The following is a 57,671-nucleotide window of genomic DNA, read 5'->3' as shown; positions in this document are numbered from 1 at the left end:
GGAATTTTAATGCAGGAACCAAGAGGCCGATGCACTTAAATTTTTTGCAGGATGAAAAATGAGCATCTCAACGTAATTGCCAGTAGTGTGTTGATTTTACTTTACAGTTATACAGCTATGAGCAAGCTTATTGGCTATGAAGTTTTTGAAGCTAATTTAAGCCGGTCTCCTCTTATGGGACCAGGAGCAAACACAATTGCATGGGTGTTGCCAGCAGCCGAGTTAATTGTTGTTCTGCTCCTGTTTTTTGAAGCAACGAGAAAGACCGGGTTGTATGCTTCATTATTCTTACTTGTGTTGTTTACAAGTTACTTACTGTATATGATTTTGTTTGTTGCTGACCTGCCATGCAGCTGTGGTGGGGTATTGAGCAAGATGAGCTGGCAACAACATATATGGTTTAACCTGTTTTTTATTGTGGTGAATGGGCTGGCTCTTGTTCTCCATAAAAAGCAAAGACATTATAACTGAACTGCTGCAGGCCGGAGTACTACGGAATTGCGGAACAGTAGAGGCGAAGCCGAAAACCTTTAAGAGAGTAGGCGTTTAATTTAAAATTTAAGAATATGAAAAAGTTTTTATTGCCCATGCTGGCGATATTGCTTGCAGTGGGTTTCAGTGCATTTACAAAAGACAATCGTGAACGCAAAACAAATGCCGAGCAAGATGAATTGTACTGGTACAGGATTGTAAATGGTAAAATCGGTTCAGCATTGAACAGTGAAGTGTTGTCGACCAAAACAGAAGTGTTCACAGAAGCTGGTTGCCCGGATGAAACAGGCGATGATTGTGCAAGGGGTTATGAAGAAACGCAAACCCTTGGCGCTAACGCCGCAAGTGTTACCGGTAGTGACCGGCACATTATGATTGATGAGGAGTAATAGCATCCGGATAAAGCCTGTGCAATTATTGCACAGGCTTTTCTTTGTCGGTAAGGTAGAGGCATTGTACAGGCATTTCTTTTTCAACCAATACTAAACCGTACTGCTTCAGTTCATCATTCAGCTTTTGTATACTTAGTGATTCGACGACTTCACCTGATAAACGAATATCGATATTACCAGTAAACGATACATTGTTTTCAAATGGCAACTGGTATTCCGATTCAAGCCAGAAGGCGATGCTGTGCAAAAAAATCGGGAAAGGCGTATTCTTTAATTCTCTTTGCGGAGAAGTAACATCGCCACTTACAGATGAACGGTTAAAACTATTGAACGGATCTCCTCCTTTTGTTTTGATCTTCAGTTCTCCTTTTACAGTTTCGAGTACAATACACTTTTTATATACGTGTTTTACCTGTGCAGTAAGCTGAAAGAAGCGTTGCAGATCCTGTTTCATGTATATGTACTTAAGCAGTGTATCGCTCTTAGGTATAAATAATTCGTAGTTATAAGCATGCTGCTGTTTCCAATCGCTGATTTCCGCTGCATTTAAAGGTTTGCTGTATTTATAAGGATCTTCATAATCGGTGATTAAACGCCCCACCCGTTTAAAATTATACTTTCCTTCTTCATTGAAAGCGGTTACATATAAGTCGGTTGCTGATGCACATTTTACCTGGATAACTGTTAACCGTTTTCTAAACTGACTGGTAAAGGACTCCTGGTTACCTGAGATACATGTAGTTAAATAGGAAACAAACTGAAGTTTTTCTTCGTATTCTTTGTTAATGACATTGTTGATTGGCAGGCGGCCTGTTTGGTGAGCGGCCAGCTTGAGTGGTTGGTTGTTCATGAGTTTAGAGATTGATTGTTCGTTGAGATCAGAACCGTTGGTTAAGAAAAGAAACTTATGTTCACTATTGAGCCATGCATAGGCAGGTACGCCGATGTGTGGGAAGTATTGTTCTAACAGGGTATCGTTGCAGATGAATGGCACTTGCGGTATTTTGATCTTTTTTCTTTTTTCGAAAAACTCTTTCACTTTGGACAAAGGTTCCTGGTTTACTAAAATCAACTGTATGTCGTTGCCGAATTTCTTTTGCAAAGAATCTAACTTGGGGAATGACTGGATACAACCAATGCAGTTGAGACTCCAAAAGTCGAAGACGATGATCTTGTTTTTGAATTGAGCGAGATCGAGTGTGGGGTGGGAGTAGTTGAAGATGTTGGGGAAGATTGTTTGGGGGATAGGTTGGCCTTGTTGAAGAGGTTGCGCTGTTGTATATAACAGCATAAACGTTGTTATGATTGTTAGGATGAATTTGAGTTTCATGTTATTTGTGTAAAAGATTGATTAAATGTTTTCTGCTTAGCTCTGTTAGATTATGGATTTCTTTCTTTTCTTTTTGCTTCTCCAAAAAGAAACAAAAAAGAGCCCGCCAACGGACACCCCACGTTGGCGGAGGGTACCTTGATATAACTGATGTGCTACTGTCGCATCGACAAAAGGATTTCCATGTACATACTATGTGTAGCGGTTTGATTGATGGCATGCATACTGATAATGATGGTTGAAAATGATGTTTGTGTTATGTGCCCGAACAACTCTCCCTTGAGAGGGAGAGTGCGGGCCAGAGGTTGATGAACAGATGTGTGAACATGAGAAAACATACAGCGCTGTTTCAATAACCGGGGTTTTGCATGAGGAATGGATTTTTTTCTATTTCGGATTCGGGAATGGGAAATAATAGTGCTTTTGGTAACCAAGCAGGTTTGATTGGTTGTAATATTTCTGTTGCCTTGCTCCATCGTTTGAGATCAAACCAGCGATGTGCATCTTCAGCAAAAAATTCGAGACGCCGTTCTTTTTCCAAAACTGTTGTGAGTTGTTGTGCCGTGGTTAGGTTCAGTGTTGTTAACCCTGCCCTGTTTCTTATCCTGTTGATGTCGTTCAAGGCAGTGTCCAGTTTATTGAGTTGTATAGCTGCTTCGGCACGAATCAAAAACAATTCAGCCAGGCGAAGTGGTTGTTTGTTCTCGGCCAATGGTGTGTTTGTTCTCAACTTGTATTTGAACGGATAGGAATAAACAGTGCCGGACACTGTGTTTGATTTTGTCCAGCTGGACTTTCGTTTGTCATTTGGTTCAAAGAGTTTCATTAACGTATCAGTTAATGCTAATGCAGGCCGAACGGTGGAAGAAGAAGGAATGAAGGTTGCTGCTTCGGATGTATTTGCATTGTCTTTTACCAGTTGCCAGATGGCTTCGGTATTGTTGGGTATGAAACTGTTGTTGAGATCTGTTGCCAACTGGTAGTTGCCAGCAGTTATTAATTCTGTTGCATTAGCATAAGCCTGTTGCCAGTTTTGCAGATAGAGTTGCGTGCGTGCCAGCAAGGCAACAGCAGCCCATTTGTTTGGACGTAATTTGCCGGCCGTACTATAAACTACTGCAAGATTTGATTTTGCAAACCCGAGATCGAATAAGATAAGGTTATAGATTTCGGTAACCGGTGCTCTTGGTAATACAGCGTTTTCTTTGTAGAGCGTTGATGTTATCAAGGGCACATCGCCAAACAGATTTACAAGGTTGAAATAAAACCATGCTCTCATAAATTTTGCTTCGCCCATGAGTTGTTGTTTTACTGAGGGTGTGAGCATGTTTGATTTCTCCAATCCTTCGATGAGTGCATTTGCATGATAAATGTTTGCATAGCCATAGCGCCAGAAGTTTGTATTTACAATTCCGTTTGGAGCAAGCAAGGTGTTGTTATAAAACGGATCATAAGATGCCGAAGTGGCTGTAGTGTATATATCATCGGCATAAAGACTTGTGTATACAGAGAGGCCGCCATTTGTACTATGCATAGATGTTAATGATTGCGAGTACAAGCCCAGTATTGCCGATACAGCAGACTGATCATCGGTGAATAAATAATCGTTTTCAACAAGTATGGGAGATACAGGAAGCTGCAGTATTTTTTTACAGCCCTGTATGGCGAACATGAGTATTGTTGCCAATGCCAGCAGGCGAAGTGTTGTGCCGAATTTATTTTTTTTCATTGCAGTGAGTTTTAAAGTTGAATACGAATGCCTGCTACCATTGTGCGAAGCGGTGGCATGGTGTAAAGGTTTTGTGTTTCAGGGTCGGCACCTTTGTAAGAAGTAATAGTGAAGAGGTTTTGTGCCTGGAGGAACAGCGCTGCTTCGGTGATCTTTAAACGTGCTGTGTATTTTACCGGCAGGTTATACGTGAGTGCTACATTACGGAGGCGTATAAACGAAGCATCGGTGTACACCGCATCGGAATTGGTGAGTAAGGTTTGTGCGGCTGCAAATGCGGGGCTGGATGTTTCTGCCACGAAGCGCTGTACAGCAGCCTGATCGCCTGGTTTTTGCCAGCGGTTGAGGACGATAACCGGCTGGTTGTTGTATGCGTAACCGGGAACAAAGCTGCCTTGTGTGGCGAGGTAATTTTTACCCGGTTGCCTGCGGAATTCAAAGAGAAACTGCAGTTCAATATTCTTATACATGAAGCTGTTACTGATGGCTCCAAAGAAACGAGTAGCAGTGTTTTTTAAACTAACCCTGTCGGCAGTGTTCATGAGGCCATCGGCATTTGCATCGAAAAACTGATTGATGCCCGTGGCCGGATTGATGCCGAGATATTGGTAAAGCGCAACGGTGGACAGCGGATGACCTACACGAAAGGTGGAACGGTAAGGTGTTTTGTCGATACCGGGAAAGGAGAGGAGTTTGTTGCTGTTGGATGTGAAATTGATGATGGTTGTCCATCTGAATGATTCCTGTACAATGTTTTTACTTGTGAGTGAACATTCGATGCCTTTGTTTTCAATTTCTGCATCGAAGTTTTGCAATACAGTATTGAAGCCTGCCTGTATGGGTAAGGAATAATTGACGAGCTGATTGCCGCATACATTGCGATAGGCAGCTGCAAAAAGTAAGATGCGATCATTGAGAAAACCAAGATCGAGGCCGAGTTCTGTTTTTGTATTTGTTTCCCAACTGTAATCGGGATTAAACAGACGTGAGGGCTGGAGGGCGGGTGTGGACTGATAGGTAGTGGATGCGGTAGACCATGTATTAAGGTACTGGTAATCGCCCACCTGATCGTTACCGGTAACGCCAAGGGATAAACGAAGTTTGCCGAAGCTGATAAAAGAACTGTTTTTCTTTACCCATTTTTCATTACTGAATAACCATGCGGCGCCAATGGCACCAAAATTTGCAAAGCGGTTTGCCGGACCAAAGCGGCTTGAACCATCACGCCGACCAGATAGATTAAGCACCCATGTTTCGTTGTATTGCATGTTGATGCGGCCAAAGGCTGCGGTGTAACGATATAGGCTGTACTCATCCCTTATTCGGAAGGAACCTGCAGCTACGGGAGTGGACAGCAGAAGATCGCTTGTATAATTATCGGCCAACACTTTTCCTGACCTGTTTTCGGTTTGCTGTAATGAAGCGCCTGCCAGCACAGAGAGTTTGAAACGACCAAAGCGATTGTTGTATTCGAGCTGTGGCTCGGAAAGTAATGTTTGTGCTTTTGCATTTGCAAACTCGGCACTGGCTAACTGCGAAGATGAAGGACTGATGGATGATTTTGGAAACAGAAACTGTTCGTTTGTATTCAGCTGCTGAAAGCCATTACTGAAACGTGCCGTGAGGTTTGTTGTGATCTTATAACTGATGGTGAGGTTAGATAAGAACGTGCTGAAGCTACCCTGGTAGCGCCGCTGGAGCAGTGCCACAGGATTAGACAGGCCGAGAGAAGAAAGGTCGGAATTGCCCAATTTCCAATTGATGTTGCCGAGGCTATCGTATAACTGAAAGTGCGGCGGCAGGTTGATGAAGGCCGTGAGATCGTTACGCAGGAGATTATTGTTATAGCTGGTGAACCCCAGTGCTGAGTTGATGCTGAGTTTTTTGTTTGCTGTTGTGTGGCCAAGATTGAACGTGCCTGCCAGGCGACGGCCGTTTTGCGAAGAACTATAGACAGATGTTTCTTTGTTGTATGAGAGACCTAAGCGAAACTGAGTGCCTTCTGAGGATGCTGCCAGTGCAAGCTGTGCATCGTGAAATGTGGCGGTGCCGCCGGTAAACAGTTTATTGAAATTTGTATAGCGTGTGGTGTCCCATAATAAAAGGTCAGGTGCATTAGCGGTGGTTGGGGTAACAGCATCATTTGCAAACGCTTCTCTACGCATCTGGAGATACTGCGAAGTAGTGAGCATGTCCATTGAGTGGGTGGCCCGGCTATAACCTGTTTTGTATGCAGCTGAAACAGAAAGTTTACCAGCGCTTGCTTTTTTGGTGGTGATGAGAATAACGCCATTGGCTCCCCGGCTGCCATAGATGGCGGTGGCATCGGCATCTTTTAATACTTCGATGCTTTCAATATTGGCGGGGTTGATTGTGCTAAGCGGGCTGAGACCACCAGCGGTGGAATTGGTTGTTTGGCTGATGGATGTGTTACCGTTTAGGAAGGGAACACCATCAATTACAACCAGCGGATCGGTGCCCTGGGTGAGTGAGCTTTGACCACGGACCTGTAATTTGAAACCAGCACCGGGAGCCCCCGAGTTTTGAATGATCTCCAAACCTGGGACACGGCCGTAGAGGGCAGCCAAAGGATTGCTTACCGGCTGGTTTGCAATTTCTGCTGCGGTGACCTTGCTGATGTTGCCTGTGTTGAAGCGTTTGGTGGTGGTGCCATAGGCCATGATGATGGTTTCATCGAGCTGCGTGAATTTGCGTTTGAGGATGACCGTTATAAGGCCCCGTGGATTGTTTGGTTCTGTGATGGTTTGATAACCCACTGCTGAGACAATGAGTGAATCGGTAAGTTTTGTGCCAGCCAGGGTGAACTCTCCCTTGCTGTTTGCCACTGTGGAATTAGGTGTGCCTTTGATGCTGATGCTGGCTGCAGGAACGGGAGTGCCTTCTTCGTTAATAACATTGCCTTTGATGGTGATTGTTTGGCAGGCGCCGAAAAAAGGGCAAAGCAGTGCCAGGCAATAAATGAGCTTTTTCATTTTTTGCAGAATGGTTTAGGTGTTTGCGCCCCTCCAACTCCGTTTAATGGGAGAATAAAACAGAAGCAAACGGGTGATTAAATAGCCGGGAAGTTTGTAAGGCGGTAAGAGCTGTTATGCTAAAGCATAGCAGGACGGATTGTAAGTTGAAATAGTATTAACCGTGATCTTGTGGCTTGACACAAAATTTGGTTTGCAGTAAGTAGAAAGCGTTGTGATGGTGTTGAACTTTCATGTTTGTATGGTTTAGGTACGCTTGAAAGTCCCGATTTTACGATAAGTGCTCCTTGCAATTACTTCATTAAAACGAAAGGCGTGAACATTAAAGTGAAAGGCGTGGAACTCATCTTACCGCCTTGGGGTCGTCGGAGACCTGCACACGAATAAGAGAGCCCACGCCGTAACGTGGGCATTCTACTTATCATCCCGTGTGCGTTGAAATTTCCGACGTTTCAAGACGAGACTTTAAGCGAATGCGACAATTAGTTAATTGAAGTAAACGCAAATATAATCAGTATTTGTTCGCACTGCTGCCACAGATATTGAACATTTACTGTACAATATTAAACAACAATTTGTTTAATATAAAATAATTGTGTTCATTTTTTTGGACAATTCTGTTTATTTCTTTAACTTATTGAAAACGAAAGGCAAACATATCCACCGGGGTGAACTATTAGAAAAAGTAGTGAAGGGGAATCCTGTTTCTGTTACCAAGCTATCCAAACGCATGGGCATCAGCAGAGGTACGTATTACAATCATGTGGCTACAGCAGATCTTCCTTTTGAATTGCTTGAACGGTATGGTAAGATTCTGAAGTATGATTTCAGTGCTGATTTTCCCGATATGAAATCGTACACATTTGAAGAACCGATTGAAGCTTACGGTGAACCATCCACATTAGAAGAAGCTATACGGCAAAGAGATCACTGGAAGAAAGAAGCGGATAAGTGGAAGGATAAATATATTGCTTTGCTTGAAGGGAAAGAATGATTGACAATCTCCTGTCAGTTGAATAATTTAAACGCATACACAGCTGTTTAGAAAAACTACACGCATGTGTATTTGAAAAACAAATTCATATTTTTTTATTTATATTAGAGCTGCCCAGCATTGTGAAATAGCTACCGTGAACACTGGATAAGCCAGAGAATACACCAAAACTCCACGCTACTCCACGGAAATATTTTGATCGCTGCGCAGGAAAAGAGCAGAGATGATGTGCCAGCATAGGCCATTGTTTTTGTGAATAGATTATAAAGTAAAGCTATGTTCAATCGGTTCGAATCGTTTGAACAAGAGTAAATAAAAACGGATTGTACTAACAACAATTGGAAATGTATAACATAAATAATTTAAATCAATTACACTGTTGTTTATGCTGTTGCGTATAACAGCATAAATATTAATGTTAGCTGCAAGCCTAACCGACACACTCTAACTGACATTATGAGCCTAGAATACATAGTAGAAATTTGTGTAGCTATAGATATTGCTATTCTTGGAATTGCTTACCCAATTATTGTAGACAAAATATCCAATATAGGAGACAAGTATAGTTCGCAATATATTTCAAACCTTTTCGACAACGAGTTTCCCCAACTTCCAATAAAATTTAAGTTTAAGAAACGAATCTATCAGATTTCGACATTTAAACTTACGCTTTATCTAACAATAATTACTTTCCTTTCTCTAATTATTAATGCCACCCCACTTTTTGGATGGGACAACTGGTTCATAAATAATTCTGCTAAATTATTGGTATTAACAGCCACATTTCTACTCACTATTTTCTTCTTCATTTGGCTTGATAAAGTTGTACTGTATAATGGTAAGTCTACTTCTCTATTAACAAGAATAATTTCGAAACACAACATGTTGGTAGGTGATACCGAGATAAAGTCTTATCACTTAAAATCCATTAATGAATTGACTTTTTATGCAATTGAAAAACAAGACGAACACCTACAAGAAACTTTGTTAGAATTTTATTATAGAGAATTTTCTTCAATTCGAAAAAAACATGACAAATCAAAACCTCTAATTTATCCTGTGGATTTGTATTTTCTTGTAAACCGATTAAATGTTGAACTAGCCAATAACCAAAATAGAAAATTATTAGCAATAGAACATCGTGCTGTAAGTGGGGTTTGGCTATTTGGAGAAGATTTTGAAGACATTATAATTTCCACTGAAACCTATAATTGGGTATGGAGAAATTTATACACCATTTGTGATAAAGAAAAATTTATCAGAATGTATTGGGCTAACGTTAGTCAATACTTTGATTTTCGCTTAGAATTCATTCATGAGGATTATGATTTTGAAATCAAAGAGGTTAAGAACAAAGAGCAGATTAAAAAGAGAAATCAAGAAAGAAAAGAATTTCTTGAATTTCATTACGCTTTAGGTGGGCTTCTTTTTTATCGAAAACAATACAAATCTCTGAAATATATATTTCAATACACCCAATCACAACCGCCAAGATACCCATTGTTGCCAAATAGTATGACTGAAATATTTATTTGGTTTGAGGATTTCAGGAATGAATTTAAGTCGAGACGAGCACCTTTGGATGCAAAGTACTATTTCCCTGAACTAGATAATTTGGGTAACAGTCAACAAATAACTTTTTGGATTTGCAGTTATCTCACTTTGCTTTTTATAAGGCAATACTCCTTAGACACTTATTACGTTCATCAAAATCATACTGCTTTACCTCAATTACCAGACAATGTGATTGAGTTAAACAACTGGTTAGACAGTGTAAATTATTTTGAAAGATGCCTTCAAGAAACACTTAAAAACGATGAACTAGTCTCTGAATTAAGGTGGACATCACTAGTAGAAAGCAATAAAGCCAATTTTGAAAAATTTGTTCGTGATTTAAAAACTGCCATTACAGAAAAAATCGGGCAGCAAAAGTTAAATGCACCTCTCTCACAGGAAAAGATTCAAAAATTCAAAGAAAGTACAGATGCTATAATAACAGCGTCTTTCAAAAAATATGACGATATTTTTATTTCAATTAACGAAGACGAGAAGGATAAGGAACTAAAACTTTCTGTTTCAGGCCTTAGAACATTGATGACAAAGTCAGCGTTTACAGACGATGATATTCCTCATTTAAATTATGATACAATATTTGCAGAGCAAATAGCCAAATATAATATTGAAAGGTTTATTCCTAATTCGTTTCTTGTTGCTAGTACAAAAAGATACCTACTTAATACCGAAAATATATTGTTTGGAATAGAAAAGATTATTGCAAATAATAAGGACGCAATAATTATTGCAATCAATATTGGCTATGAATATAACGAGGTCTTAGCAACCAGTAAATACGCCAACCTAATAAAACAAATTCCAGCTACAGACATTAGAGATGTAATTTTTATTTTAAATAAATCTGAACTGCCATCAATCGAACATAAAGATTTAAAAGAGTCGGAAATAAAAGAGTATAAACTTGAAGGACTAAATGAAAAGATTAAAACGTTTGCCTCAGTTATAGATATAAATACGCCAGAAAATAATGATATAAAGGGTAAGTGGAATTCCGAGGATGATTCTCTTGAATTAAAAGTTCAACTAACGATTGCCTTTTTATCAGTTATCTTTTGGAAAAAGGAAAGAGAAATCATTCAGATAAATTTAGCATCTAGGTTTAGAGAGCAAGGAGTTCAAAGTGACATCAATCATATTGAACCATTATCAGATGATAAGGAGAAAGCCAGCATCTAACATTGCATTGGCAATATGGCGGGGCGACGAATATATTTTCAGCTTTTTGTTTGCAATTCAACTTTGGTTTCGTCAACAAGTTTTAAAGGTGTCAATATCCGACCTTTCGAAATATTAAACAACGATATTTTATAAAGTAAAAAACCAAATGCAATTCACAGATGATCATATATCTTGATTGGAACGTCATTAATAGAATTGAAAAGCGACTCGAATTAGAGAAGCCGGAAAGCAATAATTACAAAAAACTCCTGGTATTTCTATTAACAAGTACCGCAATTGTCCCCTATTCTAATGCCCATTTAAATGATCTTTTAAGAGGAGCGAAAAAGAACCAATCTTTTATAGCGGGCCATTTAGATATTGTCGCTTTGATAACAAAGAGTATTTGCATTTGCCAGTACTGGAACGAGCCCAAGCCAATTATTCATAAACGATCTGTTGTTGATTTTTTTCAGACAAGTTTCGAAGAGGAGCAGGATGAATATGATACATACGATGACTTAATAAATGCTGATGTTGAAATTTTTGACAATATTTCAATAAAGCCTTTTCTTTTTGGAACTTCTAATTTGAAATTTAATCGTATCCCGGAAAATTTCAGATCAATTTACAAAGAAGACCCGATTTTTTCCATCATCTATCCTCAAACAAAGGACGAAATGACTGAATACGCCATGTGTTGTGATCTCTACAACTTTTACCGGTTATTAAAAAAAGACTATTCACTTTACAAGGCTCTTAAAAAATTTATAATTCAATCTGTCAGGAAATATAATCTTGCCACTGAACCCATTAAAGCAGTTCAAAAAAGCAGTGATACTGTACCGCATCACCTGGAAAAAGCTATTGACGGAATATTTGAGCAATTGAAATTTGATAGTTATACAGGTGTTTCTAAAACATACAACACATTTTTTGAAACTTTTTTCCGGCATGATCTGCAGGGGTATAAAAGTGATCACAGATTTCCCAACATGATAGACGATGCTTTACATTCATATTACGGAGCTCATTGTGATTTTTTTATTACAAACGATGACAATTGTGTGTATAAAGCTGGAAAGACTTATGAGCGATTGGGCATAAAAACTACAGTAAAGACAGCGGAAGAATTTGTTTTGCAATATTGTTGAGTGCATTTAAAAAAGTTGCACAGTTAGCGTCAATTCCAAGTTAAAAGGCAAAAGGAAAATAAATATATTCAGCCTTTTTTAAATTGTAATTTTGCGGCATGTTTTACAGAAGGAAAATCATACTGGCGTTATTGCAACTGTTCGGCGGTGAATTGGATAAAATACGGTTACAAAAACTGTTATTCCTGTTTGCCCGGAAGCAGGGGAAAGCGGAGTATGATTTTATTCCTTACCGGTTTGGCTGTTACTCCTATTCGGCCAATGCCGATATGACGACGATGGTGAAGAAGGGATTTTTAACGGAAGATGAAAAAAGCTTTGCCAAGAAGGACAAAACCGATTACCTGCAACAACTGAAGCCTACCGACCAGCTAATACTACAGGAAGTAAAAGCGAATTACGGCAAGATGAGTGCACATGCATTGATGAAGCATACCTATCTTAACTTTCCGTTTTATGCCATCAAGAGTGAAGTAGCTGCAACAATTTTAACTGCTGCGGAACTGGAAAGAGTAAGCAAGGCTACGCCCAATAATAATAAAACAATCCTGTTTACCATTGGCTACGAAGGTATTTCGCTGGAAGCGTACCTGGTTCGTTTGCTTCAACATGATGTAAAAGTGCTGGTGGATGTACGCAACAATCCGATGAGCATGAAATATGGTTTCAGCAAAAGCCAGTTACAAAAATACTGTGCAAGCCTGGGCATTGCGTATGTGCATATACCAGAAGTGGGCATACAGGGCGATCAACGGCAGGAGCTGCATACGCAAAGTGATTATGACCAACTGTTTGCTGTTTACCGTGCAAAGAACCTGACGAAAACGACGGTGCAGCAACAGGCCATCCTGCAACTGTTAATGGAACACAAACGGATTGCGTTGACCTGTTTCGAGGCTAATATCTGCCAGTGCCACCGCAAGCACCTGGCAGAAGCCATTGCGTTGCTTCCGGGCTTTGACTATGAAGTACAACACATCTAACATATGTCGCTCACCAAAGTTCTTATTACTGTAAAAACCTATCCAACACTTTCTGCCAAGTATGACGAATTAGTTTGCACAGCAGGCTTCCGGGAAGATGGTACATGGATACGTCTTTACCCCGTTCCATTCCGTAAAAAATCGTACAATGAGCAATATAAAAAGTATGACTGGGTAGAAGTTGATCTTGTAAAAAACACAGGCGATTTCAGACCTGAAAGTTACCGGCCACGGAGTTTGGACAGTGAACTGAAAGTAGTGGGGCATGTTACCACCGCACACAATTGGGAAGAGCGTAAACAAACCTGTTTAGGCAAGATCTATTATAACCTTACGGAATTGATTGCCGAAGCGAAGAACAAAGACATCTGTACTTCGTTAGCTGTTTTTAAGCCAACAACCATTGTTGATTTTTATGCCGAGCCTGTTGAACGAAGCTGGGATAAGGACAAACTGGAGCGGCTGAACCAGCTGAATCTTTTTGAAACGGCACGTGAGGGTAAGTTTGAAGTGGTGCAGAAACTGCCTTATAAATTCAAGTTTCATTTTAAAGATAACAAGGGAACCGAAAGCCGTATGATGATTGAGGATTGGGAAACGGGACAGCTGTACTGGAACTGTCTTGTCCGGCATGAAGGCGATGAACAGAAAGCGATTGGCGATGTGCGCAAAAAATATTTTGATGATTTTGCGCAAACGAAAGACCTGCATTTCTTTTTGGGTACGACGCAGGCGTTTCATTTTCAATCGCACAACCCGTTTATCATCATAGGAACTTTTCATCCGCCCATAGAACTCCAAGGCAAATTATTTTAGCGCTTTCTACTTCTTTTGTTTCCGAACTTTCGAACTATTTAACTAAAACCATATCTACACTTCGGAGTTACGGTTTTTATCGTGATATATTTATTCTTCTTTTTTGATGAAAAGCACGGAGTAAGGTCCGTGTTGGTTTGTCGATAGGAAGAATAACTTATTGGTACAGCAACAGCTATTTTCTTCGTATGCCCCTTTTCCTTTAGATTTGTTACCGACAAAACATATTATCAATAACGCTTTGCGTTGCTGACGTTTCTTCTACAGTAAAACGACCAATTTTAGAAAACAGAAAGAAACAGCTCAAGCGATGCACCCGTGCGGGTGTATTCCTTGCTGTATTCGATTCTGTTTGGGTGCTTGGTCGTACCTACTGTAGATAGGATTCAGATGTAGGAGCACCCAATTTTTTTGCTCGTTTCTGAAATAACGTTTGGCAACCAACTCTGCCAAACTGCTTATGAACTTTCCCACTAAAGACTCTGCTATTGAAAAAATCCTGCAACTAGTTGAACGCTTTCACGAACAAAAAGAATCTTACCACCGATCTGATTATAACGAAACACTGACACGGCGTGATTTTATTGATCCGTTCTTTAAAGCATTGGGTTGGGATGTTGACAACGAACATGGTTTTGCAGAAAGTTACCGTGAGGTAATTCATGAAGACAGAGTGAAAGTAGGCGGCGCAACAAAGGCACCTGACTATTCATTCAGATTAAGCGGAGGGAAGCGTTTGTTTTTTGTGGAAGCAAAAAAACCAAGCGTGTTGATTAAAGATGATATAACACCTGCTTACCAGGTACGCCGATACGGATGGAGTGCGAAGCTGCCCATCAGCATCATCACCGACTTTGAAGAGTTTGCCATTTATGATTGTACCAAGAAGCCAAACCAAACCGATAAGGCCAGCAATGGCCGATTAAAATATCTCACTTACTCCAACTACTTAAACGAGTTTGATTTTATCTGGGACACATTCAGTAAGGAGAGAGTTTTAAAAGGAAGTTTTGATAAGTTTATCCAGAGTGATAAGCACAAAAAAGGAACAACAACTGTTGATCATGAATTTCTGCAATCGCTTGATAGCTGGCGCACCTTTCTTGCAAACAATATTGCCCTGCGAAATAATATAGATGAAGATGAACTCAATTTTATTGTGCAGCACATCATTGACCGGATTATTTTTTTACGCATAGCAGAAGACAGAAGCGTTGAGAACTATGGTAATTTAAAAGACACGTTAAAAGGGGATGATTATTACCAAAACCTTCTCCGGCAGTTTCACACCGCCGATCAGAAATACAATTCCGGCCTGTTCGATTTTAAAAAAGACAAGATCAGTGATAGTATTGCGATTGATAATAAAGTTATCAAGACCATTATCAATGATCTGTATTATCCATTAAGCCCCTATGAGTTTTCTGTACTGTCAGTAGAGATACTTGGAAGTGCCTATGAACAGTTTTTGGGTAAAACAATAACGCTTACAAAAACGGGCAAAGCTCTTATTGAAGAAAAACCGGAGGTAAGAAAAGCTGGCGGTGTTTACTACACACCTGAATATATTGTAGAATACATCGTTAACAATACGGTGGGTAAACTTACCCAAGGGAAAACGCCGAAAGACATCAGTAAATTAAAAATTGTTGATCCTGCATGTGGCAGCGGAAGTTTTTTAATTGGCGCTTACCAGTTTTTGCTTAACTGGCATAAAGATTACTATAGCAATAACGGCAAACCAAGTAAAGGAAGTAAAGACAATCCGCTTACACCCGATGGCAGCCTTACAACTGCGGAAAAGAAACGTATCCTGTTAAACAATATCTACGGTGTTGACCTCGATGCAAATGCAGTAGAAGTAACTAAGCTGTCTTTATTGCTGAAATGTATGGAAGGCGAAACAGAAGCGAGTATTACCACACAGCTCAGGCTTTTCCACGAACGCATTTTACCAACACTTGATGATAATATCAAATGTGGCAACAGCTTAATTGGTGTTGATTTCTATAATACAGAATTTGATTTTGGAGAAGAACGAAAAATAAAACCGTTCAATTGGGAAAAGGCATTCCCCGCCGTATTTAGCCAAGGAGGGTTTAATTGTGTAATTGGGAATCCGCCATATTTGAAATTAACAGCAAACAATACGGATAGCATTATTCTAAATTATTACAAAAATAAATTTCGTTCTTATTCTGGAGGAAGCTCGAAAAATTTGTTTCAATTGTTTATTGAAAAAATCATCCACTTAAAACCTCAAATATTCTCATTTATTGTACCGGAGGCATTGTTGACAACCGATAGCAACGGGAAAATAAGGGAGCTATTATTAAAAGATTATAATCCAAACTCTTTGGTCGTATTTGATCATTTTGTTTTTCAGGATGCAACCATTGGAACAACTGTTTTTGTTGCGGATAACCTAACTAAGCAAAATACAAGAGTGCTAAAAATGGATAACTCCGGCAATTATCAACTGCAACAAGAATTTAAACTTTCTATATCTGAAAATGCTTGGGAAGTATCACTTGACAGTCATGATAAGGAACTTTTTAAAAAGATTACAGCCAAAGCAACTTTGATGAGTGAACTTGTAAGTATGTCAAAAGGAATGGTTGTTAAAAATAGAAATGAGGTTCTTGAAAGTAAATCAACACCCCAAAATTTGCCATTCCTATTGGGAAATTGCATGGGTAGATACCGATTGAAATATGACAAATACGCAAATTATGATAACTTGGAAGTTATTGGTGGAACAAGAGATTACACAAAACAAACTACAACGCCACGGCTTTTAATTAGAAGGACGGGAAGTATATTATGTGCAACCTTCTCAGATCAAAAAGAATTAGTTGAAAGTACCTTGTATATATTAACCAGTGATAAAATAAACCTTAAATATTTACTAGGTATTATTAATTCAAAGCTTCTTTCACATTACTTATCAAAAAAACTAATAACAAATACCCAAGGATTCCCGCAGGTTTTAATGGGACAATTAGATCAACTTCCCATTGCTTCAGCCAATAATACTCATGAATCTGAGATAACAAAATTGGTTGACCAACTTTTGAAACTAAATGAAGAAATTACAGTTGCAACTCTCCAAACCAAAATAGACCAACTCCAATCCCGTATTGATTTTTGTGAGCAACGCATCAATGAAATTGTGTACGAATTATACGATTTAACGAAGGAAGAAATAGATCTGATTGAAAAAAGCTCACAGTAAACAAACGGCAAATACATAACTTTAGCAAAACTTCTGAATATGTTCCGGATTTATAGCCCGGGTCGCATTTTTCAGAAGTTTTTATTTTGTTACATTTTCAGGAAATTTCCGTCGGCTCTGGTCTAATATAACTGACTACGGGAGTCAGAATATATAAATCTAGGGATCTAATGCTTGACCAGTTGCTGACAAAAAGCTTTTAATGGCCCCTGGTGGAGCTGCAGGAAGGCTTGCAGCTGTGGAGGAGTTAATTGCATGCCATCCTTTGGTTTATATTTTTAAACTAATCTTTTCGTTATTTTTAATTCCTTTAAGACTGTATGAAAACATTACTTACGTCGGGACTTCTATTACTAACAGGGTTGTTTTTCATTACCATGTCTGGAAGTGTTTCAGGTTGTAAACCCTCTGATCCCATTGTTCAACATGATACAGTTGTAACATTACCCCCGGTTGTTATTATTAAGGACTCAGTTAATTATATTAAAAAAATAGAAGAAGATTATTATCAATCATTTCCCGGCTATTATTCTAAAACCAGGGATTTTACGTTTTATTATGATGCTAAGAATCGGGTGTCGGCAATAGGTATCCGTTATTATTATTCCCCGCCGTTTTCGGATTCTTTCACCACTCAATTTTTTTATAACAATAATTCAATTCGGCCGTATCAAATCATTCTTCCTGATTTTGTTATGAGCCAGCCCGGCCGCCTTCCTTATTATGATACAATCCGGCTGTCTTATAAAAACGATACCATTCCAATTATGGATTCAGGGACTCATCTTGTGTATAATGATGTTACGATTCAACCCGAATACAAACCATTAAAGCGCCTATTTCAATACCCGGACAACAAAACTGTTCTAACACATTGGTATGGCAGTTTAAGAGCAACAGATAATTTATCATTGATAAGAAGAGATTCGATCAGTTACAACAGTACAGGAACAGCGAACTTTATAAAAACAAATTTCTATGACGGCGTAAACTTACCGCAGGGTTATGCAGTGGCAAATTACTTCAACTACAGTGGTTTTATTAACCCTCTGTCTGTATTAAATATCAGCGGTAGTATCTATGCTTACATTTACGCACCGGTTCGTAAAGAAATATTGGGTAATATCTATCATCCGGTCATGTATAATGGCAGCTTTCTTCCTTACTACCTCGACTTTTGTAACAAATTTGTACCAACAAGTTTTGCATTTAGCGGATATTATAATGATGGAAGTATGATTGGCTCGGGGGCTATCAATGTGACTGTGCAAATCAGTGCCTGGCCAAAGCGAGGTACCTATCCTGAAACAGTAATTTCCAATGCTCCTAACGGAGATAAAGTGCGTCAGAAATACTCTTATTATTAATGTTTTGCCCTCTAATAAAGTTTAATATGAAGCATCAACTATTTTTTCTGTTAACTTTTCTTTGGGTAACGATCACTAATGCACAAGAAGCTGATGGGTATTATGTTTCAAAAACAGGTGATACAACCCGTGGTAAAATAAAAATACCGATTAAGCCAAAAATTAAAATAGGTGCATCGTCGCAACTTTTAACTGATCCATTAAAGGATAAGGTTCCGAATGAGTCTACTAAAATTGACTACAGCAAGCTGACGTTTGATTTTAAGTTTGCAGAAGCTGATGGCAAGTATAAAAAAACAGATCGTCTGAAAGTAAGAGGGTTTGGATTTACTTACGAAGGCAATCATTATGATTTTGAAACCTGGGATGTGTCTGCCACTAAACAAATTTATGTAATGTCGCTGTTTGGTGATGTTGCATCAAGAAAGTTGCCGGACTGTTACGGCAATTTAATAACAAAGAGTTAAAAAAAGGAAATTGTTCCCAGTGATTTTTTTTGTTTTGTCATTTGCAGGTCGTGATTTTAATTTGTTTGACAAAACTGGTTAAACGTATTGGCTTTTTGCAAACAGATCGTATTCTTATTGCGGGAACTACCGGGTGAGATCCGGGGTGGTATAAAGACCGCCCTCATTTGTTAACTATGAAAAAAGATATATTTTAAATACGCATAAAATAAGCAATTTGAAGCCGTTGAAATATTTCCTTATGGGTGATGATGACCCGGATGACCAGGAGTTATTCCTTGAAGCTCTAAAAGAACTTGATGAAGACTTTGTTTGTGTTACGGCCTTGGACGGGCAGGACGTGCTTGATAAATTATTGAACAGCTTATTTGTACCGGATATTATTTTTCTTGACTTGAATATGCCTAAAATGAACGGGAAAGAATGTCTCAGAGAGATCAAGAAAAACAACTTGCTGAGCAAGGTTCCCGTTATCATTTATTCGACCTCTTACGATAAAAAAGAAATGATTGAAGTATTGGAGTCGGGTGCTGCTTTCTTTTTTCAAAAGCCCAGCAGCCTTGAAGAACTTTCCCGTGCTTTGATACAGGTTATTTTCCATGATTGGGAAAAAAACTGAACGCTTTATTTTCATAAAAGAATTTCAACTTTAAAGTTCCTTGTTAGCCTAACAACCGGCTAATTGCTTCATTTACTTTCGGACCTAACACTATGGCTTAGCAAGTTTACAGGCCTTTGACCTCACTCAACCGCAAAGAACATTTTGTTCCATTATGACGAGGCACTACAGTATGTTGAAGCCGTATATGACAGCTTATGAACATGTACATCCTTGTAAGAGAGTGGAGCTGAATGTTAAATGTAAAAGTAAAGCAGGCAATGCGTATACCCGGGGCCTCGTATAGTTAACGATGGATGTAGAATAAATAAGTTCCGGGGTGCACAGCGTTATACGGAATTGAAAAAAAAGTTACAATCCGACCTGGTATTACTTCCTGTATTCCATAAAGAAATGTAGTCAAATTACTACAGCAAATACCCGGTAACAGAGGGTTGTTTTCCAGTAGTTTTGCTTTACATTACAATGATGAAATTAATTGTGTGACGGGTGAAGCATCCTCTGAAACATCGTTGGTATTTCGTTATTACATTTTTGATGCAGATAAGGTTTAAATTTTAAGAACTGATCCTGTTCAGTTATAACTGTTGACACGCATTTTAATTGCAACGGGAATACCCGTTCAATGGTTTGTTGCAGCAGAAATGGGTGCGTTTGATTTGTCAACTAAAAATGCTGTGAGTGTTAGTATTAAAGCTTGCTATTGTAACATTAAATTTTCGTTTATTGAACAGATAAGTAATGGTTTCCTGTTGATGTAGTGGATAAAATATAGTTTTCGTATGTCAAGTAAAAAAGCAAGCAACTCAAAATCAGTCGGTAATAAAGCTCAGGCATCCGTTCCTTTGAACAATGTTGATATTGGTGCATTTTCCGGGGGCCCGGAAATATTACCTGAAAGTTTAATAAACAACGAAAAGCGGTTTCGTGCATTGGTTGAAAACGGAGCTGATGTAATAGTGATTTTAAGTGCGGAGGGTAAACCAACGTATGTTTCACCTTCAATCAGCAAAGTATTAGGTTATACAGAAGCGGAAACGTTAAAACTCAACTTGTTTGACGTTGTTCATCCGGAAGACAAGGCGGCAGTTGGCACACGTATGCTGGAGGTGATGGCTAATCCCGGTGTGGCGATGCAAGGGCATACGGCAAGAATTAAACATAAGAATGGAAGCTGGCGCTGGCTGGAAGCAACTGTTACCAATCTCCTGGACGACCCGAACATCAATGGAATTGTTGACAATTTCAGAGACGTGACGGAACGAATTGAAGCAGAAATAAAACTGAAGAACTCGGAAGAGAAATACCGGTATATTTTTAACCTGAGTCCGATGCCTAAATGGATCTATAATCTTCAAACCTATCAGATTATTGATGTAAATCTTGCAGCAGAAAAGCATTATGGTTACAGCAGAAACGAATTTCTGTCAATGAATATTCAAGCGCTGCACCCCGTATCTGAACTGCCAAAGCTACAGCACTCACATACCGAAATAGTAAGGATGGAAGGTGTGATGTATTTTGGAACTGTTAATCATCAAAAAAAAGATGGCACAATTATACAGGTAGATGTAACCGGGCAACGGATTCAATACGATGGACAGGATTGTATAACGGTTGTTTGCATTGATGTTACCGAAAAAAACGAACTGCAACATCAGCAAAAGCAATTACTAAACACACTTGAGCAACGCAACAGTTTTATTGAACGTGTAATCGAAGAATTGCCTATTGGTATTGCCGTAAACAAAATAACAGATGGGCAGGCAACGATCGTAAATAAAGCATTTGGCAAGATCTACGGATGGGAACATGCAGACCTTACCGATATTCATACATTTTTTGAAAAAGTGTATCCCGATGAGTTATATCGACAGGAAATAATGAGCAAAATTCTGGAAGATATTAAAACCGGCGATCCTCAGCGTATGCAATGGAATAATATTATGGTGATTGCAGACAATGGGGAGAAACGTTATGTGAATGCAAAGAATATTCCGTTGCCGGATCAGAATTTAATGATCTCTACAGTAATTGATGTAACCAATGAATATCTCCGAACAAGGGAAATACAAGAAAGTGAAGCAAGGCTGGCGGAGGCGCAGGCGGTTGCAAAAGTTGGAAGTTGGGAGACCGATCTTGTCAGTTTGAATCTTAGCTGGAGTGCGGAATCATTCCGGATTTTTGAATTAGATCCGGCATCATTTCAGGTAACTTATGCTTCTTTTATAGAACATGTGCATCCGGAAGATCGTGACAAAGTGAATAACGCTTTAGAAGCATCATTGAATGAGGACGGCGGAACTACAATTGAGCATCGTATCGTTACCCCCAGCGGCTACACGAAAATAGTTGAGGAGCGATGGAAAATTGTTAGAAATGATTCAGGGCAACCGATAAAAGCTGTGGGAACCTGCCAGGATATAACCGAACGAAAACAGGCCGAGGAAAAATTAAAAGAAAGCAATCAACGATATGCGTATGTCACAAAGGCGACGTTTGATGCTGTGTGGGATTGGGATATTTTTTCGGGAAAAGTTTTCTGGAGCGAAGCCTACAACGATTTGTTTGGAGAGCTTGACCAGGATGGTATGAGTGATATCGAGAAAGTGAAACAACGCATTCATCCTTCTGAAACGGAAATGGTGCTGGCAAGTGCAAACCTTACGCTTTCTTCCAATGATCTGAACTGGGAACTTGAGCATCGTTACCGCAAAGCTGACGGCAGTTATGCCTTTGTGCAAAACAAAGCGGTAATAGTTCGGGATATCAACGGTAGAGCTTTACGTGTAATTGGTGCCATGCAGGATATTACCATCCGTAAACAGAAAGAACGTCAATTGAAATTGATGGAAAGTGTGATCACGAATACCAACGATGCTGTGTTAATTACTGAAGCGGAACCACTGCAGAACGAAGGCCCCGCTATTATGTATGTAAACGATGCGTTTACCCGCATGACGGGGTATACATCAGAAGAAGTGATTGGCAGAACACCCCGTATTCTGCAAGGGCCAAAGAGCGATCGCAAAGAACTGGATCGTTTATCCCGTGCATTGCAGAAATGGGAGGCTTGTGAAATTACAACCATTAATTATAAGAAGAATGGCGAAGAATTCTGGATCAATATGTCTATAAGCCCGGTGGCGGATGAAAAAGGATGGTTTACGCATTGGATCGCTATTGAACGTGATGTGACAAAACAGAAAATGCAGGAGTTGCAGAAACAATTGCTTGCGGAGATCAGTCGTTTGTTTAACCAGGATATAGGGTTGAAGCCTACGCTTGAAATTGTATTGCAGAACCTGGTGCAATATGCCACGATTAATTTGGGGGAAGCATGGTTGGTGAGTGCAGATAAAAAGACGATGAACCTCGTGGGGAATTATACAACCGATGAACGTTCAAATTTGTTTTACAAGGAAGCCGGACATATCAAGTCATTTTCAGAGGGTGCTGGATTACCTGGAACTGTGTGGAAGGAACGAAAAATTATTATGTGGAACAGTGGTGAAATGCGAGCAGAATATGTTCGGCGGCAGGCTGCTGAAAATGCCGGCTTTACTGCAGCACTAGGGATTCCGCTTTTGCATAACGATGAAGTAGTGGGTGTACTTGTATTTATGACGGCACATGATGTGCAGAATCTGCAACAATACAAAAACCTTTTTACAGAACTGGAGACATTCCTGGGCGCTGAGTTAAAGCGAAAATATCTAGAGGAAGAACTGAACCGGATTTTTAATACGGCACCGGACATTATTGGTTTGGCCGACTTTGATGGAAATTTTAAACGGATAAACAGTGCCGGATGCGAGCTGCTTGGATACACAGAACAGGAGTTACTCAGTAAACCTTCCTACGAATTTATGCATCCGGATGACCGTATGATTTCTGTGAATGCTGTGAATAGTTTAGCAGAGGGTGAAACTGTTTTTTATTTTGAAAACAGGTATATCCAAAAAGACGGTTCCATTATCTGGCTTTCATGGACCTGTAGTTCATCTGTTGAGGATCGGTTGATCTATGCTGTTGCAAAAAATATTACAGAGACAAAAAAACTACAGGAGTTGCTGGATAAGGCCAATCAACTGGCACGTATTGGCAGTTGGGAAGTTGACTTAACAACAAATGAATTGTATTGGTCGGATGTTACAAAGCAAATTCATGAAGTGGATGATGATTATATGCCACTGGTAGAAACCGGGATTTCTTTTTATAAAGAAGGCGAAAGCAGAACAAAGATATATGCTCTTATAGCTGCTGCTATTGAAAAAGGGGAGGCCTTTGATGAAGAGTTGCAACTGATAACAGCAAAAGGGAATGAACGTTGGGTAAGGGCAATTGGCTCACCCGAGTTTAGTGAAGGACGTTGTATACGAGTGTATGGAAGTTTCCAGGATATTCACGAACGTAAAGAAGCGAATGCAGAAATTGCAAAAAGCGAGGAGAAAAGAAGGCTAATCATGAATGGTGCCCTGGATGCCATTATTTCTATTGATACCAATGAAACGATTACCTTCTGGAATTCCCAGGCAGAAGTTATTTTTGGATGGAAAGCGGAAGAAGTGATGGGAAAACCATTATCCGAAATGATTATACCAGAACCCTTCCGCAAGTTCCATGTTGAAGGGATAAAAAACTATCTTCAAACAGGAGAAGGGAAAGCCCTCAATGTATTATTGGAATTATCTGCCATAAGAAGAAATGGAGAAGAATTTCCAATTGAATTAACAGTAATACCAATTAAACAGGGTGGTGAAGAATTTTTCTGTGCCTTCATCAGGGATATTACACAGCGTAAAAAAGCAGAAAGAGAAATCAAAGAGGCGAATGAGCGCTTTGAAAAAGTAACCGAGGCTACAAATGATGCTATTTGGGATTGGGATATTGAAACCCAAACCTTTTTTAGGGGTAAGGGAATTGAAAATTTCTTTGGAGAAAGTGCATTAAAATCCCTGGCCGAAACTGATTTTTGGACAGATCGATTTTATGAAGATGACCTTTTACAAATCAAACAAAGTCTTGAAAAGGCAATACAAAATCCTGCTGTAAATAAATGGGAAATGGACTATCGAATCATTAATGAGGACAAAGAAATTTGTTATGTAGTTGATAAAGGCATTATTATCCGAGACAAAGAAGGTAAAGCAATAAGAATGGTGGGCGCTATGACCGATATTTCAGAACGGAAAAGAAATGAAGAAAAGTTACGCCAGTCAAATGAACGCTTCGAAAAAGTAACGGAAGCCACCAACGATGCCATTTGGGATTATGATGTTGTAAACAATGATTTGTTTTGGGGTAAGGGGTTTTATACATTGTTTAGATATAACGAAGAGGAAACAGAGCCATCGTTCGAATTATTGGTTTCATTAATCCACGAGCAAGACAGAGAACGTGTAACCAATAAAGTGTATCAGTACATGATGGATCCGAATTTGAGTAATTGGTTTGAAGAGTATCGTTTCCTGAAAGCTGACGGGTCGTATGCCTTTGTAATCGACCGGGCCACATTTTTACGTGACAGCGACGGCAAAGTGCTACGGGTGGTGGGTGCCATGACGGATATTACCTATCGAAAAGAGTATGAAGAATCGTTACGTAAATTAAATGCAAGTCTTGATCAACGTGCCAAACAGCTTGCTGTTTCAAATGCAGAACTGGAACAGTTTGCTTATATCGCTTCGCATGATTTGCAGGAACCTTTACGGATGATTACCAGCTTCCTCACGCAGGTGGATAAACGCTATTCACCGGTGCTGGGCGAAAAGGGCAAACAGTATATTCATTTTGCAGTGGATGGTGCAAAACGTATGCGGCAGATTATCCTGGACTTGCTTGAGTACTCCCGCATTGGACGTGCAGGAAGCAATCCCGAACAGGTAAATCTTAACGAACTGATTGAAGAAATCAAGTTTTTGTTTAAACGACAGATAGAAGAAAAGCAAGCCCGCATCAGCAACGATAGGCTGCCGGTACTGGTTTCACATCGCTCACCACTGCGGCAACTGTTTCAAAACCTGATTGGCAATGCATTAAAGTACAGTGATGCAAATCGACCTGCAGAGGTGAATGTATCAGTAAAGGAAACCGATGGGCAGTTTGAATTTTGCATAAGCGATAACGGCATTGGCATTGACCGGGAATATTTTGAAAAGATCTTTATTATTTTCCAGCGTTTGCATAATAAAGATGAATACAGCGGTACTGGTATGGGCTTATCTATTTCCAAGAAAATAGTGGAGAGTTTAGGTGGTAAAATCTGGGTAGCTTCTGAGGAAGGCAAAGGCAGTTCCTTTTTCTTTACGGTAGCGAAACCGGTGATTCGATAAAAGTTCCTGAGTTTTACCCGCTGTTTCTGTTTTAACGGCTTAGGGTAACCACCAAGGAATTGTTGTAAATTGACTTTTTTATTGACAGCCTTCTGAAATCATCTTACTGTTTTTTATAAACCAAACACTACATTAAAACCATTAAACCTCTGTACGATGAAGGCAATCCATATTTTATTAGTAGAAGATAACGAAGGTGACATATTGCTTACCAAAGAAGCGTTTCAGGAGGGTAAGATCATTAACCGTATTACTGTGTTAAAAGATGGTAAACAAGCGATTGATTATTTAACGGCGGAGGCTGCAAGTGAAATGCCTGATTTACCTGATCTTTTGATACTGGACGTGAATCTCCCTAAAAAAAACGGGCATGAAGTGTTGCAATTTGTTAAGCAGGATGATTCCCTGAAACAAATACCCGTGATCATGCTGACTACTTCTTCATCTCCAAGTGATATTAACCTCTCTTATAAGAATCATGCAAACTGTTACATCACCAAACCGGTGGAAGTGGATGAGTTTATTACAGCGATTGGAACAATCGAAAATTTCTGGATCAATCTTGTGAAATTGCCGGATAATACCTGATCTATGATAAACGAAGTTAAGCCTTATCATATCTGTATAATTGAAGACAACCGGGGAGATATATTGTTGATTGAAGAATACCTGGCAGAGCAAATAGTGTTGCCAACGCTTTACTATGCACGGAGTTTTAAAGATGCGAAGCTATTATTTGAAACGACGGTACAGCGATTTGATGTTGTGTTACTGGATTTGAGTTTGCCTGATAAAAGAGGTGAGGAGTTAATCAAGGAAATTCAATTGCTTGCAGGGAATTCACCAATCGTTGTATTGACCGGCCATTCTGATTTTGATTTTGGCATACGTTCACTGGCATTAGGCGTATCTGATTATCTGCTCAAAGATGATATCAATGCGAGTTCTCTTTACAAAAGTATTATTTACAGCATAGAACGTAATAAATCCCTGGAGGCATTGCAGGCTTCTGAAATAAGGTACAGCCAGATGTTCCACCTCAGTCCTCTGCCCATGTGGGTGTACGATATGGAGTCTCTTGATTTCCTGGATGTAAATGCCGCTGCAGAAAAACACTATGGTTATAACCGGCAAGAGTTTCTTTCGATGTCTATCAGGAATATCCGGCCCGCAACTGATATTCCTTGGGTGGAGAAAGCTGTTGCTTTTCTGAGACAGAACAATACACTGTTGAGTGATGGCACATACAGGCACCAGAAAAAAAATGGCGAACTCATACTGGTTCAACTCAAAAGTAACATTATTGATTTCAAAGGCAGGAAAGCTGAATTAATTCTTGCGAATGATGTAACTGAATTGCTGGCAACCCAGGAATCATTAAAAGAAGCGTATACCAATATTATACAAGTAGAAGAACAGGAAAGGGAAAGGTTTGCTGGTGAACTACACGATGGCATTGCCCAAAACCTTGTAGCGATGCAGCTAATGCTCCCCGTTGTAAGAAATGCGATACCGTCGGTAGACGAACCACCGGTACTGGGCATTTTTTCACAGACACTTGATCAAACGATCATGGACTGCAAGGAGATCGTAAATAATGTGCGCCCTAAAAATTTAATTGATCATGGACTGGTGTATGTACTAGGGCAGCTTGTTGAAAAAATGAATAACATCGGCAGCCTGCATTTTACTTTACAGGTAGGTGGTGATATTGATCAGGAGATGGATTATAATAATCGCTTTCATCTCTACCGCATCATCCAGGAAAATATTAATAATGCAGTGAAGTATTCAAAGGCTTCGCAAGCCAGTATTTGTTTAAAGCAGGAGAAACAGTTGATACGTGTGCAATTTACTGACAATGGAATAGGTATGAGTGATAAGCTGTTGAACGCTGAAAGTAGTTTTTTATCGATCAAAAGAAGAGTAGGTGTGTTAGGAGGAAGTTTCCAGGTAAATCAACATCCCCAGGGAGGATTAGCGTTCCACTATGAAATCCCGATTGGAAAGTGAGCAGCCCGGTGATTTTCTGATTTATGAATTCTTGATTGCAATTTAGTTCGTGAAATGAACTGGCGGGCATTAAACGTGGAGAATAAGTGGGTGTTTTATAGCAGAGGCCTACTATCTGCGGGCAGAACTAACCGATGAACATCACCCTGTGCATGAATTAGCAAGATTGAGAGCAGATGATAACAATTTAAGAATGGCTAGTCTGGACAAGATCTGCACATACATTCAAGACAACCCGGAGATTGAAGTTTTTGGTTATCATGATATAGAAGAGTTTAATCGTCTCAGGGTGGGGGCGAAGGCTGGGGCAACTCCTATTAAGGGATCGTACATATAAATCCCGGGGCAGCAGCGAAGGGAACAAATATTTACCCGCCTATTCGCTTCGAGGGTGCACTTAGCTATACAACCGGCAAGTTTAATGTTAGTTTAAACGCTTATAATTTAGCCAACAGAAGTTATGCAACCGGTGGCTGGCGGCATCCTGATCCTATAGGAGAATATTTATTCTATCAAGGTCGTCACCGCCACTTCAGGCTGCAAATAACATTTAAGTTTTAATGATATAACCGGGAAGCCGGGACATAGATGTGCATCCGGCGCAAAGAATAACCTTAACCAAACGACCGTTCTTTCAAATTACCAACAGGCACGCTTTAAGTGTGCCTGTTTCCGTATTGCGAGCCCTGATAAATTTCTTATCTCGTAAATACTTTTACCGATTCGATACATGGGGAGATCTTAGCTGACGCACCTTTACCATCTTAAAAAAACAAGCAGAAAAAAACAAGCTAAGATGATCAGAAGACTATTATTTCTTTGCCTCTTTATTTTTCCCCTGATGGCATTTGCCCAAACAGGAACAATCAAAGGAACCGTAAAAACCAACGACCACAAAGCAGCGGCTTCGGCCACCGTTCGTTTAAAAAGCACCAAGAAAGTAACCATCACCAATAATGAAGGTGGATTTGTATTTGAACATATTGAAACCGGAAGTTACAAACTGGAAGTAACGGGAGCTAGTTATCAGCTCTCCGAAAAAGAAGTAACCGTTACAGCCGGCGGAACAACTGAAGTGAGCATCGAGGTAACAGAAACGCAAACACAATTAACTGAGATCATTGTTTCGGCCGGAAGAACAAAGGAAACCATTGATAAAGTACCTGCTTCTGTTTCGGTTGTGGGTTATAAAACGCTACAGCAAAACCTCAACATCAGCAGCAACCCCGGTGATATTCTTGAAAACCGTGTGGCTGGTCTTGCGCCCAGCACGGGCCTCAGCAGCAATTTCGGACAAACCTTGCGTGGACGTAGTTTACTGATTATGGTTGACGGGGTGCCTCAATCAACACCTCTACGTAATGGTGCTATGGATCTGCGTGCACTGGACCCGGCGGTAGTGGAACGTATTGAAGTGGTGAAAGGTGCCACGGCTATTTATGGTAATGGCGCTGCGGGTGGATTGATCAACTATTTTACACGTGCACCCAAAACAGGTAAACTATTTAACAGTCAAACGGCCTTAAGTTCAACAGGATCGTTTGTAAACGGCTCTAACAGTATGGGCGGCCGATTAAGTCAGCTGTTTTATGGCAATACAGGAAAGTTCAGCTATGTGTTGAGCGGAGTATATGAGCAAACAGGTGAGCACAAAGATGCTGATGGCGATGTGTTACCGCCGGTATATGGTTTGGGGGAAACAGATTCGTACAATGCATTTGCAAAACTTGGTTATGACATTTCACCGAAACATAAAGTACAGGCCAGCTATAACTTTTTCAGCAGCCGCCAGACAACTAACTATGTTACTGTAAACGGTGATTATAAAACTGGCAAAAAAACAACGGCTGTTGAAGGCCAGGCCAAGGGTGTGCCACAAGGTGTGAAAGGAAATCATAACCTGGGTGTACAGTTCAGCGGTGAAACAGGAGTTGCCAATACACGTTACGATGCAGATGTGTATTACCAAAGCGTTGATAATATTTTCTTCTATTCAGAAGCATTTGTTGACGGGGGTATCTCCCGCATCTTATCGAAGAAAACAGGAGCACGTGTGGTGTTGAACACGCCACTTTCTTACAGAAACTTTGATGCAAATTTTACTTATGGCTTAGATGCACAACGAGATGTTACATCGCAACCATTGGTTGATGGCCGTGTGTGGGTACCTGAAATGGATATGTTCAACCTTGCACCATTTGTTCAAACAAAATTCACCCTCTTTGATAAACTGGTATTGAAAGGAGGTGTGCGTTATGAAACCGTAAATATTGCTGTGGATGATTATGCAACTCTCCCCAGCAGAAATACTACAACAGGTGTTGTTACTCCATCGATGAATGTGAAAGGCGGAAACTTAAAATATAATACGCTTGTTTCGAATGTGGGGCTCCGTTACAACCTTTCAGATTATTTCTCACCCTTCATCAGTTTTTCACAAGGCTTCAGTGTGTCAGATCTCGGATTAGCCTTACGTTCTGCAAGGGTGAATGATATTGCCAAGATCAACACCGAAGCAGTGATCGTTGATAGCTATGAAGCGGGTTTTACCAGCAAGATCAAAAACGTCCGTTTTGAAGCAACAGGTTATATCAGCAAATCGAGCCTTGGAGCAAACAGTGTTTACAGCAATGGCGCTTTTATTGTGGTGAGGGCACCCGAACGTATTTATGGTTTTGAACTGTCGGCTGATGCACAGGTATTGAAAAATTTGCAGGCAGGTGTTTCGTATAGTTATGTTGAAGGAAAACTGGATGCGAACAATGACGGTAAGTATGATGGTGAATCAGATGAGTACCTGCCCGGTCAGCGTATCTCTGCTCCCAAAATTGCGGGGCATGTTGATTATGCTATTTTGCCCGGCAAACTGAATGTGCTGGTGCAGTATACTGGTATCATGAACCGGAATCGTTTTGCAAAGAACAGTGCAGGGTCGTATGATCCTTACAAAGCACCGGTGAAAGCGTATAACCTGTTCAATACGTCGGTGGGTTATAACTTTAATGCAAGCACATCACTGAACCTGGGGGTAGAAAATATGTTCAACGAAAATTATTTTACTGCACGTTCGCAGTGGGGAGCATTTAATGACAGCTATACCAAAGGGAAAGGCGCATCGTACCGTCTTACCCTGAGTGTGAAACTTTAAATTTGCAAAGCACAATACAATAGTCCCGGCACGCCGGGACTATTGATTTTTTTTAGAGACTATGAAGTTGAAGAAACTGATCGCACAAATTCATTTATGGCTGGGGCTGATTGTTGGCCTCATCATTATGATCATTGCCCTTACAGGTGCCCTTTATTGTTTTGCTCCCGAATTGCAGAACGGGACACAGCCGTACCGAAAAGTACAGCAGGAGAGCTCTGCTTTTCTTCCACCTTCAACACTCAAACAAATTGCAGAAAAGGCATTGCCCGGCAAACCGGCAAAGCGTATCTATTATGGAAACAAAGAACAGTCGGTGCAGGTATTATTCAGGAATAAAGAAGAATACAGTTATTCGGTGTTTATCAATCCTTACAGTGGCAAGGTGCTTAAGGTAAGGAATAACAAAAGAGATTTCTTTTCTGTGACACTCGATCTGCACCGCACTTTACTACTACCGCACGGGCATGAAGTGGTACGGTGGAGTACGGTTGCCTTCTTTATCATTATTGTAAGCGGGCTGGTTATCTGGTGGCCCCGGAACAAACGGGCAGCCAAGCAAGGCTTTACAATTAAATTAAGGGCTTCGCCTAAACGATTGAACCACGACCTGCATCGTGTGCTGGGTTTTTATGCCAGCTGGGTTATTCTTCTCACCGTGTTTACAGGATTGATCTGGACCTTTGACAGCTTTGCTGATCTTACTTACAAACTCACCGGCAGCAAAGGTTCTATTGTACAAAAAAAACCACCTGTTGGCGATACAACGCTCCTGAGTAATGCAGATGCATTGAACAGCGTGTGGGTTAATGTGCAGCATGACCTTCACAACCGTTATGCAGCCATGTTGTTTGTGTTGCCGGATAAGAAGACTGATCCTATTTTGTTAAGGGCTAATCCTGAAAGTAAAACCCTTTATAAAACTGATTTCCGTTACTTCAGCCGTAACACGGCACAGGAAATACCCGGTGCTTATGTGTGGGGTAGTTATGCTGATGCAAAAACGGTAGCTGATCATATTAAACGGATGAATTATGATATTCATACCGGTGCTATTTGGGGATTACCGGGCCGTATCGCCTTATTTTTTGCAGCACTTATTATTGCCAGTTTACCAGTTACGGGGTTTTATATCTGGTGGGGTAAACGGAAGAAATCAAAACGCAAAACACATGCTGTTATGAAGCCTGCTGTACCTGCACGAAAGGAGTTGCAGCCTGCCTAAATTCGGTTGAAGTGTTGATTAGTTGTGTTGTATTGTATGTTTGGTGGAGAGCCTTGATCTTTCTGAAAATAGAAGCCTGCATAACCCGGGCCTATGAAAGATTAGTTCCATGAAAGCCTTAGTGATTGCCTTTCCTGTAGCTAGTTGGCATGTGCTTATACTTTTTCTTGAATGCAGTGGCAAAGTTATCGGGGTTAAGAAAACCGCTGGAAGCTGCAACATCGGCAAGTGGAATGTTGGAATTTTTTAACAGTATTTCACTATGCTTTAACCTTATACTAAGCAGGTACTGATAAGGACTGCACCCAGTAAATTTTTTGAACAGCCGGCTTAAATGGAAGGGGCTTGCAAAACTGTTCTTTCCCAGCAACGTCTCCGTCTCGGGACGTTACGTGTTACGAAGCTAAGAATTAACTTCATACCCTATGCCTGTCAAGCAAAACATACCTTTTACTGATGGAATCTTCTCTATAACTTTCACTTGCACCAATTGGTTACCACTGATAGAAAAGGTAAACGGATTTGACATTGTATATAACTGGTTTGATCATTTAACATCAAAAGGACATTATATCATAGGCTATGTAATCATGCCCAATCATGTGCATGCTGTTATTGGTTTCAGAAATACGTTTCAATCCATTAATACAATCATCGGTAACGGTAAACGTTTCATGGCCTATGAAATTATCCAGAGACTGGAAGAACGAAATGAAACAGATTTGCTTGATCAAATGAGCAGCTCGGTTGAAACAGAACGAAGGAAGAGAAAGAAAAAGCATGATGTTTGGGAACTGTCGTTTGACTGGAAGATTTGTGAAACAGTAAAGTTTATTACACAGAAACTTGATTATTTTCATACCAATCCATGTAAAGGAAAGTGGAACTTGTGCGACACTCCTGCTGATTATGTACACAGTTCTGCAAAGTTTTACTTAACAGAAGAGCAGGGTGTTTATGAAATAACAGACTATGCAGAAGTTTTGGACATGAATTTAACAGTTATTAAAAAGGATGGAAATACTACTACAGACGACGCAACGTCCCGGCCAACCGCCCAAGGCTAAGGGGAGACGTTGCTGGGAAAGAAACCTATTGGGGATGAAAACAGCAACACAGTTATACAAATAGTAACATATGATACTCCAGCATTTAGAATACTAACACAACTTTTACAAAAAAAATTAAAGGATGGGAATGCGACTGAAAAAAACAAGGAGGAGCTTCGGACAATTTTTAAACTCAAAGGTTGGGAGGTTCCGAAAAACTTGCAATAATAGTTATACTGGAATCCTGGTTTTAATATTGTTTGGGTTATACTCTTGCAATACTGTTCACAAGCGTTCTTTTTTTTCTGGTGTGCCAGAAATTTATGGAGATCTTCAATTGAAGGGTTCTGGCTTAGATAGTTTTGGAATTTCGTCCATAGGAACCGAGATAGGTAATAAAGTGTATTATAAGTTAAACAATTCTAAGCGGAGCTTATTAAATATACAGGGATACCTAAGATATACAGACACAGGCATTTTGATAAGGGAGGATGAGGCAAGTATAAATGAACAGGTATTTTTGTCATTTTTAGGCACACATAAAGTAAATGAAATTGTGACTTATTTTAATGGAGTTACGAAAGTGGATTCTATTTACTTAATTAATATTTCGTTCGATCCTGAAATAAATGATAGTACGTACACATATAGAATAGAAAGTTTTATTTCACTTGGTGAAGAAAGGCAAGGGCACTCCTTAAATAACCAAACTATATTAAAACTTACAAAAAAAATTGGGTTTACTCGGATATCCTTTACCAATGGATTAGACACATTGAATTACAAGCTATTTCCAACTATACAAAGAATTGGCACGGGCACAAGTTTTAAGAATAAATTCTTATAGTTTTTAACCCGTAAAAAGGGTTCTCAAAGAACAACTTGGCAATAACCAATGAGAGGCGTAGTGTCAGATAGCTTTGTGTGCAAGGGCTGTGGCACTCGCCGTGCTTCGGGGCACTTTACTGTTACAATGCCCATGTTTTTTGCTTTTACTTTTTGTATGATATTTATCAATCACGAAGTAGATTTTATCTTCTACATCGGTGTCAAGCTTTTCGATATCCTGGCGTCTGAGATTTTGTTATCAAAGGAAGCGGGGATGCCATCAATTATGAGATAACCCATGGATACTTCAAAGCGTGATGCGAAGCGGAGTCAAGTAAAACTTACCCCTTCTTCTTCACCTCCGGTAAATCTGATACTTTCGGATAAATATCTTTCATACCATCTTCGCCATAAAAACGCATGAGCAATTGCACGCTTTCATTGAGGATGTTATAACGGTTGGCGTTAAATGCAAGCATCTTTTCTTTTGGCAAACGAAGATTAAATGCATTGTTGCCTGCAAGCACTGCATCAAAGTTTGGATTGAGCTGGTTGAAGTATAACACAGCGATCAAATAAATATGTGGATTGTTTTTTTTATTGGTTGGTGGAGACCGCAACCATCAAATTAAATCACCTAACGTTTCAACTCAATCCAAACGGGCGCATGGTCGCTGGTTTTTTGCCAACCTCTCACATGACGGTCGACGTTTCCCGAGACCAGGTTTTTTTTCAATGCAGGGCTTAAGAGTATATGGTCAATACGTATACCTGCATCTCTTGCAAAAGCGTTGCGGAAATAATCCCAGAACGTAAACAACTTTTCCGCGGGATATAAAGTTCTTAAGCTGTCGATCCATCCCTGTTTCAGCAGGGCTGCATAAGCTTTTTTTGATTCGGGGAAGAACAACGCATCCTTTACCCAGCTTTCGGGCTTGCGGGCATCAAGATCAGTAGGAATGACATTAAAATCACCCAACAAAATCACCGGCATTCCTGATTTCAACAAACTCTTTGCTCTTTTTTGAAGGCGCTTAAACCAGGCCAATTTATAATCAAACTTAGGCCCCGGAGCAGGATTGCCATTTGGCAGATACAGGTTACAGATAAGAAGACCGTTAACTATCGCTTCTATATACCTGCTTTGTAAATCGAGTGGATCACCGGGTAAACCTTTACCCACTTCCTGCAGATCGTAAGTCTTCCTGGCAAGAATGGCTACGCCGTTCCATGCTTTTTGTCCGTGCCAGATGGCTTTATACCCCGCATCTTTAATGGCCTTTTGCGGAAACTTTTCATCGGGAGCTTTTAACTCCTGTAAACAAACAATATCGGGCGATGATTCTTTTAACCAGCGAAGAAGCACGGGCAAGCGGCCGTTGACGCCATTTACATTATAGCTGGCAATTTTCATTAACTTCTTAGGCATTGCAATTTTTTTATTTCTGTAATTAATATACTTAAAAAATGATGCCACGCTACAGGCGTATTTTCTTTTGTTTTTTTAGTTGATCTTCGAAGTATGTTTGGACTATTTAAAAAGAAACTACCCCATTGCGATGAAGTGTTCGAAAAGTTTTTCAGCCCCTGGTATGATGAAGAGGACAGGCCTAAGATGGCGAGACCTGATATGTATGTAATAGCATCTTATGAAGATGAGCCGTTAAACATGGAAGAGCTGCAGTACATGAGTGACGATTACGTAAAACAAATGACCGAGCATATTAATGTAACAATGGTGGATGCAGCATTGAGTGATTTTCAACACATCATTGCACGTGATAAGATTGATCTTGCAATGCTTGATGCGGTGGATAAATATTATGACAGGGCAAGGATTGCACAGCTCATTAAAGAAAGCGACCCTGCCGATTTTTCGAATGCTTACCTGGTGACGGTATGTGAGTTTGGTGTTATGCTGGGACATTTATTTAAACAACTGGAAGGTTTTGACTGGTTGTATTCACACCCGTATTTTCATTCAATTATTGTGCATCGAGATACAGGATTTGGGATAACTGTTTTTGATTGGGCCATTAAGAAATTCAGTGAGTATGGAGTTGATGATGGTTATGTAGAAAAATTTAAAGCAGCTATTGCAGGTGTGAAAGGGGAGTGGGAAGAGGATGAAGAGGTGGAGGAATAAGTTTGTTTTGAATTTCAGGGGACAGCTATTTAACCAGGGCGAGTTCCAGTAGACTCGCCTAAGCATTGAGGATATGATAAAACTACTTAAACATACTGCCGCCTTTATGAGTCTTCTTTTTACAGAGTCATGTAACTCAATTGATCTGAATTACGTAAAATCAAAAACATGGGTATATGAGGATGGGTTTAGAATTGGTGCGGGTGATTTTATGCTTTTTACAGAGGATCAAAGCATTTTTTCTCTTCATAAGGATACTATTTTTTATATAGGCAAACCTGCTGCACTAATAAAGGAACTTCAACAAGAGAAGTTTACACTAATCATTACTTCGATTGATACGAAAGAAACCGGGGAGTATTTGAGTACGGAGGAAGCATTGCACTGATTGGTTTGTATTGCGAAGTAGATTGATGTAATGAGAATCTGTGAAGCCCACAGACGAATGCAAATAAACAAAGGTAGTGAGCCATGAATTTCACAAATTAACACGAATGAATGCAGGTGGGGCAGCACGAATTGCCTCCAGCGTTGAAACTTTGGTGGGTGGGCACGAATAGACAAGAAAAGTATTATGGCCACCGATGGACACAAATAGCAAAAAAATACAAATTGTCTTCTTCGTTGAGACTTCGAATGGAATAATACCAAGGTGTTGCACTTATGGAATTTAACTACTCACTTACAAAATAATATCAGCTAAACTTTGAAAGGGGCTGAATCCCGGTTACATTAGCTTTTTTAATTTATAATTGCTAATTGTTATATGAGCATCTCGCCATGTGTGTGTTATCCCGGCACTTCCTATCATTCGATTTCAATTTTTCATTTGTATAAACTTCTTTGATGAAACAAACATTGGCTTGTTTTTTCTTTTTGCTTACCAGCTCTTCTTATTCGCAAATAACAAAAGGGTTTTGGATGTTGGGTGGATCAGGCGAGTTTTCAGCAGGGAAAGTAGTTAATAACAACCTGCTCTATATCCCAACTACTCTTCAACTGAAGCCAAAGGCAGGTTACTTTTTCTTTGACAAATTTGCAGCCGGGTTAGATGTGAACTATACTTTTCAAAAAAGTTCTACAAGCGGGCCTATGGTAAAATCACATTTGATTGGCGTTGGACCATTTGCACGGTATTATTTTCTTGAAAAGGATAAACGGGTTAATATTTTAAGTGAGCTGCATGGGGCAATTATGACCGAGATCAATACGAGCTTTCGTTCACTTCAATATGGATTTAGTGGAGGTGTTGCTGTTTTTTTAAACTCAAGTGTTGCGATTGAGTTTTTACCAGGCTATCAAGGTTTCAAAGACAGGTACAGCCGATCTAATTATTTTATTACAAGAATTGGTATTCAGGTACATCTTGAAAAAGGCGATTAAAAATTATTTTATGAAACAAACATTTGCCTGGCTTTTCGTTTTTTCCTTTTTCTTTACCGCCGCTTCTTATTCGCAAATAGCAAAAGGGTTTTGGATGCTTGGAGGGAATGGAAGTTTTGAAAACAGTAAAACGAATTATCCTCAAGGCCAGATTAAGGTTACCCACATTCGGATAAGTCCTAATGTAAGGTATTTTTTTGTTGACAAGTTTGCGACAGGACTGCGAATAGAAGGGTTAGCATATCTAAATCCCGGGGGTCCACTATGTGAGACCCCGGGCGTACGGAAAGCTGAAGACTGTTGAAAGCAGTTATTAAGCACGTGCAAACGTTTATGAAACATTTGCACACGGATATGGGATTTGGTGGATTGTGCTAACAACAATACAAAAAGTATAACCGTAAATTATTGGTTTACAATCTTTGTTAATCAGGAGATGTTGCGTATACTAGCATAAATATTTGTGTTACCGGCTATATTATGACGACTACCAAACTTCTAATAGCATTCTTACTTCTGGGACTAAGTTCCTGCGGACAGAGTTCTTCAAAACACAAATTTGACCCAGCTGCAATTGAGCTCAATAAACAAGCCATGACACTGGTCCCCTTTATTGACAACTCCGACAGTTCACAAAAAGCAATCAATCTGCTTGACAAGGCAACAACTATTGACACAAACTATTTCCTTGGCTATTCAAACAAGCTTATGTTTTACTACCAGCTTCATCAGTTTGACAAAGCCTTATGGACAAACAATAAACTTATTCAGCTTCGCCCAACTGCACATGACCTTTATCTAAGAAGCGGTATGCTATATTTACAAATTGGCGACACGACAAACGCTAAGACATATTTCACTAAAGGGTTGACTATTTGCAATTCGGTGCTTGACACTATGACAAAAACAAATAGGGATTATGTTATGCTGACTACAAATCAGGCAATTGCTTTAATAATGTTGGGTGACACACAAAAAGCAAATAATATTCTCAAAGTTCTTTACGACAAGCAACCAGACGACCCAGACTTTGACAACGTTGAAAAGAAATACATTCATTCGCTTATGAACAAAGACCGCAAAGAAATAATTGAACTATTAAATAATCCAGACAAATACACCCGGTAACAAACGGTTTGGCGGCAGTCGGGGGGACGAGAATATATTCTCAACTTGTGTGCTACTTTCATCAATATATCCAGCAGACGTAACACAGATGAACTTTTGTAATAAAAATCAACATCAGTAACTTTAATCGGCTTCAGTTGTCGGCTGACAGTATTTCAAATGCCCGCCCGACCGCCAAGCCGAAACCGTTGTATGCAATAAGGTCCGACACTTTACACCATGACAGAAAACATAAATTTAGAGTTGACAACAATTAAACAGCTTGACGAGTGGATGATTGAAAATTGTTATGCTGACACCTATGCAATTGGAGACAGAAATATTCATGAAGGTTGCGGACTAGATACTTTTGGTAGTTTATATGTTTGGTATTACACAGAAAGAGGAGAACGGCAAAACCTAAATTATTTTCAAACGGAAAAAGAAGCAGTTGAGTTTGCTTTTAAAAAAATCACAGCGGACAAATTTGCTAAAAGTCACATGGTCGGTTTTATCAATGACAAACAAAGCGAACTTGACCTTGAAACAGAATTACAAAAAAGAAATATTGATTTTTGGAAGGACGAAATTCCTTACTATGGACTCGATAAACCAACGACACGAGTTTTTGTATTGGGTTGCGACGTCAAAAAGGTATTAGATTTACAAACAAAATACGGTAAGGTCTGACATGAATTACTGCATACAACATGGGGTTTTGTGCAACTTGGGCGGGACCAGCAAACTTTCAGCAGCAGCACGCTATGCAGCATTGGCTATGGGGTTGACCGGCAACTAATCCGCTTAAATTTTAAGTTTATAAATTTCGTTTGCTAAATTACATTCTCAGGTGGGCGGACACAGCAACAAATGCCCAGGCTGACACAAAGCCCTGGACGTTGGTAGCAATGTTTTGACAGACCCTAAGATTATGAAAATAATACCCGGAATTTTGTTTCTTTTTCTCATAAGCTGTACTGACAGTAAACCCAAAAGCGACAGGCAGATTTTGGACTTTGGCTCATTCACAATTCAGACACCAAACGGTTGGACAAAAATTAAAGCACAAGGTGTTGACAGTTATGTTGGGCGAATTGCAATTGACAATACCGACACATTACACTTTGATTTAGGCTGGTATTCAAACAAACTATATGAGTATGAGCCAACAATTTTGGACAGTAGTATGATAGGCTCAATTGACACTTCAATGATTGACCTAAGCGAAGTTATTTTTGTAAAAAATCGAATGAGAGTTGACCCAGACAAATACAAAAAGAACAATGTTTCGTGGGACACAATTGATGGACGCACAGCCAAAATTGTTTTCCCAAGAAAATCAGGAATAGGGACAACGGGAATTTATATTGACAGTTTATGGCAGAGTGGTTCTGACATTGACAGATTTAATTTGTATGGCGATAATTTAAAGCCAACAAACGAAAAAATATTTCTTCAAGCATTAAAGACATTGAAATTTCACAAGAAGAAATAACACTGCTACCAACAAGAAGTTTTGCGGCAGCGGGGGCGACGCAAAGCGTCGGTCATCACCTGTAATTCTATTTAGCTTTTGTTCCGTATGACATTTATCTATTAGGCTTTTAAATAAAATTTTATCTTTAGTAACACCTTTCAGCACTCATCGCCAGGAGCGACGTAAAAGAATTGCCCCGCTGACCGCAAAGCTGTGGACGTTAGCTGTAATCCTATGAGTCGTTTAAATGTTAGCTCTAAAATATACGAATGAAGACACTTTTAATTCTTTTTACTTTCTTATTCGGACTGACTTCTCTCATCTGGCAAAAAACACCTCAAAAGATATTTGATGTTCACTTACATGGAAGTAAGGACCCATCTTTACAAATACTGACACTACAAAAGGCTGGCGTTTACAAGGCTGCAATAAGTACTTCATGGGACTTACAAAACAGCTACGGAAATATTCCAAACGCCGATTTATTGTATGGCCTTATGTTTCCTTGTCCAAATGGCAAAGTACCATATAGTTTACAGTCCTGCTACAGTTTGGGCGAAGACTGGCCATCTATAAATTGGGTAGAGCAGCAAATTAAAGAAGGTAAGATTGACTATCTAGGTGAGATTTTGAACCAGTATTATGGTATTTCACCTTCTGATTCACTTTTATTCCCTTATTATGATTTAGCGCAAAAGTATAATTTGCCGGTAGGTATTCATACAGGAGGTGCCGGTCCAAACCACGGCAGTCCAAACTTTAAAATGGAAATGGGTAGCCCGTTTTTATTGAAAACAATGCTATTCCAATTCCCAAATCTAAAAGTATGGATCATGCACAGCGGCGATCATTATTATAAGGAGACAATTGCGATCATGCAAGAAAATAGAATGGTATACTCGGACATATCAGTTATCTCCAATCCTGATATTGTTCCTTCGAATAAGTTTTCTATAATTATGGAAGCATTTATTGATGCCGGACTTGAGGATCGCCTGATGTTTGGAACGGACAATGGAAATATTGAAAAAGTTATTATGGCGGTTGAGGCCCTTGATTTTTTGTCAGCAGAACAAAAAATGAAGTTATATCATCAAAATGCAGAACAGTTTTTCAATTGCGAAAAAGTAAAATGATGCTCAAAGCGGCCTGCAGCCAACATCGCATTGTCAATATGCCTGGGCGACGAATAGACTCTCTTCGACATTAACACAGATAAGCTTTAGTTGGGGCGACAGAATTAAGACAGGCTAATTTTAAAGTATCAACTTTTGTGCTAATTTTCAGCTGACCTTCGGGCTGGACGAATCACGGAATGCCTGCACATCAGCCATGCACGGAAGTTGGCTGTAATTCTTGACAGACCCTATCACTTAGACAAATAGTATGGAAAAAAGCACCAAGCGAACTCTCAATTCAATTTTTCTTTTTCTGACATCATTCATTTACTTTTTCCTCGCTTTCGTCGGGTTTAAAAAACAAAACCTTAGCTTGACAAATTACGACAGGTTAACAAGTGTGATTGTCGATAAAGGAATTGACTATCGCTATGGCAGCAAAGGGAATAAATCAAAATGCTTTTATATTCAATTAAGCGACATAGACAGAAAGTTAGGAGTTTACAGAATGACCAAAAACTATGGCGACTTACTTGACAAGTTTATCATTGGCGACACCGTGACTGCTTATTTTCGGGACAATAACAACACGAGTGAAAATATCAATATTGACTTAGTTCAAGTAGAAAAAGGAGAACAAATTCTGCTCGACAAAAGAGAGTACGAACAAAAGGAAAGTTCACTTATTTATATTGGCTTAATTGCCGGTGTTTTGACAATTATTTTTTCTTATCTATATTACAAGAGAAAAATTTTCCCCTGTGCGACGTAGAACTACAGCCAACAGTCAGTTTTGCGGCAGCGGGGGCGATGCAAAGCGTCGGTCATCACCTGTAATACTATTTAGCTTTAGTTCGTGCTGACATTTTTCTATTTGGCTTTTGAATAAAATTTTATCTTTAGTAACACCGTTCAGCACTCGTCGCCAAGGGCGACGTAAAAGAATTGCCCCGCCGACCGCAAAGCTGTGAACGTTGCCTGCTATTATATTGGACACCTTATGCAATTTGAGCAGACTTGACATCATAACTAAATGAAACTTTTAATTTGTACTATTTTCTCGCTTTTTTCTGTAGTCTGTTTTGGGCAGACACAGAAAACAACAACTATTAAACTATCAACAGGTGATTGCAGAACTAATGAAGCATTTTCGTGGAGAGCTGACACCGTATTGTTTTATAAGTTACCAGAGGACACAATAATGTTAAGAGTTATTCCAAGGCAATATAGACAGTTTCCAATTAACCTTGAAAACATACCAGTATCAGAATATAAGCTAACATATAAAAACAACTTCAAGCAATCAGTTGTAAGACAAATAAAATTGTCAGACCAAAAAATTAATTCAATTACTTTATGCCCTGACACTTTATTAGATTATTCACAAAACACATTAGTAAAACTTAAAGACAAAGATACCATCTCAATAAATTTTCATTCTCAAGGTTGTTTTCATACGACACTTTCCAAAATATTAATCAGCAAGCAGGACGACAAATATTTGGCAAGACTTTACGCTGTTAATTGGAGTTATGTAACTAAAAAGAAAAAAGCGATAATGGAATCTAGTGGTGACAGCCTGATAAAAACGGTTACATTGACAAAACAAAACATTCAAGATTTTATCAGGTTTGAGAACGAAATAAAATTTGTAAATGATGGAAGCTGCACAACAACAGATTTGTACGACATCAAAAGTGTGTACCTAAACATGAAAGCGACTGACGGCAGTTGTAGTTGGAATGGATTTTATTACCTGCGAAAATCTTTATTTGGCGACAAAGAATAAAAGCAGGCAACATTGGGTTTTATGCAAGTTGAGTTTGACATTGTAACATCAACAAATTGCAAATCCAAGCTTCAGTTCCAGCAGCCGGATAACTATCAGCTTTTGTACTTAACTTCACCAACCTATTTTCAATCAGCAGCGGTTGTGGGCGGACGGAATACTAATTCCCAACCTGAATAAAGCCCCGGCCAATATGCGCTATGAGTGCGAGCCTGCAAATAAATCTGACTTATGACTGAAACTGCAATGAGAGGATTTTAGGTGTTTGAACCAAATCTTGTGTGGACACTTCTCTTACTTTCCCATGTTGTGAAATATGACCTTGACAACAACGACGTTAATGCCGTGAAGTATGGTTTAACGTCTACTTCCAAAGGGAAGAACCTATGGTGGACTTACCAACTAACCGGCGACCAAACAATTGATTTGCGTTTTGTACGTGAAGCAGAGGATACTGACATCATTTTCATTGAGCTTCATTTCGACAAGAAACTGTCAGCACAAATTGACCTTTGCATATTTGTTGTTCAAGATTTTTATTTACAACACAGGAATTACCATACGGATTTGAAGGTGTATGAGTAGAACGATTGCACAGCACACAACAGCAGCTTTTGGCAATAGCGGCTTGACTGCAAGGGGTGAACAGAATATCTTTATGCAGCTTTAGTGCCATTAGTGAAGCTGAAAATCAATGAATGCCCCTACTGCTGAAAGCTGGAAACGTTAGCGGCAATGCCAGCGAACTGCTGAAAAATAGTCACTCTAAAATAAATAACGATGAAAGCAAAATTCCTTTTGTTATTTTTCTTAGTTGGGTTTTCCACATTGGTATCAGGTCAAATGAAACAAGTTAAAATCAATGAAGCAGAATTTAACTATGTAGACAAAGGGAGCGGCGTTCCGATAGTCTTCATTCATGGAGGGTTAGAGGATTACCGGACATGGGATGCCCAGGTGGATAGATTTTCCAAAAATTATCGTATCATTTCTTACAGCAGAAGATTTAATTTTCCGAATAAGAATACAACACAGTTAAAAGAGTTTTCAGCAAAAACTGAAGCAGAAGATCTGGCGACATTCATTAAAACCTTGAAATTAGGGTCAGTTCATTTAGTGGGGCATTCCTATGGTGGACTTATTGCTCTCTTTTTATCAAAGAATCATCCCGAGCTGGTTCAAACATTAACCCTTTCAGAGCCTGCTTTAATTAGCTGGTTACCGAGTTTGAAAGGTGGAAAAATCCTTCATGATAATTTTTATGACCAGTTATGGAAACCAGTTAAACAAGCATTTGAAATTAAAGACACGATAGCCGTTTTGAAACATACTTTAAAATATTTTGCAGGGGAAGACATTTTAGATAAGTTACCCGAAGAAGTAAAAACACAATTTCTCGTGAATATTCCGGAATGGCAGGCCATTGCATTTTCTTCTGATGCATTTTCAGATTTTAAGAAAGACTATTTTAAAGAAATAAAAATTCCTATTCTTCTATTATCAGGTGGGCAAACCCTACCTATCTTACAACTTACAAATAAAGAATTAAAAATCACTTTACCCAACGCTCAATTATACCATTTGCCGGAAGCTACCCATGACTACTGGATAACACATGCTAATGAGATGGGAGATGCAGTTTTGAACTTTCTGCAGACAACTTTGAAAAAGTAGCTCGAGTACGGGAGTGGAATATTATTCTCAGGCGAGCTGGTGCAACCGACTCGCTGCAATAGAACAAATAAATTGACAACGGCGAGTCCCTTTCAGGAGACTCGCCTGAGAAAGAGACGTTAAGCGTTATTTCAGTCATGTTCGTTAATCAAATTAAAACTTCAATATGAAACAACTATATTCTTAGCGATTGTTGTGACAATGGTAAGTTGTGGTGGCCCACAAGTAGATAAGAAAGCGGAAGGCGAAAAAGTGATGCAATTGAGCCGTGAATGGTCGAAGGTCGCCGCAGGCGGGAACGTGGAGAAAACCGTAGGTTACTGGGCAGATAATGCCTATATGGTTTCGGCAAGTGAACCCGAATTGCGGGGCAAGCCAGCCATTCGGCAGATGGTGGAGAACAGTTACAAAATCCCGGGTTTTCGCATTAGTTGGGAACCTCAAAGCGTTGAAGTGTCTGATAACGGCGACATGGCCTATCTACTGGAAAACTCGCAAGTTTCGTTTTCCGACTCCACTGGCAAAGAGGTAACATTATACAGCAAGGCCGTCAGCATCTGGAAGAAACAAGGTGATGGTACCTGGAAGAATGTCGTGGACATTTCGACCCCTGATGCAACAAAGACGAAATAAACGACGCCTAACAAAGTATTGCCAAAAGCAGGCTAAGTCTTAGCCTTTAAATTAAATTTTATGCGACCCAAGGGAGGCCGATGTTGAAACTGTGATAGATTTTTTACGATTAAGTTTAGATGGACCGCTCAGCGACTTTATTGTTTATAAATGGGGTTTAATATAAAAGCAGAGCAGAAAGTCAATTATTTGTTGATTGGTCGGCCGACCAACAACGGCGTAGGATTTCGGAGATATTAAAATGGATATCTTAAAATAAAGCTGCCTGTGGTTCTAAAGGATGGTCATTTCCCAATGGCGGCAGATTAGGCCAATTGTATTGTTCATGTTTTAATAAAGCATCCGGACGTGGAGTTTGTGAACGTATTGTATACACCGGTGTTTCTGCTAAACTTTCAGATGGAATCTGAAAAGCCAACATTTCTTTCATTTCATCATCCGTTAAATTCGGGTCAATCCATTTGACAGCCATTTCTGGTTCCATGAATAAAGGCATACGATGTTTGTTGTCGCCATCGTTGTGAATCATTTGCATTTTTTCATTTGCTGTCCTGGTTATCATTGCATGTGTGCCTAACAGCTCACCCGTTTCAATGTTGATAATCTTATTGATGGCTTCAAGGAATTTTTTATCGCCGGTGGCTTTAATTGCAGCAATGTCTTCAGCTGTTATATCAAGATAATTATACAATGCAGGAATAAGCATTGGTTTTTTTGATGCGAGGCGAATGAAATAAGGAACCTTATTTTTCCATCCAATTATTTTACGATGTTCATAAATGCCATCAGTAGCTATGAGGCAACGATTCTGTTTGATCTTGAACCAGGTTGATTTCGGGTCAAAAATATTTTCTGCACGGGCATTGTACATGTTATTGCCATATTTGAAAAAGTTGAGTGAATTTTTCAACATGAACTTTGTCAGTACACCCCAGCGCATTAAGGTCATGTAAGGAATGTTCTCGCTATTGGTGTAGATGATACGTGTATGCGGACGGGCATGTGCCTGTATGTGCGAATTGTTTTCAAACTTTAAACCAATCTGCGGATCAATTTTTAAGTGAGGAAGATAATCGTACAATGAATCTTCTGAAATGTCGATACGAAACGAAATGTCAAGACACATGATTTATATATTTTCCAGGTCCTCAAATTTGAACTTTATCTCATCGCCCTGGTAAGTTATTCTTGTATACAGTTCTCCTAATTGAAAATACAAAAAAGGAATGATAGTTACTTTGCCTTTGATATCCCAATCTGTATGCCGGTGGAGATAGCGTTTGGTGTTTTCTTTAAATAGAGTTGTGATTTTCTTTTCAATGCCGGGTATCATAATCCGGGAGTAAATTTTATATGCTGCCGGTTGTTCAGCAGCTGCCTGGAGTTTTTCTACATGTTCTGTGATACGTGCATCGTAGTGAAAACGGTTTGCATCATGCCTGATTGCATTGTAATGACGCTCCGCTTCGGCAGGGTCGTGGTAATGTGAAATGAGAAAAGATCCTTTGTATTCAGCAGCATCATTTGGAATGCCTCTTGGAAAGGTGGAACGAACAAAGTGCACTACCTCTTTATGGATCATCGAATCAAGCAATTCTCTTGTAAATGGATAACAGGGGTTAAACATTGTAAAGATTTATTTTCAAGATCATCAGTTGATGTTTAAATATTGCTGATATAAGGATTCAGGTATTTCAATTAGGAACCTGATGGCAGGCACACCAACTGCCATTGTTTTTACATCATCACTGTCGATGGGATTAATGAGCGAATCTGGTTCCCTAAACTTTACACGGAGATCATCTGACCTCAAGGCAAGTAAATGATAATCGTCTGCTCCTCCATCAGGTCCATTTTCACTTTCATTACCTCCCAATGAAAGAATGTGCGAATAACCTTGTTGCTGCAGGAACAGCACCAGTTCTTCTGATAACTCTGCTTTCAATATTTGATTACTCATATCTTGATCGTTAGAATTTGATTAATGTCGGTTGTGTAACAAGGAGAAAGACTTTCCTGTTTTAAACGCCACTGGCGTGAATAACCCTGGATAGCAAATTTAATTAGATCCTTACCGAAACGGGTATTGACCTTGTCGAGTGTTTTCATGAGCCGTGCATCTTTTTTCCTATCAGTTTGATCAAAGAAAGATTGTTGCACTTCTGATTCAGGAACGATGTCCATTACAATTACACCGGCTTTTTTAAAATTGTAACCCGGCTTATAAATCATATCCAACCCTTTAAGAGCATAGTGAATGATCTCGGCTGAACTGTTTGTTGCTACCGGTAGCTGTAGTGTTATATTTCTTGCATACTGTTTGTCTTGTGTACGATGCACATTGGTTTGAATGAGTACATGCATTTGAGATGCACAACTATTCTGCTTTCTCAGTTTGGCTGCACATGATGAAGCATAATTTGAAACTGCTTCCTGTATATCTTTCTTTTCTGAAAGTAATTTGCCGAATGAACGTGCTGTACATATACCTTTCTTTGGTTTCAACATATCTTCCCATTCAAAGGAAGGAATGCCTCTTAGTTCATTGAGCATTCTTTCGCCAACGACTGTCATGTTTGTACGCACCCAATCCGGATTCAGCTTATCGATAAAGTCTGCTGCCGTTTTGATGCCCATCCATTTTAACCGACGGCCATGCTGGCCACCAATGCCCCACACATCGCCGATCTCTGTCCAATGCAAAACTTCATTAATTTTTTCCTGTGAATCGAGGACGTATACTCCAATATCCCGTTGTGTTTTCTTGGCATAGCGATTAGCCATTTTTGCCAGGGTTTTAGATGGAGCAATACCAACAGTAACTGGTATGCCAATATTTTGCCTGATGGTTTTCCGAATAGATGAACCGTAGTTAAAGAGGTTGGTATAGGGCATATCGGAAAGATCAAGAAAAGCTTCATCGATAGAATAACATTCGATCCTGGGAGTAAATGTTGAGAGTAAAAGAAGTACTCTTTCACTGAGGTTGCCATATAAGGTATAATTAGATGAAAAGACGGCCACTTCATTTCGTGAGAGTAATTCCTTCATCATAAAAGCAGGTGCGCCCATTTCGATGCCGATTTCTTTTGCTTCTTCACTACGTGCAATTACACAGCCATCGTTATTACTTAATACAACAACCGGTTTTTTTTCTAACCAAGGTTGAAAGATGCGTTCGCAGGAAGCGTAAAAATTATTACAATCAACTAATGCAATCATGATCTATAGGGCTGAAATGACGGGATCAATAATTATTTTGGTCACTGTGCCCCATACCCGAAAATCCATTTCTTCTGTAATAACAATGGGATTATATTTTGGATTAGCAGGCATAAGACGCACACCGCTGCTATTTACGATATATCGTTTTACTGTAAACTCACTGTTGACAACGGCTACCACAATTGCACCGCTTTTAGGTGTAACAGAACGGTCAACGACTAACCAAGCTTTGTCGGGGATGTTTGCTCCAATCATGGAATCGCCATCTACTTTAACCACGAAGGTTGAAGAGGGACGGGGGCGTAGTAATTGATTAAAGTCAATATCTTCTTCTTTATAGTCAGCAGCTGGTGAAGGGAAGCCAGCGGGAATGGCAGTGTCGTATAGGCGAAGCGTAACACAGTCGAAATCACTGAGGCGATAGATCCTCATCTCTTCTGAACGTATGGTATTAACAAGCGACATGTTAGCTAATATTTTTAGCAATTTTAGCGAATTTTGTTCACTCCTCCTATATTTTTGTTGGGCGCAAGTAATGAGCCATCAAAATGAATCTGTTATGCCCTGGTACCGAGTGACTGTTTATCTTAAAAGCGGAGTGGTGCGCAAGGGATTGCGCCAAAATGAAAGCTGGAACATCGATGCGATGTATACTATTTATTTAAAAAAGACGAATGATCATTACGGAAGTTCCCATGTGAAAATGGTGGACGTAGTAATGGTTGCGAAGAACAGTGATGAGGTAAAGAGGCTGCGGAAATAAAGTAAACTAGCGGAAATATGGGGGATTTTAAAATGTTTCACTTAATGAGTGAATTTGAAGAACTAGTATTAAGCATTTGTATGATTGCCAGTATTGTTCGAGTGGAAGGTTGAATTCTGTTTGGGTTAAAACCAGTACAAAAAGGGTTTCAGCAATGAAGCACTTTTTTGTTTTTATTCCATTGCAGGAAGTTAAGTGCTGTGTGAAGCAGCTACGATAGAATCACAATCTGTAACAACCACTTAGCTGTTACCGTTCATGGGTATTTTTAAGTTTTGCCCCGTAATATCCGGGTGCTGTAAACAGCCATTGGCTACCTTTAAGGCGTATGAACAAAAAAGCAATACTCGACCAGTTGCATAAAAAGATGATCGCCGAAATACAGGACTATGCGATCATTTTACTTGATATTGACGGCACTATTATAACCTGGAACAAGGGAGCTGAAATGATCAAAGGCTATAAAGAAGAAGAAATATTAGGACAGAATTTCCGGTTATTTTACATGCCGCAGGACAGGCAGGCCGGGTTGCCAGAACAACTGATTGCGCAGGCCATAAAAGAAGGCCGGGCCAGCCATATTGGGAGAAGAGTGAAAAAGGGCGGACAAATATTCTGGGGAAGCATTCTTATTACCGCCCTACACGACGATGATGGTAAGGTGATTGGTTTTACGAAACTGACCGGCGAGGTGGATGATAGGGGGCAGTCGTAGAGGAATGGTTAATGGTTAATGGTGAATTGTTAATGGTTATGAAGTAACTTTTGGCGGTGAGTCGTTAGCAGGAGATGCCACAGGAATTCGCCGGTACGGCCCCTGGCCATCAGACGTAAAGAATTGCGTAAAGTCCCGAAAATTTCGACACAGTTATCGTGTTAAACGCACAGTTATAAGATTTGCCAGATTGCAAGGTTAGGTGCAGTTTGTTTTTGGTTTCTTTGGTAAAAAAACAATGAAATCCTCACTATTTGCTTTCACCCTTTTATCCTTTTTTGTTATCAGTATTACCGCATCGGCACAAACAGAAAAAGAAGAGAAAATAAAGTTTGCGCCCAACCCCGAAATGATTCCGCCTCATTTTGATCCAAACAAACATATACTGCTGGTATTGCAGTTGCCCAAACTAAGAAATCCTGAAAAAGTTCATGCTGCCGGTACAAAGGATATTGATGATGCGTTTAAAGATAATTATACGGGTTATCAGTACGTGATGATTTCGCCGGCTGAGCTGGAGGATGGAAATACGAAATACAAGGACACATCTGTTTACCGTTTTGTGCTATACAACACGGGGGTAAAAATAGGAAGGGTAGATGGTGGTTACACATTGCGCACCGACGCAAGTACGGGAATGACGATGCGGACATCCAATGCTCCCGACAGAGTTGGCCAAACCATTGTGGATTTTTACATGCACGACCGGGTAACAAATGAGAACTATGTAAGAAGCGGCCGACCTACGAGTTTTATTAAAATGACGTTGCGCCCCATTATTTTAACCATGGCACAGCAGGGAAGAAAAAAGAAAGCTTAAAGAACTAAGCAGGCGTGCATAGAAAGCTGTCGTCTTCTCTCCATCTTACGTCCGCACAGGAGGCTGCTGCAACAGTGTTCCCGAGTTAAACTTATACATCCCGGTGTGTATTATTTGAGCCGTGGAGTAGACCGAACAATTAAAAACGATCAAAAAAAATGAGTTCAACTTTTGACAAAAATCTGTTACCCGAATTTGACAGCGTAAAAGATGATGATGAAGAAATTATATGGACAGGTAAACCCAAATTCATTCCTTATTTGGCCACAGGTATTATTAGCGGACTGGGTGTATTTCTTTTTATTGGCGTTTACTACATGATGACTAAGAATGTAAAAAACGAAGACGGTACAACCGGTAACTTTCAAATATGGTTCGCTGCTTTGCCCATTGCATTTGTTCTTTGGGAGTTTTTAAGAAAATTGTTGTCATTTGGCAATACCAGTTATGCTTATTCGAATAAAAGGGTAATGATGAGAACAGGTTTTATTGGTACCGATTTCAAAAGCATTGATTACGATAAAATTTCTGACATTGAAGTGACTGTAAATTTTATTGAAAGAGCTTTTAGTGTGGGCACCATTAAATTTTTTAGCGGACGTACTCAAACAGACGATGGAAGAACCACTAAACTTTACGACCAGTGGGAAGCCATTGAACATCCATATGAGGTTTTTAAAAAAGTGAAACAAATATCAGTTGATATTAAAACAGACTTCAATTATCCCAATGCTTTGCGTCCGGAAAGCAATCCGGGTTATAAGACTAAATACGACAGACAAGATTGATAGATGTTAAGCCGGGACTGGGATACAGAAATTGACGTATTCAATCGACGGGTCAATTATTCATAACCCCGGCGGATAATAACTTCATTTGAAAACGTAATCTTCTTTATGACATCAAAGTTTATTATTTCTGCAGGGTTTCTTTTTTCAATAACGTTTACCAGTTGCGAGGGGCAAAACAGTACATCTCAATCGCAGGGATCGCAAAAAAAAGAACAGCGTGTGAATTTAACTTCTTCTGATTCTACAGGACAGCTGATGAGTGAAAATGAATTTTGGAAGTTAATTGATCAATCAAAGGCAGCTGCCCATAATAATTATCAGAATCAGAGCAGCACATTAAAAGTTATTTTAGTAACACTTAACGCAGGCCAAATCGAGAAATTTGACAATACATTTACGGCACTGTTAGCTGCATCGTATAACTGGAACCTGTGGGGAGCTTCCTATGTTATTAACGGCGGTTGTTCCGACGATTGTTTTCATTACTTCCGGCAATATTTAATCGGACAAGGGAAAGAAAAGTTTTATCAAACTCTAAATGATCCGGAAAGTTGTGTAAACTGGATAAGGTCTGAAGAAGAGGATAACTGGGAAGGACTTCAATACGCAGCAATGGAAGCTTATCATCAAAAGACAGGGAAGGATCTTCCGCAAACTTACAAGCCAAAATTTGAATTGAAAGGGGAGCCCTTTAACGAAGAAACTGTGTTCAAGAAATATCCTAAGCTGGCAAAGAAGTTTATGGGTGAAGAATAAATACCTTTCTTTCAATCTCATACTTAAAACAAACAACATTTCACACATGAGCATGATTGCCAACTTACTTCGGGTTACAAAAGCTGAGCTCGAAGAATATTTAAACGATAGCTCTTTACTGGAGAGCAGAATTTATAATGATGAGAGCGACGAAGAAGATCCCAACTTGGTTGACATCGACCAATCATGGGATGGTATTGTTTTTCTTTTAACAGGAAAAAGCTTTGAGAATAATACTCATCCTTTAGCTAAAGTTTTATTCAGCGAACAATTTATAGACGAAGAACAGGATCTTGGTTACGGCCCGGCGCAGTATGTTACTGCCGAACTGGTGAAGGAACTGCATGAACAAATTGCAAGCATATCAAACGATGAGTTAAGAACAAGATTTGATGCCAACAAAATGAAAGAGGCGAATGTTTTCCCGGATGTGTGGGAGAATCCAGACACAGTTGATTATTTGATCGAGTATTTCGAAACCATCAAGGAAGTGTATGCACTGGCAGCTAAAAACGATGAAGCAATTATTACGTTTATAAATTAGAAGGAGCAGTTAACGTATAAATCCCGGGGTCCACTATTTGAGACCCCGGGAGGACACAAATATTCACGTGCTATCATCAATACGACTGTATGAATACTACGAACAGCAACGCCGACACATACTTAAAAAAACTCAGGCATATCGTGCCAACATTTTTAATTGTTGTTCTTTCTACAGTTATCGGCCTTGCATTGCTGCGGTGGTTACTCAGCATCCGTTTTTCCATTCTTGATATCAGAGAAGAAATATGGACAATTTGGATACCAATGATCTTTCCCTGGATACCTATTACTTTGTGGTTACGTCAACGTTTCAGGGTTCTAACATTCAAGGGGGATACGGATAAAGGAAGGTTTTTCTTTCAAATTATTTCCTGGGGTGTACTGATAGCCATGCTGCTTATTTCACAATTGTATTTAACAACAGCAACTGGTAAACTTCAAGTTCTCGCTACTGTTGATGACATGGGTAAACTAGAAAAGTCACGTTATTACAGGATTACCAGATTCAGCATTGCCGATTATTATTCGGGCGCTCATACCGATATTAGAGCAAGCGGAAAGCATAATCAATATTTAAACTTCAATTTATTTTTTGTCTGTCCAATCCTAAACGATACTGCTGCATATGTTTATCCACCTCCCAAAACCTGGTATGGCGTAAAGTTTAAAAACCAGATCAGTAATAAAATCAGTAGTGCAGAAAAAGAAGAAGCGTATCATGCGTTCTACAAAAGTTGTATTGCAATTATGGAGAATTATAACTATCGCTCATTAGATCACTTTGAACGAATTCCTACGTCTGAGGACAGAACGAACTTCCTGAAAGCGATCGAATCAAGGATAAACAGAAGAGCAAACGAAAGGTTTGTAATTCTTGAACCCGTTAAGGAAAGTTATGAAAGCAGGAACGGAAATAAGTTGCCCTGGATATTTGGTTCTTTTGGCATTGGCTTTTTTGTTTTGCTTTTTGCTTTGTTATTCCCAGGTTATAGTGAAAGGGAACGTCAACGATTTTTACAAGGTAAAAAGCCAAAGCAGGACGACCTTGTTGATATGCTGAACTACCTGGTTCCAAGAAATAACCATTTTGTAACATCGATCATATTAGACATCAATATTGTTGTTTTTCTTTTCATGTTATTATCGGGGATTGATGTTATTTCTCCCAATGGACAGGAGCTGATGCAGTGGGGAGCAAACAGGCGGCAAGAGACAACAGGTGGCGAATGGTGGCGTTTGCTTACTTCGATGTTTGTCCACGGTGGCATTATGCATTTGTTGCTGAACATATTTGGTCTTGTGCTTGCTGCAATTTTTGTTGAACCAATACTTGGTCGGAGAAATTATTCTATACTTTACATTTGTTCGGGTTTGTGTGCCGGGCTTGCAAGTATTTACTGGTATTCACACACGGCAAGCGTAGGAGCATCAGGAGCAATTTTTGGTTTGTATGGTGCTATACTCAGCTTGCTGTTAACAGATGCTTTTCATAAAGACAGTAAGAAAGGAATGCTGATGTTTATTGGTATTTATGTGGGCATCAATTTGCTTTGGGGTATTACCGGCGGCATTGACAATGCAGCCCATATAGGAGGATTATTGAGCGGAGCCATACTGGCTTTTATCTTATATAAAATTGATAACGGAAGAACGGTTACAGTTGAGTAAAGGGTAATAAGAAATTTCGCTGCCGGGGGTATGGTGCAACCGACGGCGGTAGTTGGAATATTAAATCCGGAGGTCCAGTGCGTGAAAACCCGGGCGGACCTAAGTGTATGCACTGGCAGCTAAAAGCGATGAAGCAATTATTACGTTTATCAATTAGGATGAGCAGTTAACGTATAAATCCCGGGGTCCACGATGTGAGACCCCGGGCGGACGAAAGCTTCAGTTCCAGCAGACGAATAACTATCAACTTTTGTACATAACTTCATCAACATATTTTCAAATAGCAGCGGTTAGGGGCAGATGGATTTTTAATTCCCAACCTACATAAATCCCTGTTCGTAAGCTGCAACCCTGTTGGACAGCATACTACTTTCAAAGTTGACTAAACATATTGTACAAAATGTCTAACAAAAACCAACAGATAAAAGAACTTATCGAACATAACGACGAGTTAGAAAATTATTTCAGGAATACGATAATTCCACAATTATTTGTAGATGGCGAATTGAAGCTGCAGAAGTTTACTCCTCCTGCAATGAAACAGTTTAGTCTGAGCGCAAGTGATGTTGGGAGACCTATAAATGAAATAAAGGATAACTTCCGTTTTCCTTCAATTGTAGACAATATTGAGCAGGTTATTAAAAGCAATGAAATTCTTGAAAAAGAAATCCAAACTACTGACCTCCGTTGGTACCAAATGAATATCATCCCTTATGTAAAAATGAGAGACAATAAAACGGATGGCGTAATAATAACTTTTGTTGAAATTACCATGCGGATAAAAGATTTAAAAGAGCAAGAAAAACTAATAGCAGACCATGAAATTTTATTAGACACTATTTCCCATGACATCAAAAATCCGCTTACTAGTTTAGTTACGGCAATAGAATTGTTTAAAGGTGTATCTCCAAATGATGAAAAGAAATTTAACGCCCTTTTGAAAATAGTTGACACTGCCTTAACAAAAATGCACAAACTCATTAACGAGTTAACCGAAGTGAGAAAGGATGAATATAAATATAAAGCCGAAGAAGAACTTCTAAACTTTGAACATATATTGGAAGATGTTCGGCTTACTTTAAGCGATAATATTATTGCTGCAAATGCAATCATCATAAGTGAAATCAATATTTCTGAAATCAGCTTTTCCAGAAGAAAATTAAGAACTATTATTTACAACTTAATTAACAATGCTATAAAATTCAGGGCTACAGAACGACAACCCAAAATTATTGTTACTACTAACAGAAAGAATGATTTTATAGTCATTTCAGTAAAAGATAATGGTATTGGTATTGACGAAAGTAAGTTTGATGCAATATTTTCGAAGTATTACAGATTAGAAAACGCTATTGAAGGTTCAGGAATAGGGTTATATTTAGTGAAAGAAATTGTTAGTAATGCAGGTGGAAAAGTTTTAGTGAAAAGCGAGTTGGACAAAGGAACAGAATTTCAGGTGTACTTAAAGACAGAATAGATGCATGGGTGGACAAGGACTGCAGCTTACCTGGAGTTTTATGCAAGTTGGGCTTGACAAACATGGCTGAACATTTGTTCTTAACTTCATCCAAATATTTTTAGAATGAGCAGTGGCTCGGGCAGACGGCATTCTAATACCAAACTGCATAAAGCCCTGTACGTTACCGGCAAGCTTAAGGGACAGCCTACTAACAATGACGAAATGGAAACAGGACAAAAATTTAATACTCTATCACTAAAGGAATACTTCTTTTACATCGACAATTATAAGAAGTATACCGACTTCAATACTCTTGGACTTTACCGTTCAATCGTGGAGAATGAAAAATTATCTATCGACGACAAGATAGCTGTAAGAGAATACGCACATAAAACTTTCAAAAAGACATTTGAATTTCTTCAACTGAAAGACCCAAAAACATTTGTTGATGTTGAGTATTTAGGACAGGAACTAACAAAAGGTGATGAGCGAAAAATTTGGGACGACATAAGAAGAAATCAACAGCAAATATTGGCAGATAAGAAAATTAAGCACAGAAACTTTGGAGAATATTCGAAACATAATTGCGGTTACGATACCTGTGTTTACAATGGAATTATGATCAGGCAAGGTTCAATGCTTGCAGAAGGCAACATGCACTTTGATGGTGACAAAAACAAATACGCAGCAAAAGACAAATCTGATAAGCGTAGGTTTGACAGAAAGCGTGAGCGGCAAATCATCAGAAAGGAGCTTGAGAACGAATGACGAGATGCCAGCAGGTGACATTGCATTGGCCCATATGGCGGGGCGACGCAAATCATCAACTATTACCGTTAATCATCACCAGTCCGGTCAAACGGAATTCCAATGAGCATTTGAATAAAATTTTTACATTCGTTCTTTAACCAGCATCGGCCGCGGGCAGATGTTTTTCAAATGCCGCCACATCCCCAATGCTTCCACGTTGTGCCCAACCTACTATGAACCAATTCTTACAGTTAAACAGACATAAACTCAAATTTGCTTTTAAAGTCATATCACTTTTGTTTGTGACTTTGGTATCGATCGCTTTCATTTTGGCGGTGGTCAACGGACATGTGCCGGATTACGGTTTGATTGCAATTGTATTTTTGACTGCCGGCATTGCTTTCCCTTGCTTTATTATTTTTATCTCTTACCTGGGTTGGTATTACAAGCAATGGGCAAAACGAAGAGCTTTTTCAACCCAGCCCTTTAACCAGCTGTATATGCTTGGGTTTACTGACAGACTTCAAGGTGAAAGAACAAAATGGGCATTTACAGAGGAAGTAAAAGCTGGAACAATTAATGGTTTCGACCTGATAGCAGACATTTTGTACGACAATCGCCAAATTATTACAGTGAGAGCATTTACCGCATGGAGGCAAATTGATAAAATTGAATATAGGAGGCTGAGCAAGGAATTTAGTGCATATGACATTGAGTTTGATACAGGCTGTTTTGTAAAGAAATACAATACAAAACGCATGTCGCACCTTTCTATCAATAATTTGAAAAGTGACCTTGAAGAGTTCACTTCGTTGCTTAGAAGAAACGGATTTGAGCCTGAAGTTCAGCAAGGCTGGGCATAACATGGTGTTGGTTCAAGAGTGCTGAAGAATATGTTTTCAACAGGCTATCTTTAATGAACAACAGCAAGTAAGTGAAGCTGCTGTAT

The 57,671-nt window shown here is 39.5% G+C and carries 52 protein-coding genes; 41 read left to right on the top strand and 11 right to left on the bottom strand.

The features are described from left to right. Positions 1–51: 51 nt before the first annotated feature. Complete coding sequence (locus tag ACO1QW_RS12210; RefSeq protein ID WP_486258883.1) at positions 52–471, top strand: MauE/DoxX family redox-associated membrane protein; 420 nt, start codon at positions 52–54, stop codon at positions 469–471. Positions 472–566: 95 nt separating this feature from the next. After that, positions 567–881: a DUF6520 family protein gene (locus tag ACO1QW_RS12205; RefSeq protein ID WP_486258881.1), complete on the top strand. Its 315-nt coding sequence runs from the start codon at positions 567–569 to the stop codon at positions 879–881. A 25-nt stretch (positions 882–906) separates the two neighbouring features. Here ACO1QW_RS12205 and ACO1QW_RS12200 read toward each other — a convergent pair whose 3' ends face one another. The 3 genes from ACO1QW_RS12200 to ACO1QW_RS12190 all read right to left on the bottom strand — a co-directional run bounded on the left by ACO1QW_RS12200 (position 907) and on the right by ACO1QW_RS12190 (position 6,936). Continuing rightward, positions 907–2,214, bottom strand: coding sequence for a TlpA family protein disulfide reductase (locus tag ACO1QW_RS12200; protein ID WP_486258879.1), 1,308 nt, complete (start codon positions 2,212–2,214; stop codon positions 907–909). A 349-nt stretch (positions 2,215–2,563) separates the two neighbouring features. After that, positions 2,564–3,943, bottom strand: coding sequence for a RagB/SusD family nutrient uptake outer membrane protein (locus tag ACO1QW_RS12195; protein ID WP_486258878.1), 1,380 nt, complete (start codon positions 3,941–3,943; stop codon positions 2,564–2,566). Between the two features lie 11 nt (positions 3,944–3,954). Then, entirely contained in the window at positions 3,955–6,936 is a 2,982-nt protein-coding gene (locus ACO1QW_RS12190) for a SusC/RagA family TonB-linked outer membrane protein (RefSeq protein WP_486258877.1), read from the bottom strand. 607 nt (positions 6,937–7,543) lie between these two features. Between ACO1QW_RS12190 and ACO1QW_RS12185 the strand changes: the two genes are divergently transcribed. From ACO1QW_RS12185 to ACO1QW_RS12120, 14 genes are all read left to right on the top strand, one after another. Then, on the top strand, positions 7,544–7,930 hold the full coding sequence (locus tag ACO1QW_RS12185; RefSeq protein ID WP_486258875.1) for a hypothetical protein: 387 nt from the start codon (positions 7,544–7,546) through the stop codon (positions 7,928–7,930). A gap of 456 nt (positions 7,931–8,386) precedes the next feature. After that, on the top strand, positions 8,387–10,681 hold the full coding sequence (locus ACO1QW_RS12180; RefSeq protein WP_486258873.1) for a hypothetical protein: 2,295 nt from the start codon (positions 8,387–8,389) through the stop codon (positions 10,679–10,681). A 161-nt stretch (positions 10,682–10,842) separates the two neighbouring features. Beyond that, complete coding sequence (locus ACO1QW_RS12175; protein ID WP_486258872.1) at positions 10,843–11,817, top strand: hypothetical protein; 975 nt, start codon at positions 10,843–10,845, stop codon at positions 11,815–11,817. Between the two features lie 98 nt (positions 11,818–11,915). After that, complete coding sequence (locus ACO1QW_RS12170) at positions 11,916–12,800, top strand: DUF488 domain-containing protein (protein ID WP_486258870.1); 885 nt, start codon at positions 11,916–11,918, stop codon at positions 12,798–12,800. A gap of 3 nt (positions 12,801–12,803) precedes the next feature. Next, positions 12,804–13,616: a hypothetical protein gene (locus ACO1QW_RS12165; RefSeq protein WP_486258868.1), complete on the top strand. Its 813-nt coding sequence runs from the start codon at positions 12,804–12,806 to the stop codon at positions 13,614–13,616. Positions 13,617–14,076: 460 nt separating this feature from the next. Next, positions 14,077–16,851, top strand: a complete 2,775-nt coding sequence (locus ACO1QW_RS12160) for an Eco57I restriction-modification methylase domain-containing protein (protein ID WP_486258866.1) — start codon at positions 14,077–14,079, stop codon at positions 16,849–16,851. A 320-nt stretch (positions 16,852–17,171) separates the two neighbouring features. Continuing rightward, positions 17,172–18,218 (top strand): hypothetical protein, encoded by a 1,047-nt coding sequence (locus ACO1QW_RS12155; RefSeq protein WP_486258865.1) that lies wholly within the window; start codon positions 17,172–17,174, stop codon positions 18,216–18,218. A gap of 26 nt (positions 18,219–18,244) precedes the next feature. Beyond that, the gene (locus ACO1QW_RS12150) at positions 18,245–18,685 is read left to right on the top strand and encodes a hypothetical protein (protein ID WP_486258863.1); all 441 of its coding nucleotides are present in this window, start codon (positions 18,245–18,247) and stop codon (positions 18,683–18,685) included. A 217-nt stretch (positions 18,686–18,902) separates the two neighbouring features. Further along, entirely contained in the window at positions 18,903–19,304 is a 402-nt protein-coding gene (locus ACO1QW_RS12145; RefSeq protein WP_486258861.1) for a response regulator, read from the top strand. 782 nt (positions 19,305–20,086) lie between these two features. Continuing rightward, positions 20,087–25,639 carry a PAS domain S-box protein gene (locus ACO1QW_RS12140; protein ID WP_486258859.1) on the top strand — a complete coding sequence of 1,851 codons (5,553 nt, stop codon included), beginning with the start codon at positions 20,087–20,089 and terminating at the stop codon, positions 25,637–25,639. A 156-nt stretch (positions 25,640–25,795) separates the two neighbouring features. Next, positions 25,796–26,227 carry a response regulator gene (locus ACO1QW_RS12135; RefSeq protein WP_486258857.1) on the top strand — a complete coding sequence of 144 codons (432 nt, stop codon included), beginning with the start codon at positions 25,796–25,798 and terminating at the stop codon, positions 26,225–26,227. 3 nt (positions 26,228–26,230) lie between these two features. Further along, a complete protein-coding gene (locus tag ACO1QW_RS12130; RefSeq protein WP_486258855.1) occupies positions 26,231–27,652 on the top strand; it encodes a PAS domain S-box protein in 1,422 nt (473 codons plus the stop codon). A gap of 796 nt (positions 27,653–28,448) precedes the next feature. Continuing rightward, complete coding sequence (locus ACO1QW_RS12125; RefSeq protein ID WP_486258853.1) at positions 28,449–30,800, top strand: TonB-dependent receptor; 2,352 nt, start codon at positions 28,449–28,451, stop codon at positions 30,798–30,800. Between the two features lie 61 nt (positions 30,801–30,861). After that, entirely contained in the window at positions 30,862–32,025 is a 1,164-nt protein-coding gene (locus ACO1QW_RS12120) for a PepSY-associated TM helix domain-containing protein (RefSeq protein WP_486258851.1), read from the top strand. Positions 32,026–32,143: 118 nt separating this feature from the next. Here the strand turns inward: ACO1QW_RS12120 and ACO1QW_RS12115 are convergent, their stop codons facing one another. Continuing rightward, positions 32,144–32,395, bottom strand: a complete 252-nt coding sequence (locus ACO1QW_RS12115; RefSeq protein ID WP_486258849.1) for a helix-turn-helix domain-containing protein — start codon at positions 32,393–32,395, stop codon at positions 32,144–32,146. Positions 32,396–32,450: 55 nt separating this feature from the next. On the opposite strand from ACO1QW_RS12115, the gene ACO1QW_RS12110 reads away from it, so the two are divergent. Together ACO1QW_RS12110 and ACO1QW_RS12105 are read left to right on the top strand one after the other, a co-directional pair. Continuing rightward, a complete protein-coding gene (locus tag ACO1QW_RS12110; RefSeq protein ID WP_486258847.1) occupies positions 32,451–33,092 on the top strand; it encodes a transposase in 642 nt (213 codons plus the stop codon). Between the two features lie 130 nt (positions 33,093–33,222). After that, entirely contained in the window at positions 33,223–33,921 is a 699-nt protein-coding gene (locus tag ACO1QW_RS12105) for a hypothetical protein (protein ID WP_486258845.1), read from the top strand. Between the two features lie 322 nt (positions 33,922–34,243). On the opposite strand, the gene ACO1QW_RS12100 is transcribed toward ACO1QW_RS12105, so the two are convergent. Next, positions 34,244–34,477 (bottom strand): hypothetical protein, encoded by a 234-nt coding sequence (locus ACO1QW_RS12100; RefSeq protein WP_486258843.1) that lies wholly within the window; start codon positions 34,475–34,477, stop codon positions 34,244–34,246. 62 nt (positions 34,478–34,539) lie between these two features. After that, positions 34,540–35,331: an exodeoxyribonuclease III gene (gene xth, locus ACO1QW_RS12095; RefSeq protein WP_486258841.1), complete on the bottom strand. Its 792-nt coding sequence runs from the start codon at positions 35,329–35,331 to the stop codon at positions 34,540–34,542. Between the two features lie 93 nt (positions 35,332–35,424). Here xth and ACO1QW_RS12090 point away from each other — a divergent pair, with 93 nt between their 5' ends. The 13 genes from ACO1QW_RS12090 to ACO1QW_RS12030 all read left to right on the top strand — a co-directional run bounded on the left by ACO1QW_RS12090 (position 35,425) and on the right by ACO1QW_RS12030 (position 45,229). Further along, on the top strand, positions 35,425–36,048 hold the full coding sequence (locus ACO1QW_RS12090) for a hypothetical protein (protein WP_486258839.1): 624 nt from the start codon (positions 35,425–35,427) through the stop codon (positions 36,046–36,048). Between the two features lie 73 nt (positions 36,049–36,121). Beyond that, positions 36,122–36,436 (top strand): hypothetical protein, encoded by a 315-nt coding sequence (locus ACO1QW_RS12085; RefSeq protein WP_486258837.1) that lies wholly within the window; start codon positions 36,122–36,124, stop codon positions 36,434–36,436. A 458-nt stretch (positions 36,437–36,894) separates the two neighbouring features. Beyond that, on the top strand, positions 36,895–37,431 hold the full coding sequence (locus ACO1QW_RS12080) for a hypothetical protein (protein WP_486258836.1): 537 nt from the start codon (positions 36,895–36,897) through the stop codon (positions 37,429–37,431). 10 nt (positions 37,432–37,441) lie between these two features. Further along, positions 37,442–37,735: a hypothetical protein gene (locus ACO1QW_RS12075; protein WP_486258834.1), complete on the top strand. Its 294-nt coding sequence runs from the start codon at positions 37,442–37,444 to the stop codon at positions 37,733–37,735. Between the two features lie 176 nt (positions 37,736–37,911). After that, positions 37,912–38,559, top strand: coding sequence for a tetratricopeptide repeat protein (locus ACO1QW_RS12070; RefSeq protein ID WP_486258832.1), 648 nt, complete (start codon positions 37,912–37,914; stop codon positions 38,557–38,559). Between the two features lie 219 nt (positions 38,560–38,778). Next, positions 38,779–39,228, top strand: coding sequence for a hypothetical protein (locus ACO1QW_RS12065; protein WP_486258830.1), 450 nt, complete (start codon positions 38,779–38,781; stop codon positions 39,226–39,228). 241 nt (positions 39,229–39,469) lie between these two features. Then, positions 39,470–40,033, top strand: a complete 564-nt coding sequence (locus tag ACO1QW_RS12060; protein ID WP_486258828.1) for a hypothetical protein — start codon at positions 39,470–39,472, stop codon at positions 40,031–40,033. Positions 40,034–40,284: 251 nt separating this feature from the next. Next, positions 40,285–41,151, top strand: a complete 867-nt coding sequence (locus ACO1QW_RS12055; protein WP_486258827.1) for an amidohydrolase family protein — start codon at positions 40,285–40,287, stop codon at positions 41,149–41,151. Between the two features lie 355 nt (positions 41,152–41,506). After that, entirely contained in the window at positions 41,507–41,905 is a 399-nt protein-coding gene (locus tag ACO1QW_RS12050) for a hypothetical protein (RefSeq protein WP_486258825.1), read from the top strand. A gap of 261 nt (positions 41,906–42,166) precedes the next feature. After that, positions 42,167–42,922: a hypothetical protein gene (locus tag ACO1QW_RS12045; RefSeq protein ID WP_486258824.1), complete on the top strand. Its 756-nt coding sequence runs from the start codon at positions 42,167–42,169 to the stop codon at positions 42,920–42,922. Positions 42,923–43,201: 279 nt separating this feature from the next. Further along, positions 43,202–43,507 carry a hypothetical protein gene (locus ACO1QW_RS12040; RefSeq protein WP_486258822.1) on the top strand — a complete coding sequence of 102 codons (306 nt, stop codon included), beginning with the start codon at positions 43,202–43,204 and terminating at the stop codon, positions 43,505–43,507. A 195-nt stretch (positions 43,508–43,702) separates the two neighbouring features. Next, complete coding sequence (locus ACO1QW_RS12035) at positions 43,703–44,596, top strand: alpha/beta fold hydrolase (protein WP_486258820.1); 894 nt, start codon at positions 43,703–43,705, stop codon at positions 44,594–44,596. Between the two features lie 201 nt (positions 44,597–44,797). Further along, positions 44,798–45,229: a YybH family protein gene (locus ACO1QW_RS12030; protein WP_486258925.1), complete on the top strand. Its 432-nt coding sequence runs from the start codon at positions 44,798–44,800 to the stop codon at positions 45,227–45,229. 250 nt (positions 45,230–45,479) lie between these two features. On the opposite strand, the gene ACO1QW_RS12025 is transcribed toward ACO1QW_RS12030, so the two are convergent. The 5 genes from ACO1QW_RS12025 to ACO1QW_RS12005 are packed head-to-tail and all read right to left on the bottom strand — an operon-like array spanning position 45,480 to position 48,919. Continuing rightward, complete coding sequence (locus ACO1QW_RS12025; RefSeq protein ID WP_486258818.1) at positions 45,480–46,355, bottom strand: SOS response-associated peptidase; 876 nt, start codon at positions 46,353–46,355, stop codon at positions 45,480–45,482. A 3-nt stretch (positions 46,356–46,358) separates the two neighbouring features. Further along, on the bottom strand, positions 46,359–46,856 hold the full coding sequence (locus ACO1QW_RS12020) for a hypothetical protein (RefSeq protein WP_486258817.1): 498 nt from the start codon (positions 46,854–46,856) through the stop codon (positions 46,359–46,361). 24 nt (positions 46,857–46,880) lie between these two features. Further along, positions 46,881–47,189 (bottom strand): hypothetical protein, encoded by a 309-nt coding sequence (locus ACO1QW_RS12015; protein WP_486258815.1) that lies wholly within the window; start codon positions 47,187–47,189, stop codon positions 46,881–46,883. Next, the gene (locus tag ACO1QW_RS12010) at positions 47,186–48,451 is read right to left on the bottom strand and encodes a Y-family DNA polymerase (RefSeq protein ID WP_486258813.1); all 1,266 of its coding nucleotides are present in this window, start codon (positions 48,449–48,451) and stop codon (positions 47,186–47,188) included. The genes ACO1QW_RS12015 and ACO1QW_RS12010 overlap by 4 nt, the downstream gene beginning before the upstream one ends. Positions 48,452–48,454: 3 nt before the next feature. After that, complete coding sequence (locus ACO1QW_RS12005) at positions 48,455–48,919, bottom strand: LexA family protein (protein ID WP_486258811.1); 465 nt, start codon at positions 48,917–48,919, stop codon at positions 48,455–48,457. A 94-nt stretch (positions 48,920–49,013) separates the two neighbouring features. Here ACO1QW_RS12005 and ACO1QW_RS12000 point away from each other — a divergent pair, with 94 nt between their 5' ends. The 10 genes from ACO1QW_RS12000 (at position 49,014) to ACO1QW_RS11955 (ending at position 57,585) form a co-directional block, all read left to right on the top strand. Beyond that, a complete protein-coding gene (locus ACO1QW_RS12000) occupies positions 49,014–49,217 on the top strand; it encodes a hypothetical protein (protein WP_486258810.1) in 204 nt (67 codons plus the stop codon). Positions 49,218–49,545: 328 nt separating this feature from the next. Further along, positions 49,546–49,932 carry a PAS domain-containing protein gene (locus ACO1QW_RS11995; protein WP_486258808.1) on the top strand — a complete coding sequence of 129 codons (387 nt, stop codon included), beginning with the start codon at positions 49,546–49,548 and terminating at the stop codon, positions 49,930–49,932. 238 nt (positions 49,933–50,170) lie between these two features. Then, the gene (locus ACO1QW_RS11990) at positions 50,171–50,752 is read left to right on the top strand and encodes a hypothetical protein (RefSeq protein ID WP_486258806.1); all 582 of its coding nucleotides are present in this window, start codon (positions 50,171–50,173) and stop codon (positions 50,750–50,752) included. Between the two features lie 158 nt (positions 50,753–50,910). Further along, on the top strand, positions 50,911–51,540 hold the full coding sequence (locus ACO1QW_RS11985) for a PH domain-containing protein (RefSeq protein WP_486258804.1): 630 nt from the start codon (positions 50,911–50,913) through the stop codon (positions 51,538–51,540). 108 nt (positions 51,541–51,648) lie between these two features. Then, on the top strand, positions 51,649–52,299 hold the full coding sequence (locus ACO1QW_RS11980) for a DUF4240 domain-containing protein (protein ID WP_486258803.1): 651 nt from the start codon (positions 51,649–51,651) through the stop codon (positions 52,297–52,299). A gap of 46 nt (positions 52,300–52,345) precedes the next feature. After that, entirely contained in the window at positions 52,346–52,843 is a 498-nt protein-coding gene (locus tag ACO1QW_RS11975) for a YfbM family protein (protein WP_486258801.1), read from the top strand. Between the two features lie 143 nt (positions 52,844–52,986). Next, on the top strand, positions 52,987–54,513 hold the full coding sequence (locus ACO1QW_RS11970) for a rhomboid family intramembrane serine protease (protein WP_486258799.1): 1,527 nt from the start codon (positions 52,987–52,989) through the stop codon (positions 54,511–54,513). Between the two features lie 400 nt (positions 54,514–54,913). Then, the gene (locus tag ACO1QW_RS11965; RefSeq protein WP_486258797.1) at positions 54,914–55,990 is read left to right on the top strand and encodes a sensor histidine kinase; all 1,077 of its coding nucleotides are present in this window, start codon (positions 54,914–54,916) and stop codon (positions 55,988–55,990) included. Positions 55,991–56,194: 204 nt separating this feature from the next. Continuing rightward, positions 56,195–56,740, top strand: coding sequence for a hypothetical protein (locus ACO1QW_RS11960; RefSeq protein WP_486258795.1), 546 nt, complete (start codon positions 56,195–56,197; stop codon positions 56,738–56,740). 284 nt (positions 56,741–57,024) lie between these two features. Then, positions 57,025–57,585: a hypothetical protein gene (locus ACO1QW_RS11955; RefSeq protein WP_486258793.1), complete on the top strand. Its 561-nt coding sequence runs from the start codon at positions 57,025–57,027 to the stop codon at positions 57,583–57,585. Positions 57,586–57,671: the final 86 nt, after the last annotated feature.

The sequence above is a fragment of the Lacibacter sp. genome, from assembly GCF_057361365.1.
This window is presented reverse-complemented; position numbering and strand designations above follow the sequence as displayed.

What these genes read in the sequence shown, in the direction of transcription:
- ACO1QW_RS12210 (WP_486258883.1), top strand. Translation starts at nt 52, where the DNA reads ATGAAAAATGAGCATCTCAACGTAATTGCCAGTAGTGTGTTGATTTTA.
- ACO1QW_RS12205 (WP_486258881.1), top strand. Translation starts at nt 567, where the DNA reads ATGAAAAAGTTTTTATTGCCCATGCTGGCGATATTGCTTGCAGTGGGT.
- ACO1QW_RS12200 (WP_486258879.1), bottom strand. Translation starts at nt 2,214, where the DNA reads ATGAAACTCAAATTCATCCTAACAATCATAACAACGTTTATGCTGTTA.
- ACO1QW_RS12195 (WP_486258878.1), bottom strand. Translation starts at nt 3,943, where the DNA reads ATGAAAAAAAATAAATTCGGCACAACACTTCGCCTGCTGGCATTGGCA.
- ACO1QW_RS12190 (WP_486258877.1), bottom strand. Translation starts at nt 6,936, where the DNA reads ATGAAAAAGCTCATTTATTGCCTGGCACTGCTTTGCCCTTTTTTCGGC.
- ACO1QW_RS12180 (WP_486258873.1), top strand. Translation starts at nt 8,387, where the DNA reads ATGAGCCTAGAATACATAGTAGAAATTTGTGTAGCTATAGATATTGCT.
- ACO1QW_RS12175 (WP_486258872.1), top strand. Translation starts at nt 10,843, where the DNA reads ATGATCATATATCTTGATTGGAACGTCATTAATAGAATTGAAAAGCGA.
- ACO1QW_RS12170 (WP_486258870.1), top strand. Translation starts at nt 11,916, where the DNA reads ATGTTTTACAGAAGGAAAATCATACTGGCGTTATTGCAACTGTTCGGC.
- ACO1QW_RS12165 (WP_486258868.1), top strand. Translation starts at nt 12,804, where the DNA reads ATGTCGCTCACCAAAGTTCTTATTACTGTAAAAACCTATCCAACACTT.
- ACO1QW_RS12160 (WP_486258866.1), top strand. Translation starts at nt 14,077, where the DNA reads ATGAACTTTCCCACTAAAGACTCTGCTATTGAAAAAATCCTGCAACTA.
- ACO1QW_RS12155 (WP_486258865.1), top strand. Translation starts at nt 17,172, where the DNA reads ATGAAAACATTACTTACGTCGGGACTTCTATTACTAACAGGGTTGTTT.
- ACO1QW_RS12150 (WP_486258863.1), top strand. Translation starts at nt 18,245, where the DNA reads ATGAAGCATCAACTATTTTTTCTGTTAACTTTTCTTTGGGTAACGATC.
- ACO1QW_RS12140 (WP_486258859.1), top strand. Translation starts at nt 20,087, where the DNA reads ATGTCAAGTAAAAAAGCAAGCAACTCAAAATCAGTCGGTAATAAAGCT.
- ACO1QW_RS12135 (WP_486258857.1), top strand. Translation starts at nt 25,796, where the DNA reads ATGAAGGCAATCCATATTTTATTAGTAGAAGATAACGAAGGTGACATA.
- ACO1QW_RS12130 (WP_486258855.1), top strand. Translation starts at nt 26,231, where the DNA reads ATGATAAACGAAGTTAAGCCTTATCATATCTGTATAATTGAAGACAAC.
- ACO1QW_RS12125 (WP_486258853.1), top strand. Translation starts at nt 28,449, where the DNA reads ATGATCAGAAGACTATTATTTCTTTGCCTCTTTATTTTTCCCCTGATG.
- ACO1QW_RS12120 (WP_486258851.1), top strand. Translation starts at nt 30,862, where the DNA reads ATGAAGTTGAAGAAACTGATCGCACAAATTCATTTATGGCTGGGGCTG.
- ACO1QW_RS12110 (WP_486258847.1), top strand. Translation starts at nt 32,451, where the DNA reads ATGCCTGTCAAGCAAAACATACCTTTTACTGATGGAATCTTCTCTATA.
- ACO1QW_RS12105 (WP_486258845.1), top strand. Translation starts at nt 33,223, where the DNA reads ATGCGACTGAAAAAAACAAGGAGGAGCTTCGGACAATTTTTAAACTCA.
- xth (WP_486258841.1), bottom strand. Translation starts at nt 35,331, where the DNA reads ATGCCTAAGAAGTTAATGAAAATTGCCAGCTATAATGTAAATGGCGTC.
- ACO1QW_RS12090 (WP_486258839.1), top strand. Translation starts at nt 35,425, where the DNA reads ATGTTTGGACTATTTAAAAAGAAACTACCCCATTGCGATGAAGTGTTC.
- ACO1QW_RS12085 (WP_486258837.1), top strand. Translation starts at nt 36,122, where the DNA reads ATGATAAAACTACTTAAACATACTGCCGCCTTTATGAGTCTTCTTTTT.
- ACO1QW_RS12080 (WP_486258836.1), top strand. Translation starts at nt 36,895, where the DNA reads ATGAAACAAACATTGGCTTGTTTTTTCTTTTTGCTTACCAGCTCTTCT.
- ACO1QW_RS12075 (WP_486258834.1), top strand. Translation starts at nt 37,442, where the DNA reads ATGAAACAAACATTTGCCTGGCTTTTCGTTTTTTCCTTTTTCTTTACC.
- ACO1QW_RS12070 (WP_486258832.1), top strand. Translation starts at nt 37,912, where the DNA reads ATGACGACTACCAAACTTCTAATAGCATTCTTACTTCTGGGACTAAGT.
- ACO1QW_RS12065 (WP_486258830.1), top strand. Translation starts at nt 38,779, where the DNA reads ATGACAGAAAACATAAATTTAGAGTTGACAACAATTAAACAGCTTGAC.
- ACO1QW_RS12060 (WP_486258828.1), top strand. Translation starts at nt 39,470, where the DNA reads ATGAAAATAATACCCGGAATTTTGTTTCTTTTTCTCATAAGCTGTACT.
- ACO1QW_RS12055 (WP_486258827.1), top strand. Translation starts at nt 40,285, where the DNA reads ATGAAGACACTTTTAATTCTTTTTACTTTCTTATTCGGACTGACTTCT.
- ACO1QW_RS12045 (WP_486258824.1), top strand. Translation starts at nt 42,167, where the DNA reads ATGAAACTTTTAATTTGTACTATTTTCTCGCTTTTTTCTGTAGTCTGT.
- ACO1QW_RS12035 (WP_486258820.1), top strand. Translation starts at nt 43,703, where the DNA reads ATGAAAGCAAAATTCCTTTTGTTATTTTTCTTAGTTGGGTTTTCCACA.
- ACO1QW_RS12030 (WP_486258925.1), top strand. Translation starts at nt 44,798, where the DNA reads ATGGTAAGTTGTGGTGGCCCACAAGTAGATAAGAAAGCGGAAGGCGAA.
- ACO1QW_RS12025 (WP_486258818.1), bottom strand. Translation starts at nt 46,355, where the DNA reads ATGTGTCTTGACATTTCGTTTCGTATCGACATTTCAGAAGATTCATTG.
- ACO1QW_RS12020 (WP_486258817.1), bottom strand. Translation starts at nt 46,856, where the DNA reads ATGTTTAACCCCTGTTATCCATTTACAAGAGAATTGCTTGATTCGATG.
- ACO1QW_RS12015 (WP_486258815.1), bottom strand. Translation starts at nt 47,189, where the DNA reads ATGAGTAATCAAATATTGAAAGCAGAGTTATCAGAAGAACTGGTGCTG.
- ACO1QW_RS12010 (WP_486258813.1), bottom strand. Translation starts at nt 48,451, where the DNA reads ATGATTGCATTAGTTGATTGTAATAATTTTTACGCTTCCTGCGAACGC.
- ACO1QW_RS12005 (WP_486258811.1), bottom strand. Translation starts at nt 48,919, where the DNA reads ATGTCGCTTGTTAATACCATACGTTCAGAAGAGATGAGGATCTATCGC.
- ACO1QW_RS12000 (WP_486258810.1), top strand. Translation starts at nt 49,014, where the DNA reads ATGCCCTGGTACCGAGTGACTGTTTATCTTAAAAGCGGAGTGGTGCGC.
- ACO1QW_RS11995 (WP_486258808.1), top strand. Translation starts at nt 49,546, where the DNA reads ATGAACAAAAAAGCAATACTCGACCAGTTGCATAAAAAGATGATCGCC.
- ACO1QW_RS11990 (WP_486258806.1), top strand. Translation starts at nt 50,171, where the DNA reads ATGAAATCCTCACTATTTGCTTTCACCCTTTTATCCTTTTTTGTTATC.
- ACO1QW_RS11985 (WP_486258804.1), top strand. Translation starts at nt 50,911, where the DNA reads ATGAGTTCAACTTTTGACAAAAATCTGTTACCCGAATTTGACAGCGTA.
- ACO1QW_RS11980 (WP_486258803.1), top strand. Translation starts at nt 51,649, where the DNA reads ATGACATCAAAGTTTATTATTTCTGCAGGGTTTCTTTTTTCAATAACG.
- ACO1QW_RS11975 (WP_486258801.1), top strand. Translation starts at nt 52,346, where the DNA reads ATGAGCATGATTGCCAACTTACTTCGGGTTACAAAAGCTGAGCTCGAA.
- ACO1QW_RS11965 (WP_486258797.1), top strand. Translation starts at nt 54,914, where the DNA reads ATGTCTAACAAAAACCAACAGATAAAAGAACTTATCGAACATAACGAC.
- ACO1QW_RS11960 (WP_486258795.1), top strand. Translation starts at nt 56,195, where the DNA reads ATGGAAACAGGACAAAAATTTAATACTCTATCACTAAAGGAATACTTC.